This window comes from Roseovarius aquimarinus (assembly GCF_043661195.1).
Classification (GTDB): domain Bacteria; phylum Pseudomonadota; class Alphaproteobacteria; order Rhodobacterales; family Rhodobacteraceae; genus Roseovarius; species Roseovarius aquimarinus.
Window position 1 is genome coordinate 1,281,058 of sequence record NZ_JBIHMM010000001.1, and the last position, 53,678, is coordinate 1,334,735.

General features: G+C 67.4%; 61 protein-coding genes (2 of these 61 only partly in view). 29 read left to right on the forward strand and 32 right to left on the reverse strand.

Annotated features, from left to right (window positions below; all coding sequences use genetic code 11):
• The 15 genes from pobA to ACGRVM_RS06155 form a co-directional block, all read left to right on the forward strand.
• Positions 1-936: the 3' portion of a 4-hydroxybenzoate 3-monooxygenase gene (gene pobA / locus ACGRVM_RS06085; protein ID WP_377167544.1), read on the forward strand. 234 nt of this gene lie to the left of the window's left edge; 936 of the gene's 1,170 nt are visible here — the last part of the coding sequence; its start codon lies beyond the left edge, outside the window; the stop codon is at positions 934-936.
• Positions 936-1,718: a 3-oxoadipate enol-lactonase gene (gene pcaD / locus ACGRVM_RS06090; RefSeq protein WP_377167541.1), complete on the forward strand. Its 783-nt coding sequence runs from the start codon at positions 936-938 to the stop codon at positions 1,716-1,718. Before pobA ends, pcaD begins: the two co-directional genes overlap by 1 nt.
• Positions 1,718-2,119: a 4-carboxymuconolactone decarboxylase gene (gene pcaC / locus ACGRVM_RS06095; protein WP_377167538.1), complete on the forward strand. Its 402-nt coding sequence runs from the start codon at positions 1,718-1,720 to the stop codon at positions 2,117-2,119. The genes pcaD and pcaC overlap by 1 nt, the downstream gene beginning before the upstream one ends.
• A complete protein-coding gene (gene pcaH / locus ACGRVM_RS06100) occupies positions 2,116-2,838 on the forward strand; it encodes a protocatechuate 3,4-dioxygenase subunit beta (protein WP_377167535.1) in 723 nt (240 codons plus the stop codon). Before pcaC ends, pcaH begins: the two co-directional genes overlap by 4 nt.
• Positions 2,838-3,455, forward strand: coding sequence for a protocatechuate 3,4-dioxygenase subunit alpha (pcaG, locus tag ACGRVM_RS06105; RefSeq protein WP_377167532.1), 618 nt, complete (start codon positions 2,838-2,840; stop codon positions 3,453-3,455). The genes pcaH and pcaG overlap by 1 nt, the downstream gene beginning before the upstream one ends.
• 9 nt (positions 3,456-3,464) lie before the next feature.
• The gene (locus tag ACGRVM_RS06110; RefSeq protein ID WP_377167529.1) at positions 3,465-4,298 is read left to right on the forward strand and encodes a BKACE family enzyme; all 834 of its coding nucleotides are present in this window, start codon (positions 3,465-3,467) and stop codon (positions 4,296-4,298) included.
• Positions 4,295-5,545, forward strand: a complete 1,251-nt coding sequence (locus ACGRVM_RS06115) for a lyase family protein (protein WP_377167526.1) — start codon at positions 4,295-4,297, stop codon at positions 5,543-5,545. The genes ACGRVM_RS06110 and ACGRVM_RS06115 overlap by 4 nt, the downstream gene beginning before the upstream one ends.
• 36 nt (positions 5,546-5,581) lie before the next feature.
• Positions 5,582-6,607 (forward strand): TRAP transporter substrate-binding protein, encoded by a 1,026-nt coding sequence (locus ACGRVM_RS06120; protein WP_377167523.1) that lies wholly within the window; start codon positions 5,582-5,584, stop codon positions 6,605-6,607.
• Positions 6,608-6,619: 12 nt separating this feature from the next.
• On the forward strand, positions 6,620-7,150 hold the full coding sequence (locus tag ACGRVM_RS06125; protein ID WP_377167520.1) for a TRAP transporter small permease: 531 nt from the start codon (positions 6,620-6,622) through the stop codon (positions 7,148-7,150).
• Positions 7,147-8,466 (forward strand): TRAP transporter large permease, encoded by a 1,320-nt coding sequence (locus ACGRVM_RS06130; RefSeq protein WP_377167517.1) that lies wholly within the window; start codon positions 7,147-7,149, stop codon positions 8,464-8,466. Before ACGRVM_RS06125 ends, ACGRVM_RS06130 begins: the two co-directional genes overlap by 4 nt.
• A 148-nt stretch (positions 8,467-8,614) precedes the next feature.
• Positions 8,615-9,061 (forward strand): hypothetical protein, encoded by a 447-nt coding sequence (locus ACGRVM_RS06135; RefSeq protein ID WP_377167514.1) that lies wholly within the window; start codon positions 8,615-8,617, stop codon positions 9,059-9,061.
• Positions 9,058-9,723 carry a MotA/TolQ/ExbB proton channel family protein gene (locus tag ACGRVM_RS06140; protein WP_377167511.1) on the forward strand — a complete coding sequence of 222 codons (666 nt, stop codon included), beginning with the start codon at positions 9,058-9,060 and terminating at the stop codon, positions 9,721-9,723. Before ACGRVM_RS06135 ends, ACGRVM_RS06140 begins: the two co-directional genes overlap by 4 nt.
• Complete coding sequence (locus ACGRVM_RS06145) at positions 9,716-10,108, forward strand: ExbD/TolR family protein (RefSeq protein ID WP_377167508.1); 393 nt, start codon at positions 9,716-9,718, stop codon at positions 10,106-10,108. Before ACGRVM_RS06140 ends, ACGRVM_RS06145 begins: the two co-directional genes overlap by 8 nt.
• Complete coding sequence (locus ACGRVM_RS06150) at positions 10,105-10,491, forward strand: ExbD/TolR family protein (protein ID WP_377167505.1); 387 nt, start codon at positions 10,105-10,107, stop codon at positions 10,489-10,491. The genes ACGRVM_RS06145 and ACGRVM_RS06150 overlap by 4 nt, the downstream gene beginning before the upstream one ends.
• Positions 10,488-11,396: an energy transducer TonB family protein gene (locus ACGRVM_RS06155; RefSeq protein WP_377167502.1), complete on the forward strand. Its 909-nt coding sequence runs from the start codon at positions 10,488-10,490 to the stop codon at positions 11,394-11,396. The genes ACGRVM_RS06150 and ACGRVM_RS06155 overlap by 4 nt, the downstream gene beginning before the upstream one ends.
• A gap of 97 nt (positions 11,397-11,493) precedes the next feature.
• Here the strand turns inward: ACGRVM_RS06155 and groL are convergent, their stop codons facing one another.
• Both groL and groES read right to left on the reverse strand, forming a co-directional pair.
• The gene (gene groL, locus ACGRVM_RS06160; protein WP_377167499.1) at positions 11,494-13,131 is read right to left on the reverse strand and encodes a chaperonin GroEL; all 1,638 of its coding nucleotides are present in this window, start codon (positions 13,129-13,131) and stop codon (positions 11,494-11,496) included.
• Between the two features lie 73 nt (positions 13,132-13,204).
• Positions 13,205-13,492: a co-chaperone GroES gene (gene groES / locus ACGRVM_RS06165; protein ID WP_377167496.1), complete on the reverse strand. Its 288-nt coding sequence runs from the start codon at positions 13,490-13,492 to the stop codon at positions 13,205-13,207.
• A gap of 264 nt (positions 13,493-13,756) precedes the next feature.
• Between groES and ACGRVM_RS06170 the strand changes: the two genes are divergently transcribed.
• On the forward strand, positions 13,757-14,146 hold the full coding sequence (locus tag ACGRVM_RS06170) for a hypothetical protein (RefSeq protein WP_377167493.1): 390 nt from the start codon (positions 13,757-13,759) through the stop codon (positions 14,144-14,146).
• On the opposite strand, the gene ACGRVM_RS06175 is transcribed toward ACGRVM_RS06170, so the two are convergent.
• Complete coding sequence (locus ACGRVM_RS06175; protein WP_377167490.1) at positions 14,116-14,784, reverse strand: DUF2161 domain-containing phosphodiesterase; 669 nt, start codon at positions 14,782-14,784, stop codon at positions 14,116-14,118. The two genes, ACGRVM_RS06170 and ACGRVM_RS06175, sit on opposite strands and share 31 nt — an antisense overlap.
• 112 nt (positions 14,785-14,896) lie before the next feature.
• Between ACGRVM_RS06175 and ACGRVM_RS06180 the strand changes: the two genes are divergently transcribed.
• From ACGRVM_RS06180 to ACGRVM_RS06210, 7 genes are all read left to right on the forward strand, one after another.
• Positions 14,897-15,817 carry a manganese-dependent inorganic pyrophosphatase gene (locus ACGRVM_RS06180; protein ID WP_377167487.1) on the forward strand — a complete coding sequence of 307 codons (921 nt, stop codon included), beginning with the start codon at positions 14,897-14,899 and terminating at the stop codon, positions 15,815-15,817.
• Positions 15,818-15,823: 6 nt separating this feature from the next.
• Positions 15,824-16,165 carry a DUF1294 domain-containing protein gene (locus ACGRVM_RS06185; RefSeq protein WP_377167484.1) on the forward strand — a complete coding sequence of 114 codons (342 nt, stop codon included), beginning with the start codon at positions 15,824-15,826 and terminating at the stop codon, positions 16,163-16,165.
• A 67-nt stretch (positions 16,166-16,232) separates the two neighbouring features.
• On the forward strand, positions 16,233-17,108 hold the full coding sequence (locus ACGRVM_RS06190) for a TIGR01459 family HAD-type hydrolase (RefSeq protein ID WP_377167481.1): 876 nt from the start codon (positions 16,233-16,235) through the stop codon (positions 17,106-17,108).
• 142 nt (positions 17,109-17,250) lie between these two features.
• Positions 17,251-17,694, forward strand: coding sequence for a MaoC family dehydratase (locus tag ACGRVM_RS06195; protein WP_377167478.1), 444 nt, complete (start codon positions 17,251-17,253; stop codon positions 17,692-17,694).
• 61 nt (positions 17,695-17,755) lie between these two features.
• Positions 17,756-18,685 carry a bifunctional riboflavin kinase/FAD synthetase gene (locus ACGRVM_RS06200; RefSeq protein WP_377167475.1) on the forward strand — a complete coding sequence of 310 codons (930 nt, stop codon included), beginning with the start codon at positions 17,756-17,758 and terminating at the stop codon, positions 18,683-18,685.
• Positions 18,682-19,134 carry a YcgN family cysteine cluster protein gene (locus ACGRVM_RS06205; protein WP_377167472.1) on the forward strand — a complete coding sequence of 151 codons (453 nt, stop codon included), beginning with the start codon at positions 18,682-18,684 and terminating at the stop codon, positions 19,132-19,134. Before ACGRVM_RS06200 ends, ACGRVM_RS06205 begins: the two co-directional genes overlap by 4 nt.
• Complete coding sequence (locus tag ACGRVM_RS06210) at positions 19,134-20,174, forward strand: threonine aldolase family protein (RefSeq protein WP_377167469.1); 1,041 nt, start codon at positions 19,134-19,136, stop codon at positions 20,172-20,174. The genes ACGRVM_RS06205 and ACGRVM_RS06210 overlap by 1 nt, the downstream gene beginning before the upstream one ends.
• Here the strand turns inward: ACGRVM_RS06210 and ACGRVM_RS06215 are convergent.
• Positions 20,171-20,983: an alpha/beta fold hydrolase gene (locus ACGRVM_RS06215; RefSeq protein WP_377167466.1), complete on the reverse strand. Its 813-nt coding sequence runs from the start codon at positions 20,981-20,983 to the stop codon at positions 20,171-20,173. The two genes, ACGRVM_RS06210 and ACGRVM_RS06215, sit on opposite strands and share 4 nt — an antisense overlap.
• Positions 20,984-21,139: 156 nt before the next feature.
• On the opposite strand from ACGRVM_RS06215, the gene ACGRVM_RS06220 reads away from it, so the two are divergent.
• Positions 21,140-22,156: a ribose-phosphate pyrophosphokinase gene (locus ACGRVM_RS06220; protein ID WP_377167463.1), complete on the forward strand. Its 1,017-nt coding sequence runs from the start codon at positions 21,140-21,142 to the stop codon at positions 22,154-22,156.
• A gap of 30 nt (positions 22,157-22,186) precedes the next feature.
• Here the strand turns inward: ACGRVM_RS06220 and ACGRVM_RS06225 are convergent, their stop codons facing one another.
• The 7 genes from ACGRVM_RS06225 to ACGRVM_RS06255 form a co-directional block, all read right to left on the reverse strand.
• Positions 22,187-22,537, reverse strand: a complete 351-nt coding sequence (locus ACGRVM_RS06225; protein ID WP_377167460.1) for an H-type lectin domain-containing protein — start codon at positions 22,535-22,537, stop codon at positions 22,187-22,189.
• A gap of 121 nt (positions 22,538-22,658) precedes the next feature.
• Complete coding sequence (locus ACGRVM_RS06230) at positions 22,659-23,084, reverse strand: F0F1 ATP synthase subunit epsilon (RefSeq protein WP_377167457.1); 426 nt, start codon at positions 23,082-23,084, stop codon at positions 22,659-22,661.
• Between the two features lie 60 nt (positions 23,085-23,144).
• Positions 23,145-24,569 (reverse strand): F0F1 ATP synthase subunit beta, encoded by a 1,425-nt coding sequence (gene atpD / locus ACGRVM_RS06235; protein WP_377167454.1) that lies wholly within the window; start codon positions 24,567-24,569, stop codon positions 23,145-23,147.
• A gap of 19 nt (positions 24,570-24,588) precedes the next feature.
• The gene (locus ACGRVM_RS06240; RefSeq protein ID WP_377167452.1) at positions 24,589-25,464 is read right to left on the reverse strand and encodes a F0F1 ATP synthase subunit gamma; all 876 of its coding nucleotides are present in this window, start codon (positions 25,462-25,464) and stop codon (positions 24,589-24,591) included.
• A gap of 22 nt (positions 25,465-25,486) precedes the next feature.
• Positions 25,487-27,025: a F0F1 ATP synthase subunit alpha gene (atpA, locus tag ACGRVM_RS06245; RefSeq protein WP_377167450.1), complete on the reverse strand. Its 1,539-nt coding sequence runs from the start codon at positions 27,023-27,025 to the stop codon at positions 25,487-25,489.
• On the reverse strand, positions 27,026-27,586 hold the full coding sequence (locus tag ACGRVM_RS06250) for a F0F1 ATP synthase subunit delta (protein WP_377167447.1): 561 nt from the start codon (positions 27,584-27,586) through the stop codon (positions 27,026-27,028).
• 364 nt (positions 27,587-27,950) lie between these two features.
• Positions 27,951-28,694, reverse strand: coding sequence for a class I SAM-dependent methyltransferase (locus ACGRVM_RS06255; RefSeq protein ID WP_377169974.1), 744 nt, complete (start codon positions 28,692-28,694; stop codon positions 27,951-27,953).
• Positions 28,695-28,860: 166 nt separating this feature from the next.
• Here ACGRVM_RS06255 and gloB point away from each other — a divergent pair, with 166 nt between their 5' ends.
• The 3 genes from gloB (at position 28,861) to ACGRVM_RS06270 (ending at position 33,074) form a co-directional block, all read left to right on the forward strand.
• The gene (gene gloB, locus ACGRVM_RS06260; protein ID WP_377167444.1) at positions 28,861-29,628 is read left to right on the forward strand and encodes a hydroxyacylglutathione hydrolase; all 768 of its coding nucleotides are present in this window, start codon (positions 28,861-28,863) and stop codon (positions 29,626-29,628) included.
• Between the two features lie 159 nt (positions 29,629-29,787).
• Complete coding sequence (gene clpA, locus ACGRVM_RS06265) at positions 29,788-32,112, forward strand: ATP-dependent Clp protease ATP-binding subunit ClpA (protein WP_377167441.1); 2,325 nt, start codon at positions 29,788-29,790, stop codon at positions 32,110-32,112.
• A gap of 89 nt (positions 32,113-32,201) precedes the next feature.
• Positions 32,202-33,074: a M23 family metallopeptidase gene (locus tag ACGRVM_RS06270; RefSeq protein ID WP_377167438.1), complete on the forward strand. Its 873-nt coding sequence runs from the start codon at positions 32,202-32,204 to the stop codon at positions 33,072-33,074.
• A gap of 4 nt (positions 33,075-33,078) precedes the next feature.
• Here the strand turns inward: ACGRVM_RS06270 and ACGRVM_RS06275 are convergent, their stop codons facing one another.
• The 3 genes from ACGRVM_RS06275 to ACGRVM_RS06285 form a co-directional block, all read right to left on the reverse strand.
• Positions 33,079-34,881, reverse strand: a complete 1,803-nt coding sequence (locus ACGRVM_RS06275; RefSeq protein ID WP_377167435.1) for a peptidoglycan -binding protein — start codon at positions 34,879-34,881, stop codon at positions 33,079-33,081.
• 3 nt (positions 34,882-34,884) lie between these two features.
• Positions 34,885-36,105, reverse strand: coding sequence for a biopolymer transporter ExbB (locus ACGRVM_RS06280; protein ID WP_377167432.1), 1,221 nt, complete (start codon positions 36,103-36,105; stop codon positions 34,885-34,887).
• A gap of 67 nt (positions 36,106-36,172) precedes the next feature.
• Positions 36,173-36,703: a gamma-glutamylcyclotransferase gene (locus ACGRVM_RS06285; protein WP_377167430.1), complete on the reverse strand. Its 531-nt coding sequence runs from the start codon at positions 36,701-36,703 to the stop codon at positions 36,173-36,175.
• A 76-nt stretch (positions 36,704-36,779) separates the two neighbouring features.
• Here ACGRVM_RS06285 and ACGRVM_RS06290 point away from each other — a divergent pair, with 76 nt between their 5' ends.
• A complete protein-coding gene (locus ACGRVM_RS06290; protein ID WP_377167427.1) occupies positions 36,780-37,772 on the forward strand; it encodes a DUF2125 domain-containing protein in 993 nt (330 codons plus the stop codon).
• 4 nt (positions 37,773-37,776) lie between these two features.
• Here ACGRVM_RS06290 and ACGRVM_RS06295 read toward each other — a convergent pair whose 3' ends face one another.
• From ACGRVM_RS06295 to phnG, 12 genes are all read right to left on the reverse strand, one after another.
• The gene (locus ACGRVM_RS06295) at positions 37,777-38,619 is read right to left on the reverse strand and encodes an extensin-like domain-containing protein (protein WP_394624027.1); all 843 of its coding nucleotides are present in this window, start codon (positions 38,617-38,619) and stop codon (positions 37,777-37,779) included.
• Positions 38,616-39,536: a prephenate/arogenate dehydrogenase family protein gene (locus tag ACGRVM_RS06300; RefSeq protein ID WP_377167421.1), complete on the reverse strand. Its 921-nt coding sequence runs from the start codon at positions 39,534-39,536 to the stop codon at positions 38,616-38,618. The genes ACGRVM_RS06295 and ACGRVM_RS06300 overlap by 4 nt, the downstream gene beginning before the upstream one ends.
• Positions 39,533-40,618, reverse strand: coding sequence for a histidinol-phosphate transaminase (gene hisC / locus ACGRVM_RS06305; RefSeq protein WP_377167418.1), 1,086 nt, complete (start codon positions 40,616-40,618; stop codon positions 39,533-39,535). Before hisC ends, ACGRVM_RS06300 begins: the two co-directional genes overlap by 4 nt.
• Before the next feature lie 131 nt (positions 40,619-40,749).
• A complete protein-coding gene (gene rpsD, locus ACGRVM_RS06310; protein WP_377167415.1) occupies positions 40,750-41,370 on the reverse strand; it encodes a 30S ribosomal protein S4 in 621 nt (206 codons plus the stop codon).
• Positions 41,371-41,548: 178 nt separating this feature from the next.
• Positions 41,549-42,694, reverse strand: coding sequence for an alpha-D-ribose 1-methylphosphonate 5-triphosphate diphosphatase (locus ACGRVM_RS06315; RefSeq protein WP_377167412.1), 1,146 nt, complete (start codon positions 42,692-42,694; stop codon positions 41,549-41,551).
• A complete protein-coding gene (gene phnN, locus ACGRVM_RS06320) occupies positions 42,691-43,296 on the reverse strand; it encodes a phosphonate metabolism protein/1,5-bisphosphokinase (PRPP-forming) PhnN (protein ID WP_377167409.1) in 606 nt (201 codons plus the stop codon). Before phnN ends, ACGRVM_RS06315 begins: the two co-directional genes overlap by 4 nt.
• Positions 43,293-43,988: a phosphonate C-P lyase system protein PhnL gene (phnL, locus tag ACGRVM_RS06325; protein ID WP_377167406.1), complete on the reverse strand. Its 696-nt coding sequence runs from the start codon at positions 43,986-43,988 to the stop codon at positions 43,293-43,295. Before phnL ends, phnN begins: the two co-directional genes overlap by 4 nt.
• 11 nt (positions 43,989-43,999) lie before the next feature.
• Positions 44,000-44,770 (reverse strand): phosphonate C-P lyase system protein PhnK, encoded by a 771-nt coding sequence (gene phnK, locus ACGRVM_RS06330; RefSeq protein ID WP_377167403.1) that lies wholly within the window; start codon positions 44,768-44,770, stop codon positions 44,000-44,002.
• Complete coding sequence (locus tag ACGRVM_RS06335) at positions 44,767-45,618, reverse strand: alpha-D-ribose 1-methylphosphonate 5-phosphate C-P-lyase PhnJ (RefSeq protein ID WP_377167400.1); 852 nt, start codon at positions 45,616-45,618, stop codon at positions 44,767-44,769. The genes phnK and ACGRVM_RS06335 overlap by 4 nt, the downstream gene beginning before the upstream one ends.
• Positions 45,615-46,706, reverse strand: a complete 1,092-nt coding sequence (locus ACGRVM_RS06340) for a carbon-phosphorus lyase complex subunit PhnI (RefSeq protein ID WP_377167397.1) — start codon at positions 46,704-46,706, stop codon at positions 45,615-45,617. The genes ACGRVM_RS06335 and ACGRVM_RS06340 overlap by 4 nt, the downstream gene beginning before the upstream one ends.
• Positions 46,706-47,284, reverse strand: coding sequence for a phosphonate C-P lyase system protein PhnH (phnH, locus tag ACGRVM_RS06345; protein ID WP_377167394.1), 579 nt, complete (start codon positions 47,282-47,284; stop codon positions 46,706-46,708). Before phnH ends, ACGRVM_RS06340 begins: the two co-directional genes overlap by 1 nt.
• Complete coding sequence (gene phnG / locus ACGRVM_RS06350) at positions 47,284-47,715, reverse strand: phosphonate C-P lyase system protein PhnG (RefSeq protein WP_377167391.1); 432 nt, start codon at positions 47,713-47,715, stop codon at positions 47,284-47,286. Before phnG ends, phnH begins: the two co-directional genes overlap by 1 nt.
• A 92-nt stretch (positions 47,716-47,807) precedes the next feature.
• Here phnG and phnF point away from each other — a divergent pair, with 92 nt between their 5' ends.
• Positions 47,808-48,518, forward strand: a complete 711-nt coding sequence (gene phnF / locus ACGRVM_RS06355; RefSeq protein ID WP_377167388.1) for a phosphonate metabolism transcriptional regulator PhnF — start codon at positions 47,808-47,810, stop codon at positions 48,516-48,518.
• A gap of 8 nt (positions 48,519-48,526) precedes the next feature.
• Here the strand turns inward: phnF and ACGRVM_RS06360 are convergent, their stop codons facing one another.
• The 6 genes from ACGRVM_RS06360 to phnC all read right to left on the reverse strand — a co-directional run.
• The gene (locus ACGRVM_RS06360; protein ID WP_377167385.1) at positions 48,527-49,069 is read right to left on the reverse strand and encodes an MOSC domain-containing protein; all 543 of its coding nucleotides are present in this window, start codon (positions 49,067-49,069) and stop codon (positions 48,527-48,529) included.
• Positions 49,066-49,671, reverse strand: a complete 606-nt coding sequence (locus ACGRVM_RS06365) for a DapH/DapD/GlmU-related protein (protein ID WP_377167382.1) — start codon at positions 49,669-49,671, stop codon at positions 49,066-49,068. Before ACGRVM_RS06365 ends, ACGRVM_RS06360 begins: the two co-directional genes overlap by 4 nt.
• On the reverse strand, positions 49,671-50,984 hold the full coding sequence (gene phnE, locus ACGRVM_RS06370; RefSeq protein WP_377169972.1) for a phosphonate ABC transporter, permease protein PhnE: 1,314 nt from the start codon (positions 50,982-50,984) through the stop codon (positions 49,671-49,673). Before phnE (ACGRVM_RS06370) ends, ACGRVM_RS06365 begins: the two co-directional genes overlap by 1 nt.
• A 26-nt stretch (positions 50,985-51,010) precedes the next feature.
• Positions 51,011-51,859 (reverse strand): phosphonate ABC transporter, permease protein PhnE, encoded by an 849-nt coding sequence (gene phnE / locus ACGRVM_RS06375; RefSeq protein WP_377167379.1) that lies wholly within the window; start codon positions 51,857-51,859, stop codon positions 51,011-51,013.
• A 69-nt stretch (positions 51,860-51,928) separates the two neighbouring features.
• Positions 51,929-52,837, reverse strand: a complete 909-nt coding sequence (gene phnD, locus ACGRVM_RS06380; RefSeq protein ID WP_377167376.1) for a phosphonate ABC transporter substrate-binding protein — start codon at positions 52,835-52,837, stop codon at positions 51,929-51,931.
• Between the two features lie 67 nt (positions 52,838-52,904).
• On the reverse strand, positions 52,905-53,678 hold the 3' portion of the coding sequence (gene phnC, locus ACGRVM_RS06385) for a phosphonate ABC transporter ATP-binding protein (RefSeq protein ID WP_377167373.1). Its footprint extends 63 nt past the window's final position; the window shows 774 of its 837 coding nt (coding positions 64-837); its start codon lies off the right edge, out of view; its stop codon occupies positions 52,905-52,907.

The following is a 53,678-nucleotide window of genomic DNA, read 5'->3' on the forward strand; positions in this document are numbered from 1 at the left end:
GCGGGCGGCGAGATGTTCGGCGTGGCCTTCAGCGCACTGACGGATCGCCATGTGACCGTCTATGGCCAGACCGAGGTGACGCAGGATCTCTACGACGCGCGCGAGGCGGCGGGGCTGCGCACCGAGTTTCTGGTCGAGGACGTGGTGATCCACGGCGCGGATGGCGACGCGCCGTTCGTCACATATACCCAAGGCGGCAGCGAGCGGCGGATCGACTGCGATTTCGTCGCGGGCTGCGACGGGTTTCACGGCGTCAGCCGCAAGACGATCCCCGAGGACGTGCGCCGCGAATACGAAAAGGTCTATCCGTTCGGCTGGCTCGGCATCCTCTCGCGCACGCCGCCCGTCCATGAAGAGCTGATCTACGCCAATTCCGAGCGCGGCTTCGCGCTTTGCTCGATGCGGAACGAAAACCTGTCGCGCTACTACATCCAGTGCGATCTGTCCGACAGCCCCGAGGACTGGAGCGACGAGGCCTTCTGGGCGGAGTTGAAGCGCCGCCTGCCGGATCATGTCGCCAAGGATTTGGTCACCGGCCCCTCCATCGAGAAATCCATCGCGCCGCTGCGGTCCTTCGTGACCGAGCCGATGCGCTGGGGGCGCCTTTTCCTATGCGGTGACGCCGCGCATATCGTGCCGCCCACCGGCGCCAAGGGTCTCAATACCGCCGCCAGCGATGTGCATTATCTCTACGAGGGGTTGCGGCAATTCTACGAGACGGGCGAGAGTGAGGGGATCGACCGCTATTCCGAACGCGCGCTTCTGCGCGTCTGGAAGGCCGAGCGGTTCAGCTGGTGGTTCAGCAGCCTGCTGCACCGCTATCCCGAGCAGACGGCGTTCGATCTGAAGATGCAGGAGGCCGAAATCGCCTTCTTGCGCGACAACGAGGCGCAGCAGCGCGCCTTCGCCGAGAATTACGTGGGGTTGCCATACTGATGAAGACGGCACGGGTGAACGGAGCGGAATTGCACTACACCGACGGCGGCGCGCCGGACGGGCAGGCCGTCGTCTTCGCCAATTCGCTCGGCACCGATCTGCGGGTCTGGGACGCGGTGCTGCCCCATCTTCCACCCGATCTGCGCGTGATCCGCTACGACAAGCGCGGCCATGGCCTCAGCGAAGAGACGCCCGGCCCCTACAGCATCGACATTCTGGCCGATGACGCGGCGGGGCTGATGGACCATCTGGGCCTGCGAGGCGCGGTCTTCGTCGGCCTCTCGATCGGTGGGCTGATCGGCCAGGCGCTGGCCGCGCGGCGGCCGGATCTGCTGCGCGGCCTCGTCATCTCGAACAGCGCCGCGCGCATCGGCGACGCGGGCATGTGGCAGGGCCGCATCGACGCCATCCGCAGCGGCGGGCTTCGCGCCATTGCCGCTCCTACGATGGAGCGCTGGTTCTCGCCCGAGTTCCGTCGCGAAGGCGCCGCCGCGCCGTGGCAGCGCATGCTGGAGCGTCAGCCGCAAGACGGCTACATCGCCTGCTGCGAGGCCATCGCTGCTGCCGATCTGAGCGAGAGCACGGCCAAGCTCGATCTGCCGGTGCGCCTCATCGCCGGGCGGCTCGACGGCTCGACCCCTCCCGATCTGGTGGCCGCGACCGCGCGGCTCATTCCCGGCGCGCGGCTCGAGGTGATGGAGGGCGTGGGCCACATACCCTGCGTCGAGGCGCCCGAGATCTATGCCGCCATCCTGTCCGATTTCATCGAGGAGACCCCGTGATGTCCGATCCCCACGCCCTTGGCATGAAAGTGCGCCGCGAAGTGCTGGGCGACGATCACGTCGACCGCGCCACCGCCGCGCAGACCGATTTCGACCGGCCCTTTCAGGATCTCATCACCGCAAGCGCCTGGGGCACCGTCTGGGCGAGCGACGTCATCACGCGGCGCGAGCGCTCGATGCTCACCCTCGCGCTTCTGGCCGCGACCGGCAATTTCGAGGAAATCCCGATGCATATCCGCGCCACCGCCCGAACGGGCGCAAGCCGCGCCGATGTGCGCGAATGCCTGCAACACGTCGCCATCTACGCCGGCGTGCCGCGTGCCAACCATGCGCTGAAACTGGCCAAGGAGACCTATGCCGAGATGGACGCGCGCGCCGAGGCCGGGGAGGCAGGCCGATGAAAGCCGCCGAATTCTACCAGCGCGACCGCACGCTCCATCCGCCCGCGCATCATCCGAATTACAAGACCTCGGTCGCGCGCAGCCCGCGCTATTCGCCGATTTCGCTGGAGAACTCGGTGAGCGAGATCACCGGGCCGGTCTTCGGACAGAATGACATCGACCCGCTCGACAACGATCTCATACGCAACTACGCGCAGACCGGCGATCCTGTGGGCGAGCGCATCATCGTGCATGGCCGCGTCCTCGATGAGAACGCGCGCCCCGTGCCCCATACGCTGGTCGAGATCTGGCAGGCCAATGCGGGCGGGCGCTACCGGCACAAGAAGGACAGCTATCTCGCCCCGATCGACCCCAATTTCGGCGGCTGCGGGCGCACCCTGACCGACGAGAACGGCTATTACTTTTTCCGCACGGTCAAGCCCGGCGCCTATCCGTGGCGCAACTGGGTCAACAATTGGCGGCCCGCGCATATCCATTTTTCGGTCTTCGGCTCGGGCTTCGTGCAGCGGCTCGTCACGCAGCTTTACTTCGAGGGCGATCCGCTGATCGCGAAATGCCCCATCGTGCAGACCATTCCCGATGCGGACGCCATCGAGCAACTGATCGCAACGCTCGACATGAACGCGGCGGTGCCGCTCGACTGTCTGGCCTACAAGTTCGACATCGTGCTGCGCGGGCGCCGCTCGACGCTGTTCGAGAACCGGCCGGAGGGCAACTGATGCCGCAAACGCTGAACTACCTGCGCGAAACCGCCTCGCAGACCGCGGGCCCCTATGTGCATATCGGCCTCGCGCCGGGCGCCGCGGGCTTCGACATCTACCGCGAGGAGCTGGGCCACGACATCGCCGGGCCGAACGCCGCCGGAGAGCGTATCCGCGTCACCGGGCGCGTGATCGACGGGATGGGCAGCCCCGTCAAGGACGTGCTGCTCGAGGTCTGGCAGGCCAATGCCGCCGGGCATTACGCCCATCCCGAGGGCGGCGGCGCCGTCGAGGACGGCTTTCGCGGCTGGGGCCGCGTCATCCCCGATTTCGAGACCGGCGCCTTCGCCTTCGAGACGGTCAAGCCGGGCGCGGTGCCGGGCCGCGACGGGCGCATGCAGGCGCCGCATCTGAACCTCTGGATCGTCGCGCGCGGCATAAATCTTGGCCTCAACACGCGCATGTATTTCGCCGACGAGGCCGAGGCGAACGCCGCCGATCCGGTGCTGAACCTCATCGAATGGGAAAGCCGCCGCGCCACCTTGATCGCCGCGCGGCAGGACGGCGCCAAGCCCGGCTACACGTTCGACATCCGCCTTCAGGGCGACGATGAAACCGTCTTTTTCGATATCTGAGGCCCGACCATGACCCGCCCCTGCATCCTTTGCGTCGCCATCACCGGCTCGCTCCCGACCAAGGAGAATAATCCGGCCGTGCCGATCACCGTTCAGGAGCAGATCGAGTCGACGCAGGAAGCCTTCGAAGCGGGCGCCAGCATCGCGCATTGCCATGTGCGCGACGATGCGGGCGCGCCGACCTCGGATCCCGAGCGCTTCGCCGCGCTTAAGGAAGGATTGGAGAAGCACTGCCCCGGCATGATCGTGCAGCTCTCCACCGGAGGCCGTTCGGGCGCGGGCCGGGCGCGGGGCGGGATGCTGCCGCTGCGGCCCGACATGGCGTCGCTCTCGGTCGGGTCGAACAATTTTCCCACGCGCATCTACGAGAACCCGCCCGATCTGGTGGACTGGCTCGCCTCCGAGATGATCGCGCATGACGTCAAGCCCGAGATCGAGGCTTTCGACCTCAGTCACATCCTTCAGGCCGCGCTCATGCACAAGGACGGGCGCATCAAGGATACGCCCTATGTGCAATTCGTGATGGGCGTGAAGAACGCCATGCCCGCCGACCGCGAGGTGTTCGATTTCTACATCAAGACCGTCAAGCGCCTCTTCGGCGAGGACGCGCATTGGTGCGCGGCGGGCATCGGGCCGCAGCAGATCGTGCTGAACGAATGGGCCATCGCGGCGGGCGGTCATGCGCGCACCGGGCTCGAGGACAATGTGCGGCTCGACCGCGAGACGCTGGCCCCGTCGAACGCGGCGCTGGTCAAGCGCGCCGCCGACATCTGCGCGCGCCACGAGCGCCCCGTCGCGACGTGGCGCGAGGCGCGCAAGATGCTGGGGCTGCGGGCCGCATGATGCTGATGGATGGCCTCTTCTCGGATGATGCGCTGGCCGAGGCGATCGGCCCCGAGGCGCAACTGGCCGCGATGCGCACCGCGCTGGCGGCGCTCGCCATCGCTCAGGCGCGGCTCGGGATCATTCCAAAGGAGGCGGCGAAGATCATTCAGGATGCCGCCGGGCGCCCCGCCCCCGCACCCGAGGATCTGCGGGATCAGATCGCGCAGGCGGGCATTCCCGCGCAGGCCGTCATAAAGCACCTCAAGGCCGAGGCGGGCGCGCAGGGCGATTGGGCCGGCTTCGGCGCGACTTCGCAGGATATTCAGGACACGGGGCTGTCGCTGCAACTGCGGGGCGCGCTCAGCCTCATCGAGACGCGGCTCGCTGCGCTTGGAGAGACGCTGGACGGCGCACGGCGGCAACACGGCGCGCAGATCATGCCCGCGCGCACCCGCTCGCAGATCGCCGCGCCGACGACGCTCGGCGCGCGGATCGCCGTCTGGCGCGCCCCGCTCGCACGCCATCTCGAGCGTCTGGCCGAGCTGCGCCCGCGCGTCCTCTGCGTCTCGCTCTACGGCGCCGCAGGAACCGGCGCCGCGCTCGCGCCCCGCATGACCGAGCTGCGCGCCGCGCTTGCGACGGATCTGGCGCTCTGCGCGCCCGAAACGCCCTGGCACGCTGCGCGCGACGGGATCGCGGAGCTGGGCGGCTGGCTCTCGCTCGTCACCGGCTCACTGGGCAAGATGGGCGCCGATCTGGTGCTCATGGCCCGGGACGGCGAGGTGATGGCGGGGCGGGGCGGCGGCTCGTCAACCATGCCGCAGAAGTCCAACCCCGTCGCCGCCGAGGCGCTGGTGAGCCTTGCGCACCTCAACGCCGGCGCGCTCGGCACGCTCCATCAGGCGCTGGTGCATGCCGACGAGCGGGACGGCGCCGCGCTCGGCATCGAATGGCAGATCCTGCCCGAGATGATCCTGCGCACCGGCGCGGCGCTCCGCCTCGCCGAGGATCTGGCGCGCAGCATCACGCCCCACCCCGCCCGCATCGCCGCCGTGATCGCGGCCGATGGCGGGAGGATGATGGCCGAGGCCGCCGTCTTTCACCTTTGCCGCAGCATGCCGCGCGGCGAGGCCGAAGCCGTCGTCGCCCGCGCGCTTGCCGCGATGGGCGAGACCGAAACCCTGGCCGGGGCGCTGGAGGAGAGCGCCCCGGGCCATGACTGGGCGCGTATTCTCGCGCCGGACCGCAACACCGGCCAAGGCTGACCGCCGCCGGATCGCAACCACCAAAGGGAGAGAGACATGAGATATTCCATGATTGCCGCCGCCTTCGTCGCGGCCACCGCAGGCACCGCCCAGGCACAGGAGGTCACGCTGCGCGTGCATCACTTCCTGTCGTCCGACGCGCCCATCCAGACCGGCGTGCTCGGCCCCTGGGAGAAGATGGTCGAAGAGCAGTCGGAGGGGCGCATCGACGTGCAGATCTATCCGTCGATGCAATTGGGCGGCAAGCCGCCGCAGCTTTTCGATCAGGCGCGCGACGGCGTCGTCGATGTGGCCTGGACACTGCTCGGCTACACGCCCGGCCGCTTCCCGAAATCCGAAGTCTTCGAGCTTCCCTTCATGTCGGCGAGCGCCAGCGCCACCACCGCCGCGCTTCAGCCTTACCAGGAGAAATATCTCGGCGACGAGCTGGCCGATGTGCATCCACTGATGCTCCACGCGCCCGCGGCCTACAAGCTTCATCTCAAGGATGTCTCGGTCTCGTCGATGGCCGATCTCGAGGGGCTGAAGCTGCGCACGCCCTCGCGCACCATGACCGACGGCTTGCAGGCGCTCGGCGCGACCGCCGTGGGCATGCCCGTGCCGCAGGTACCGCAGGCCCTGACGACCGGCGTGATCGACGGCGCGGTGATCCCGTGGGAAGTCTCGGGCAGCCTGCGTATCGAGAGCGTCGCGCAGAACCATACCGAATTCGGCGCCGAGAATGGCGGTCTGTCCACCTCGGTCATGGCGCTGGTGATGAACAAGGGCGTCTACGAGGGCCTGCCGGACGATCTGAAGAAGGTGATCGACGACAATTCGGGGGCCGCCCTCGCCGAGATGGCGGGCACCGCCTTCGACGAGGCCGAGCTGCGCGAGCGCCAGAAGGCCGTCGATGCGGGCCATGAGATCGTCGTGATCCCCGAGGCCGATCTCGCCGCGTGGAAGGAGGCGAGCCAGCCCGTGATCGACGCCTGGGTGCAGGCGATGACCGATGCGGGCCATGACGGCGCGGCCATGCTCAGCGACGCCGAGGCGATGCTGCAATCGGCCCAAGGCCAGTAAGGAGACAGGCGGATGGCCAGCGAGACGACGGAACACGCCCACCCCGTGCCCCTGCCCCGCTGGCTGTCCGCGCTTTGCCGGATCTTCGCCGGGATCGGCGGCATCACCCTCATGGCGATGATGTTGATGACCGTGACCAGCGTCACCCTGCGCAGCGTGGCCGGTGCGCCCATCGCGGGCGATTTCGAGCTTGTGGAGATCGGCAGCGCCATTGCCATCTTCTGCTTCCTGCCGTGGTGTCAGTCGACAGGGGGCAATGTGCTCGTCGATTTCTTCACCCAGAACGCCAGTGCGCGCACGACGCACCTGCTCGATGCGCTGGGCGATCTGGCCTATCTGCTGATCGCCGCGCTGCTGGGCTGGCGCATGATCCATGGCGGGATGGAGATGCACCAATATGGCGAGCAATCCATGCTCCTGCGCATCCCGACATGGTGGAGCTTCATCATCATCCTGCCCGCGATGGCCCTTCTGGTGGCGACCTGCGCCGCGACCATGGCGGGCCATCTGCGCCTCGCCTTCGCCAAGGGGGCGCGGGCATGAGCGGTCTGGCCGCCGGGCTGACGGGCTTCGCCGTGCTTCTGGCGCTCATGGCGATCCGCATTCCCATCGGGGTCGCGATGCTGGGCGTAGGACTCGGCGGATATGCGATGTATACCGGTTCCGGCCCGCTCCTCGCCTTTCTCAAGACCTCGACCTATTACCAGTTCTCGACCTATTCGCTCTCGGTCATCCCGCTCTTCATCCTGATGGGCGAATTCGCGACGCAGGCGGGCATGAGCCGGGCGCTCTATCGCACCGCCGCCGCCTTTCTCGGGCATCGCAAGGGCGGGCTCGCGATGGCGTCCATCGGCGGCTCGGCGGCGTTCGGCGCGATCTGCGGCAGCTCGCTCGCAACGGCGGCGACGATGGGCCAGGTCGCCCTGCCCGAAATGAAGCGCTACAATTACAGCGGCGCGCTCGCCACCGGATCGCTTGCGGCGGGCGGCACGCTCGGCATTCTCATCCCGCCCTCGGTCATCCTCATTCTCTACGCGCTGATGGCCGAGCAGAGCATCGCCAAGATGTTCGTGGCCGCCCTCGTTCCCGGCATCCTCGCCGCGCTGGGATACATGGCCGCCATCGCCGTCTTCGTCGCGCGCCACCCCGAGGACGGTCCCGCCGGCCCTCGCGCGACATGGCGTGAGCGCCTTTTCGCCCTGCGCGAGACATGGTCGATCATCGTCATCTTCCTTCTGGTCATCGTCGGCATGTATCGCGGCTGGTTCACCCCGACCGAGGCGGCGGCGGTGGGCGCGTTCGGCGCGGGGGTGCTCGCGGTCTTTCACGGCGGCATGCGCCTTCCGGGCATTCTCAAATGCATCCGCGGCACGGCGACGACATCGGCGATGATCTTCCTGATCCTTCTGGGCGCCGAGATGTTCAACGCCTTTCTCGCCCAGACGCGCACGCCCTTCCTGCTGGCCGACACGATCATAGGCTCGGGCCTCAGCCCGATGCTCGTCCTGCTCGCGATCCTGCTTCTCTATCTCGTGCTGGGCTGCGTCATGGATTCGATGTCGATGCTGCTCCTGACGATCCCGATCTTCTATCCGATCATCGCCGGCCTCGATTTCGGCATGCCGCGCGAGGAGACGCTGATCTGGTTCGGCATCCTCGCCGTCGTGGTGGTGGAGGTCGGACTCATCACGCCGCCCGTGGGCATGAACGTCTTCGTCATCAATGCGATGGCGAGGGACGTGCCCATGATCGAAAGCTTCCGCGGCGTTCTGCCCTTTCTCATCAGCGACGTGATCCGCATCATAGCGCTCATCGCCTTCCCGGCGATCACGCTGGGGCTGGTTCATCTGCTCGAATAGATCGGCGGCAGACGGCGGATGCGGACATCCGCCAAATTCCCGATAATTTCTATTGGGTATTGAACCCGTGGCATCTTCGTGCTGTTTACGCCACCATGAGCGGCGCGGCGCAGGCGCGCGCGCGATATCACGGCGCAAGAGGTCCGACATGAAACAGCTTCTTTCCGGCGGCATCGGTGCGTGCCTTGCTCTCGCCTCGGCCACGATGATCGCGGCGGCCCCTGCGCAGGCCGAGGAAGAGATCGGCGCGCATCTCGTGATCGAGCTGAACGCCGCCGCCGATCAGGCGGAGGGCTGCAAGCTGTCGTTCCTTGCGCTCAACGGCCATGCGACGGATATCGCGGGCGCGGTGTTCGAGACGGTGCTCTTCGATGCGGAGGGCCAGGTCGACCGGCTGACGCTGCTTGATTTCGCGGACTTGCCCGCCGCGCGCCCGCGCGTGCGGCAGTTCGTGATATCCGGCATGGCCTGCGATGATATCGGGCAGGTCCTCTTCAACGGCGCGAGCATCTGCGAGGCGGGCGATCTCGGCGCGGGTGCCTGCACCGAAGGGCTGGAGCTGACCAGCCGGACGGGTATCGAGGTGACGGGATGAGCGCCATTCTCGACAGTTTTTCTCAGATCGCGGCGCTCGGCGGGCCGGTCGTCGTGCTGCTGCTCGTGGTGTCGGTCGTCACGCTGGCCGTCATTCTCTACAAGCTCTGGCAGTTCTCGAGCTCGGGCGTCGGGCGTCACAAGGCACTGTCCGAGGCGGTCGCGGCGTGGGACGCGGGCGACCGGGCAGCCGCGCGCGCGGCCCTCGCGCGCTCGACGAGCTACCTCGCGCCTGTCGTCGAAATGGCCTTCGACGCCGAGCCGGGCGCGACCAAGCGGCTCGAGGCGGAGGCCGAGACGCGCTTCGCCCGGCTCGAACGCGGCATGCGCTTTCTCGATTCGGTCGCGCAGCTTGCGCCGCTTCTGGGCCTCTTCGGCACGGTTCTGGGCATGATCGCGGCCTTTCAAGCGCTTCAGGACGCCGGAAGCCAGGTCGATCCCTCGGTTCTCGCGGGCGGTATCTGGGTCGCGCTCCTGACGACGGCGGTCGGCCTCGTCGTCGCCATGCCCACGGCCCTCGTGCTGAGCTGGTTCGAGAGCCGGATGGACGCCGAGCGCGTCACCGCCGAGCGCGCGATTCACACCATCCTCGCCCCCCTGGGGGCCGCCGACACACGGCGCGGCACCGCCCCGGAAGGCATGCCCGCGCCAGCCCATGGCTAGCCGCGCGCGCCGCCGCAAGCGCCTGTCGCTGACATCGCTGATCGATGTCATCTTTCTTCTGCTGCTCTTTTTCATGCTGAGTTCGACCTTCTCGAAATTTTCCGAGATCGAGCTGAGCGCGGCATCGAGCGGCGCGCCTGCTCCCTCCACCGAGCGTCCGCTTTTCCTGCAACTCATGCCGGACGATCTGCGCCTCAACGGGCGGAGCGTGGCGCTGGAGGCCCTCGGCGAGGCCATCGGCCCGCCTGAGGCGGAAAGCGCGCCCCGGCCCCTGCTCGTGGCGCTCAAGGGCGAGGTGAGCGCCCAGCGCCTGACCGATCTTCTGGCGGCGCTGCGCGGGGTCGACGGACTGGCGCCCACGATCCTCGGGGGGGCCGCACCATGATCCGCCGCCCACGCCGCAGCAAGGCCGAGCCGACCATCGCGCTCATCAACATCGTGTTCCTGATGCTGATCTTCTTCATGATCTCGGGCACGCTGGCGCGTCCGCTCGATCCGTCCTTGAAGCTGATCGATACCGCCGATCTCGAAGGGCGCGCGCCGCCCGATGCGCTGGTCGTGCATGCCGACGGGCGGCTGAGCTACGAGGGCCGCGACGTCGCGACGCCCGCCGCCCATGTCGAGACGCTGGCCGAGGGCGAACGCAGGGAGATCCGCATCGTGCCGGACCGCGCCCTGCCCGCCGAGACGCTGGTCGAAATCGCGCGCGCGCTCCGCGCGGCGGGGGCCGAGCGGGTGATGATCGTCACCGAAAGGGGGCTCGAATGATCGCGTCCTCTCTGCGTGTCAAGCTCGCCGTGGGCGGGCTCGCCCTTGCCGCGCATGCGGGGCTTGGCCTGTGGCTCGCGCCGCAGGAGCAGGTAGTGATGGAGAGCGGCGGCGGCGAGGAGGTCGCGCGCATTGGGACCAGCTTCGCCGATATGGCGGCGGGCACGCTGACCGCCGAGCGCGCGGATGACGCGATCCCCGCCGAGGCGCCGCCCCCGCCCGAGCCGGTCGCGGCGCTGCGCGCCGAGACGCCCGAGCCCACATCTGCGCCCAGTGCCGCGCCCACGCCTGCGCCCAGCCCGTCGCCTGCAGAAGCGCCCGCACCGGCCCCGGCTGCCAGCGCACCGAGCGTCGCGCCGAGCGTTCCGGCGGTGCCGGGCGCGGCGGAGCGCATCGAGGCGGCCGAGGAGACCGCCGGCGCCGTCACACGCTCGCCCCGCCCCGTCGAGCGCAGCGCCGCGTTCGAGCGGCGCAACGCGCCGCGCGAACCCGAACCGAAGCCCCAACCGAAGCCCAAGCCGCAGCAGGCGGCGCCGCGCGGCAATGCCGAGACGAATGCCACGGCGGGCGCGGCGCAAGGGCAGGACAATGCGCGCGCCGAGACGCAAGGACGCACGAGCGCCGAAGGCGATGCCGCCGGAAACGCGGCGGCACAGAATTATCCCGGCGCGGTGATGCGCAAGATTTCGGGCGTGCGCAAACCCGTGATGCGCAGATCCGGCGCGGCGCGGGTCAGCTTCACCATCGGCGCCTCGGGCGCGCTTGCGGGGCTGAGCATCGCGCGCAGCTCGGGCGCGTCCGAGCTCGACCGCGAGGCGCTGCGGCTCATCCAGCGCGCCGCGCCCTTCCCCGCGCCCCCGCCGGGCGCACAGCGCAGCTTCGCGCTCGACGTCGAATTCCGCTGAGGCCGCCGCATCCACGCGGCACACAAAAAAGAAGGGGCGCCGACCGGCGCCCCTTCCCCTTGTCTCGTGGCCCCGCCGAAGCGGTGCGACGGCGATCTTACATCATGCCGCCCATGCCGCCCATGTCGGGCATGCCGCCACCGGCGCTTTCCTTCTGCGGACGGTCCGCGACCATCGCTTCGGTCGTGATGAGCAGACCTGCGATCGACGCCGCATCCTGAAGAGCGGTGCGCACGACCTTCGCGGGGTCGATGACACCGAACTTGAACATGTCGCCATATTCCTCGGTCTGAGCGTTGAAGCCGAACTTCAGATCGCTCGACTCGCGGATCTTGCCCGCGACGACCGATCCGTCGACGCCTGCGTTCTCGGCGATCTGGCGCAGCGGCGCTTCGAGAGCCTTGCGCACGATCGAGATACCGACGTTCTGGTCGTTGTTGTCGCCTTTGAGGTCGTCGAGGACCTTGCCGGCCTGAACCAGAGCCACGCCGCCACCGACGACGATGCCTTCCTGAACGGCCGCACGGGTCGCGTTCAGCGCGTCATCGACGCGGTCCTTGCGCTCCTTGACTTCGACTTCGGTCATGCCGCCGACGCGGATGACGGCGACACCGCCTGCGAGTTTCGCGACACGCTCCTGCAGCTTCTCCTTGTCGTAGTCCGAGGTGGTCTCTTCGATCTGGTTGCGGATCTGGGCGACGCGCGCTTCGATCTCGGCCTTCTCGCCTGCACCGTCGACGATGGTCGTCTCGTCCTTGGTGATGGTGACCTTCTTGGCCTGGCCCAGCATGTCCATCGTGACGGACTCGAGCTTCATGCCCAGATCTTCGGAGATGACCTGACCGCCGGTCAGGATCGCGATGTCCTGAAGCATGGCCTTGCGGCGATCACCGAAGCCCGGTGCCTTGACGGCCGCGATCTTCAGACCGCCGCGCAGCTTGTTGACGACGAGGGTCGCCAGCGCTTCGCCTTCGACATCCTCTGCGATGATCAGCAGGGGCTTCTGGCTCTGGATGACCTGCTCGAGCAGCGGAACCATCGGCTGAAGCGACGACAGTTTCTTCTCGTGCAGCAGGATCATGCAGTCTTCGAGATCCGCGACCATCTTGTCGGAGTTGGTCACGAAATAGGGGCTGAGATAGCCGCGGTCGAACTGCATGCCTTCGACGACATCGGTCTCGGTCTCGAGGCCCTTGTTCTCTTCGACGGTGATGACACCCTCGTTGCCGACCTTCTGCATCGCGTCCGCGATCTGCTGGCCGATTTCCTTCTCGCCATTGGCCGAGATGGTGCCGACCTGCGCGACTTCCGAGCTGTCGGAGACGTCACGGGCGGCCTTGCGGATGGCTTCAACGACTTTGACGGTTGCCATGTCGATGCCGCGCTTGAGGTCCATCGGGTTCATGCCCGCTGCGACCGACTTCATGCCTTCCTTGACGATGGCCTGGGCCAGGACCGTCGCGGTCGTGGTGCCGTCTCCGGCCTCGTCATTGGTGCGGCTGGCCACTTCCTTGACCATCTGCGCGCCCATGTTCTCGAACTTGTCTTCCAGCTCGATTTCCTTGGCCACGGACACACCGTCCTTGGTGATGCGCGGTGCGCCGAAGGACTTGTCCAGAACCACGTTGCGGCCCTTGGGGCCGAGCGTCACCTTGACCGCGTCGGCCAGGATGTTCACGCCGCGCAGCATCTTGTTGCGGGCTTCGGTATCGAATTTGACGTCTTTAGCAGCCATGTCTCGATTTCCTTATGATTGGATTGAAAAGGGAGATGCGCGCGGCCCGAATGGCCGGCGCGTCACGCGATCATCAGGCCATTTTGCCCAGGATGTCGCTTTCCTTCATGATCAGCAGCTCTTCGCCATCGATCGTGATCTCGGTGCCCGACCACTTGCCGAAGAGCACGCGGTCACCGGCTTTCACGGCCATCTCGATCAGCTCGCCGTTATCCTTGCGCGCGCCATCGCCGACCGCGACGATTTCGCCTTCGCTGGGCTTTTCCTTGGCGCTGTCGGGGATGATCAGGCCGCCCTTGGTTTTCTCTTCGCCTTCAACGCGGCGAACGAGGACGCGGTCATGCAGCGGTTTAAATGCCATCTCTGAGGCTCCTTAGCTCAAAGTTACGTTATCCGTGCCCGTCTCCGGGCCGTTAGCACTCACACCGGGCGAGTGCTAACGGCAGACAGTTAGGCAGGCGGTGGGCAAGTGTCAACGGGCGCGTGAGACAAAAAATCACGCCGGCGTGAAGAATGCGCGAGGCCCCGCCGCGCGCGTTAACTTTTCGTTAACCTTTTGTTAACCTTTGCCCTCACCCGCCGCGTGAATCCCTTCATCTTGCGGCGCGATCAAGGAGCGCGAGACGTGAACGAGCTGGGGCTTGCCGCCATCTATTGCCTGCTCATCGCCGGGGGCGAGCCCGAGGTGCAGCACGGCTATTCGGCGGGCTACGATCTGCACCGCATCCGCGTGGATTGCGAGACCGCGACCGAGGTGATCGAGGTGGCCCTCGACAAGCGCAGCGCGCTCGACAGCGTACAGCAGGCGCTTTTCGCAGCGCACCTGACGGGCAAGGCGCCGGTCATCGTGATGATCGACCGCGACGGGCGGACCGGCCCCTACGAGACGCGCATCGAGGCGGCGGCCGGCATGGCGGGGGTCGAGTATCGCGTGATGGATGCCGATTTTCTGATCCGCTGGCAGATGACGAGCTATCTGCGCAACTATCCCGCCGTCGGCTCTCCCGGAGGCTGAGCCGCCGCGCGGCCCGCCTCCGTCACGTCATAGACGCCCCGTGCGACGCGCGCGAACCAGCCGCGATGGTTGGCCGCCATGATCGCCGTCGCCCGCCCGACGCCGGTGACGCGCGCCACCTCGGCCCCCTTGCAAGGCCCCGTCGCCGCCAGATGCGCGGCGCAGGCCAGCGCGTCCTGCCGGTAGGCCGTCATCACCTGACCGTTCGTGCCGCCTTGGGTGGGATCGCCCGTGCGCGTGGAAAACTCCCGCAGGAGGCGACCGCGCTTCACCGCAGACTTGCGCGGCCGGAAGACGCCCGGCTCGGCATGAAGCTGAACCGCGCCGCCGGGATCGACCGAAAGCACGCCGAGGCCCAGCCGCTTGCACAGCCCGATATTGCCCTTGAACGCCTTCCAGCCCGCCTTGCCGCGCCAGCGCGGCACCGCGACATAGACCGCATCGCACATCGCCTGCCGGGCCACCGCCTGCTGCAAAAGCACGAGCGAGAAGCCGAGCTTCAGCTCGACGATCAGCATGTCCTCCCCGAGGCAGGCGACCACATCGGCCGCACCCACCTCGCCCTTGACGTCATAGCCCCGGCCCGAGAGCCAGGCCTTGACGGGTGCATAAAGATCGGTTTCGGCGCGCGGGGACATGCACGCATGATTGGCCGCACGCGCCCCCCGTGACAAGCCCCGATGCGGCGCCTATAAGGCCCCCGAAGTCGCCCGCCATCACAGCAACGCCAGAGCCGAAGGAAATGCGCCCATGACCACACTCGTTTTCGGACACACCTCCCCCGACACCGACAGCACCGGATCGCCCATCATCTGGGCGTGGTATCTGAACGAGATCAAGGGCGAGGACGCCAAGCCCGTCCTGCTGGGCCAGCCCAACACCGAAGCCGCCTTCATGCTGAAGCGCTGGAACCTCGATCAGCCCGAGATCATCGAGGACGTGTCCGAAGGCCAGCCCGTCGTGATCGTCGACACGAACAACCCCGCCGAGCTGCCCAAATCCGTCAACAGCGCCGATATCCGCAGCATCATCGACCATCACCGCCTCGTCGGTGGCCTTGAGACGCGCGGCCCTCTCGAAATCCGGATCGAACCTCTGGCCTGCACGGCCACCATCATGTGGAAGATGATCGGCAAGGACATGGCGCAGATGCCCACCGGCGTGAAGGGCGCGATGCTGTCGTGCATCCTGTCGGACACGCTCGAATTCCGCAGCCCCACGACGACGCAGGAGGACAAGGCGATCGCGTGGGATCTGGCAGAGCAACTGGGCGTCGATATCGGCGACTACGCCGCCGAGATGTTCGCGGCCAAGTCCGACGTCTCGGCCTTCTCGGATGCCGAGCTGCTGCGCATGGACAGCAAGGAATTCGAGCTGCCGGGCAAATCCTTCCGCGTCTCGGTGCTCGAGACGACCGCGCCGCAGGTCGTGCTCGACCGCAAGGACAGCCTGATGGAGACGATGAAGACCGTCGCCGCCGAAGACGGCGTCGATCAGGTGCTGCTTTTCGTGGTGGACATCCTGCGCGAGGAAGCGACGCTTCTGGTGCCGAACGATCTGGTCAAGGGCATGGCCGAGAAATCCTTCGGCGCCACGGTCGAGGGCGACACCGTGGTCCTTCCGGGCGTGATGAGCCGCAAGAAGCAGATCATCCCGAACCTCAAGCTCTGACCCGGCGTGAATGTTATCGAAACGCTGCCGCTGGCCGTAATCCTGCCGGCGGCGGCTCTTGTGGCCCTCACCCTTCTGAATATCGCCACCTATATGGCGTTCCGCCACGACAAGCGCTGCGCCATCGCGGGCATGTGGCGCGTGCCAGAGGGAACGCTCCTGACGCTCGCGCTCCTCGGCGGATGGCCGGCGGCCAAGCTCGCGCAGCGGCGGCTGCGCCACAAGACGCGCAAGCAGCCCTTCGCCGTCCTGCTGAACCTGATCGTCCTTCTCTGGATTTCGGCCCCGCTTGCCGCGCTCTTCTGGCCATGGCTCGCCCCGCTCCGGCGCCTTGCAATCGGTGCCTGAGCCGCTTCCGCTCTGGCCTTGGGCGGGCGCGCCTGCCATATCTGGCGCAGCCATGCAGGAAACCGCAATGACCCAGATCATCCAATCGCTCGCCGAGATTTCCAGCCGCTACGACGCGCTTTTCGTCGATCTCTGGGGGTGCCTGCATAACGGCGTGACGGCCTATCCGGACGCGGTGAAGGCGATGCAGACCTACCGCGCGGGCGGCGGGGCGGTCGTGCTGGTCACCAATTCGCCCAAGCCCCGCAAGGGCGTGGCCGAGCAGCTCGGCTCTTTCGGCGTGCCCGAGGACGCCTATGACGCCATCGCCACCTCGGGCGATTCGGCGCGCGCCGCGATGTATCGCGGGGTCGTGGGCGACAAGGTCTATTTCATGGGCGAGCCCGAGCGCGATGCCGGATTCTTCGAGCCGATGGAAGTGATCGACGATCCGGTCGAGATCACCCGCGTGCCGCTCGATCAGGCGACGGGCATCGTCTGCTGCGGCCCCTTCGATCCGATGGCCGACCCGGCCGAGAACCGCGCCGATTTCCTTTACGCCAAGCAGAAGGGCATGAAACTGCTCTGCGCCAATCCCGATATCGTGGTCGATCGTGGCGACGTGCGCGAATGGTGCGCGGGCGCGCTGGCGCGGCTCTATACCGAAATGGGCGGCGAAAGCCTTTATTTCGGCAAGCCGCACCCGCCGATCTACGATCTGGCCCGCCGCCGCCTCGCCGCGCTCGGGCGCGATGTGAACGAGGCCGAGATCCTCGCCATCGGGGACGGGATCGGCACCGATATCGCGGGCGCGATGGGCGAGAATCTCGACGCGCTCTTCATCACGGGCGGGCTCGCCGCGGCGGAGACGACCGGCACGGACGGTCTCGACAAGGAAAAGCTCGAGGCGTTTCTCGCCCGCGAGGAGGCCAGTCCGACCTACACGATCAGCCACCTGCGCTGAGCGCGCCGATCGGGCCGAATGTCGGAATTCCCAGATCAGGGGTTGATTTTCTGCGCGTGCAAAGTAATAAAGTTCCAAGATTGGGCGCGCAATCGTCCAAATGTTACCCGGACCCGCTCCGGGAAAATCTTGGGAGGGCCCCATGTTGGACAACATGCCGCGCGGCACGATCTGCATCGAGGATATCGAGATGGGCATGACGCGCCATCTGCGGAAGGTCATCACCGACCGCGATATCGAGCTTTTCGCCGAGGTCTCCACCGACCGGAATCCCGTCCATCTCGATGACGACTACGCGCGCGACACGATCTTCGAGGGGCGCATCGCGCATGGCATGCTGACCGCCGGCCTCGTCTCGGCGGTGATCGGCGAGCAGCTTCCCGGTCACGGCACGGTCTATATGGGACAATCGCTCAAGTTCCTCGCCCCCGTGCGCCCCGGCGACATGGTGACGGCCGAGGTCGAGGTGATCTCGATCGACCATGCCAAACGGCGCGTCGGTCTCGATTGCCGCTGCATGGTGGACGGAAAGAAAGTTCTGGTCGGCGAGGCGATGGTCCTCGCCCCGTCGCGCAAGTTCGACTGAGGCGCGAAGGCGCGCCCTATCCCGTCTTGCACAGGCGCATGCGGCGCGCTACGCCTCTGCCATGCGTATTTTCCGCGACTACAAGGCCGTTCCGGCCAATGCCAGGGGCGCCAGCGCCCCCATCGGCAATTTCGATGGCGTGCATCTGGGACACCGGGCCGTGATCGACCTTGCGCGCGGCGCCGGGGGCGCGCCCTTGGGCGTTCTGACCTTCGCGCCCCATCCGCGCGAGTTTTTCGCGCCCGATGCGCCCCCCTTTCGGCTGATGAGCCCGGGCGCGCGGGCCAACCGGCTGGCCAAGCTGGGCGTCGATCTGCTGTTCGAGCTGCCCTTCGACGCGCAGATGGCGGCGCTCAGCCCCCGCGCCTTCGCCGAGGAGGTGATCGCAGGCGGGCTCGGGCTGAGGCATGTGGTCGTCGGACGTGATTTTTGTTTCGGCAAGGGGCGCGCGGGCACGGCCGAAATGCTGCAGGACTTCGGCGCCGCGCTCGGCTTCGAGGTCACGCTCAGCGATCTTCTGGCCGGGCCTGCGGGCGAGATCAGCTCAACCGCGATCCGCGCCGCGCTGTCGAACGGACGCCCGCGCGACGCCGCCGCGATGCTCGGCCATTGGCACCGCATCGAGGGCGAGGTGATCCACGGGCACAAGCGCGGGCGCGATCTGGGCTATCCCACCGCCAACATGTCGATCGAGGGTCTGCACCCGCCGCGCTTCGGCGTCTATGCCGTGCTGGTGGACGTGCTGAGCGGGCCCCATCAGGGGCAATATCACGGGGCGGCCTCGCTCGGCGTGAGGCCCATGTTCGGCGCCGAAAAGGCCAATCTCGAGACCTTCCTCTTCGATTTCTCGGGCGATCTCTACGGCGCCGATCTCTCGGTCGCGCTGGTGGAGTATCTGCGCCCCGAGGAGACGTTCGACGGCCTCGATGCGTTCATCGCCCAGATGGATGCGGATTGCACCCGCGCGCGCGACATTCTGGCCGCGACATGAGCGATCTGCGCCCGAAGTTCTGGGAAACCGTCCCCCTCACCCGCATGAGCCGCGCCGAATGGGAGGCGCTCTGCGACGGATGCGGCAAATGCTGCATGAACAAGCTCGAGGACGAGGATACGGGCGACGTGGTGCTGACCCGCGTGGCCTGCCGCCTGTTCGACGATACCACCTGCCGCTGCGCGCAATACCCGATCCGGCACCAGTTCGTGCCCGAGTGCATCGTCCTGAAGCCCGCCAACATGGATCGCAACCTCTACTGGATGCCCGAAACCTGCGCCTACAAGCTGCTGTGGCAGGGCAAGACGCTATATGACTGGCATCCGCTCATCTCGGGCGATCCGCAATCGGTGCATGATGCGGGCGTGTCGATGCAAAGCCGCACGGTGCCCGAATTCGAGATCGACGAAGACGACTGGGAAGACCATATCATCGAGGAGCCGACCTGATGTTTTTTGCCTCCGACAATACCGGACCGATGCACCCCGCCGTGGCGCAGGCGATGGTGGCCGCGGATAGCGGCTATCATCCGAGCTACGGCGCCGATCCCATCATGGACGGCGTGCGCGCGCAGATCCGGGAGATTTTCGAGGCGCCCGAGGCGGCGGTCTATCTCGTCGCCACCGGCACGGCCGCGAATGCGCTGGCGCTGGCCACGATGACCAAGCCTTGGGATGCGGTCTTCTGCACCCCGCTCGCGCATATCAACGTGGACGAGTGCCACGCGCCCGAATTCTACACGGGCGGCGCCAAACTGAGCCTCGTCGGCACGGGCGACAAGATGACACCGGACGAGCTGCGCGCGGGCATCGCCCGCTGGACCAAGGGCGATGTGCACACGTCGCAGCGCGGGCCGCTGCAACTGACCCAAGTGACCGAGATGGGGCGGCTCTACACCCTGAACGAGATCCGCGCCCTCACGGACGTCGCCCGCGAGCATGGACTGCCCACCTTCATGGACGGCGCGCGCTTCGCCAACGCGCTGGTGGCACTCGATTGCACGCCCGCCGAGATGACGTGGAAGGCCGGGATCGACGCGCTCAGCTTCGGCGGCACCAAGAACGGCTGCGCGGGCGTCGAGGCGGTGATCTTCTTCGATCCGGCACATGCCTGGGAATTCGAATTGCGCCGCAAGCGCGGCGCGCATCTTTTCTCCAAGCACCGCTACCTGTCGGCCCAGATGCAGGGCTATCTGACCGATGGCGTCTGGCGCGAGACGGCGCGCGCGGCCAATGCCAACGGCGCCCGGCTGGCCGAAGGGCTGCGCGGCATGGCCGAGCTCGAATTCGTGGAGGAGCCGGAGGCGAACATGATCTTCGCCACGCTGCCCCGGCGCGAGCATCAGCGGCTCAAGGCGGGCGGTGCGGTCTACGGCCTCTGGGGCGATCTCGAGGGCGATCCCGAGGAGCGGCTGATGATGCGCCTCGTGACCGACTGGTCGATCACGCATGAGATGATCGACGACTTCCTGAAGCTTGCGAGGGGTTAGATCTCGCGCCAGAAGCGCAGCACCTCAGCGCCGATCTGCGCGGGGTGCGTTGCGACCGACATGTGCCCCGCCCCGCCGATCACGCCGCGCCGCACCTTGGGAAGACGCGCGGCAAGGCCCGCCATGATCGCCGGAATGATCGCGGGCGCATCGCTGCCTTCCAAGAGCAGCACGGGCTGCGTCACCCCCTCCAGAACGCCGGGCTCGAGCAGACCGCCCACGTCCTCGTAGAGCGCGGGGCCCGCCGCTGCGATCAGCGGCATCTGCGCCGCGATGCGCGCCTGTGCCTCGGGCTTGAAGCTCTCCCAAGGGCGGCCCCCGCCCCATGTCGCGATGAAGCTGCGCCCCGCCGCCGGCAGATCCCCTGCCGCCATCGCAGTGGCGACGCCCCGCATCTGCGCCTTTTCCAGCAGATCCTCACCCGGCGTGCCATCTGCGCCCGCGGCGAAGAACACCGGCTCGATGATGACGAGCGAGCGGACGAGCTCGGGCCGCTCGATCGCGAGCTTGAGCGCGACGACGCCCCCGAAACTGTGCCCGACGACGTCCACCGGCGCGTCCCTCTGCGCCAGATCGGCGGCCATGGCGGCGCAAAGCGCGCTCATCTCGCCTTCACCGTCCCAATCGCCGCTGCGCCCATGCCCCGGCAGATCGAAGGCCGTCAGCGTCGCCGCGCCCGAAAGCTCGGCGGCCAGCCCGCCCCAGATCGCCGTCTCGCCGAGGCTGCAATGGATGAGCAGGCCCGCCCGCGGCCCCTGGCCGAAAGTCGTCCAATAGGTCGGAAAGCCGCCGAAATTTCCCTTGGGCATCTCAGCCGCGACCCCGCGCCGAAGCTGAAAAAAGTGCGGAATGGCCCATGTTTTCGTCCTCTTCGCGGCTTCGGCAGCTTTGCCAGACCCTAAGCCCATGCTAAGCGGTGTCAACGCCCGCGAATCCGCCCCGTCAGCCAAGCAAGGAACGCCTCCATGTCATCCACGTCAGAGCCGAAACTGATCTCGGGCAATGCCAACATGCCGCTGGCCACGGCAATCGCGCGGCGCATGTCGATGCACCGGGGCGTGAATGTCGGCCTCGTCGATGCGCGGGTCGAGCGGTTCAACGACGGCGAGATCTTCGTCGAGGTGTTCGAGAACGTGCGCGGCGAGGACATGTTCGTCATCCAGCCCACGTCGAACCCCGCCAACGACAACCTGATGGAGCTTCTCATCATGGCCGACGCGCTCCGCCGCTCCTCGGCCGCGCGCATCACCGCCGTGATCCCCTATTTCGGCTATGCCCGGCAGGATCGCCGCTCGAAGGCGCGCACGCCCATCTCGGCCAAGCTGGTGGCGAACATGCTGGTCGAGGCCGGCATCGAGCGGGTGTTGACGATGGACCTGCACGCGGCGCAGATCCAGGGCTTCTTCGATATTCCGGTCGACAACCTCTATGCCTCGCCGGTCTTCGCGCTCGACATCATGAAGCAGTTCAAGGGCAGCATGGACGATGTGATGGTCGTCTCGCCCGACGTGGGCGGCGTGGCGCGCGCGCGCGAGCTGGCCAAGCGGATCACGGCGCCCCTCAGCATCGTAGACAAGCGCCGCGAGAAGGCGGGCGAAGTCGCCGAGATGACCATCATCGGCGACGTGACGGGCAAGAAATGCATCATCGTCGACGACATGTGCGACACTGCCGGCACGCTCTGCAAGGCCGCCGAAGTGCTGATCGAGAACGGCGCCTCCGAGGTCCATGCCTACACGACCCACGGCGTCATGTCGGGTCCCGCCGTCGAGCGGATCACCAATTCGGTGCTGAAAAGCATGGTCATCACCGACACGATCGCACCGACCGACGCCGTGCGCGGCACGCCCAACATCCGCATCATCCCGACAGCCCCTGTCTTCGCCCAGGCGATTCTCAACATCTGGGACGGCACGTCCGTGTCATCCCTCTTCGAGACCCCGACGCTCGAGCCGGTCTATGAGGGCCAATTCGGGAATTGAGGCAAAGGGGCCGGGCCGAGCCTCGGCTCTTCAATACACGTCCCAATCGTCTTCGTGAAACACCTCGCCGATCGCCATCCAGCGGACGCGCGCCCGGGCGATATGGGTGTCGGCCCAGGTGCGGAAGACGACTTCGAAGCCGGTGGGGGTGATCTTTTCGGCGCTGACCTCGACACGGGCGTTCGTGCGGCTGTCGATGTCCCACATCGACAGGGCGCAATGCACCGCCGGCTCGGCGCGGAACGGCTCGGTGAAGCGGATCGAATGGCGGCAGGTGCGCTCGCCCTCGCCGGTCCACATGGGACCGCCCTTCTCGAAATCCGAGAAGAGGACGGTCTCGCCCTGATCGATCCCCATGAGCTTCGTGTCGATGCGTTTCATACCCGGTTCACTGGTTACTCGCGCCGAGGCATAATCGCGCAATTCGGCAAAACTATGATCCCCGATAAAAAAAGGGCCCGCAAGATGCAGGCCCCTTCGACTGGCGATCTTTCGAACGGAATCAGTAGCCGCTGAGCCCCATATGCTCGCCCATGGCGACCATGTCCGACAGAAGCTTGGCCGCGTCGTCGACGGGGCCCGGCTCGTTCTGGAAGGTCTCGCGGGTCTTCTCGAGGCGCGCGCGCGCATCGTCGACCAGCTCCTTGAACGTCTCCTGGGTCAGGTCGCCGCGCGGGATCGCGCGCTCGGCCAGGATCGAGATGCTGTCCGGGTTGATCTCGGCGAAGCCGCCGGTCACCGCGAATTCCTGCTCGCCCTCGGACGAGGTGACGCGCACGACGCCGGGGCGCAGCGTGGTGATGAGCGGCGAATGCTCGGGCATCGCCGTCAGGTCGCCTTCCGCACCGGGAATCTGCACTTCGCGCGCCTGAACGGAGGTCAGAAGGCGCTCGGGCGATACCAGGTCGAATTGCACTGTGTCAGCCATGACTGGCCTCCTTCAATTGCAGGGGTGCCGGACCGCCGCACGGGCGGTCCGGCGAGTGCATTATGCGGCGTCGGCGGCCATGCGCTCGGCCTTGGCCTTCACGTCCTCGATGCCGCCCACCATGTAGAAGGCACCTTCGGGCAGGTGATCGTACTCGCCCGCGACCACGGCCTTGAAGGAGGCGATGGTCTCCTCGAGCGGCACCTGAACGCCGTCCGAGCCGGTGAAGACCTTGGCCACGTCGAAGGGCTGCGACAGGAAGCGCTGGATCTTGCGCGCACGGGCCACGGTCAGCTTGTCCTCTTCCGAGAGCTCGTCCATGCCGAGGATCGCGATGATGTCCTGAAGCGACTTGTAGCGCTGAAGGATACCCTGAACGTCACGCGCCACCTGGTAATGCTCCTCGCCGACGACGGCGGGGTCCATGAGGCGCGAGGTCGAGTCGAGCGGGTCCACGGCCGGATAGATACCCAGCTCGGAGATCGCGCGGCTCAGAACGGTCGTGGCGTCGAGATGCGCGAAGGAGGTCGCGGGCGCGGGGTCGGTAAGGTCGTCCGCGGGAACGTACACGGCCTGCACCGAGGTGATCGAGCCCTTGTTGGTCGAGGTGATCCGCTCCTGCATCTGGCCCATGTCGGTCGCCAGCGTCGGCTGGTAGCCCACGGCCGAAGGAATACGTCCCAGAAGCGCCGACACCTCGGAACCCGCCTGCGTGAAGCGGAAGATGTTGTCGACGAAGAAGAGAACGTCCGTGCCCGACTGGTCGCGGAACTGCTCGGCCAGCGTGAGGCCGGTCAGGGCGACGCGCATACGCGCACCCGGCGGCTCGTTCATCTGGCCGTAGACCAGCGCCACCTTGGATTCGGTCAGGTTGTCGGGAACGATAACGCCCGACTCGATCATCTCGTGATAGAGGTCGTTGCCCTCACGGGTCCGCTCGCCGACACCGGCGAAAACCGAGAAGCCCGAGTGCACCTTGGCGATGTTGTTGATCAGTTCCATGATGAGAACCGTCTTGCCCACGCCGGCACCGCCGAAGAGGCCGATCTTGCCGCCCTTGGCATAGGGCGCCAGCAGGTCGATGACCTTGATGCCGGTGGCCAGAACGGTCGACTCGGTCGACTGCGCCTCGAAGGGAGGGGCGTCGTTGTGGATCGAGCGCACTTCGTCGCGCGCCACGTCGCCGCCCTCGTCGACGGGCTCGCCCACGACGTTCAGGATACGGCCCAGCGTCGCGTTGCCCACGGGCACGGTGATCGGACCGTCGGTGTCGGTGACTTCCTGGCCGCGGACCAGACCTTCGGTCGCGTCCATCGCGATGGTGCGCACGGTGTTCTCGCCCAGATGCTGCGCGACCTCGAGGATCAGGCGCTTGCCGTTGTTGTCGGTGGTCAGGGCGTTCAGGATCTCGGGCAGGTGGTCGCTGAACTGAACGTCCACCACGGCGCCGATCACCTGCGTGATTTTGCCTTTTGCGTTTGCCATGTGTTTCTCCGTCTCGTTCCTAGAGCGCTTCCGCGCCCGAAATGATTTCAATAAGCTCGTTCGTGATGACGGCCTGACGCGAGCGGTTGTACTCGATGGTCAGCTTGTCGATCATCTCGCCTGCGTTGCGGGTCGCGTTATCCATCGCGGACATGCGCGCGCCCTGTTCGGACGCCCCGTTCTCGAGCAGGGCCGAGAAGATCGCCGTCGCCACGCCGCGCGGCAGAAGATCGGCCAGGATGGCCGACTCGTCCGGCTCGTAGTCGTAGAAGGTCTCGGGGCCTTCTTCCTCGGGCGCGTCGAAATCGGCCGGGATGATCTGCTTCTCGGTCGGGATCTGCGTGACCACGTTCTCGAATTCCGAGAAATAGATCTTGGCCACGTCGAACTCGCCGTCGTCGAAACGATTCAGCACCTCGGTCGCGACGCCCTGCGCGTCGGCATAGCCGATGCGCTTGACCTCGCTAAGGTCGATGTGATGCACGAAATACTTGCCGTAGTCGCGGCGCATCGCATCGCGGCCCTTCTTGCCGACGGTCATGATCTTGACGGTCTTGCCCGCCTCGATCAGCCGCGACGCTTCCTGCTTGGCCAGCTTGGCGATGTTGGCGTTGAAGCCGCCGCAAAGCCCGCGCTCGGCGGTCATCACGACCAGCAGGTGCACATCGTCCTTGCCGGTGCCGCTGAGCAGGCGCGGCGCGTTGTCCGCACCGCCCACAGAGGCCGCGAGGCGCCCCATAACGGCGTTGAAACGCTCGGTATAGGGGCGCGCCGCCTCGGCAGCGTCCTGCGCGCGGCGAAGTTTCGCCGCGGCGACCATCTGCATGGCCTTGGTGATCTTGCGGGTCGACTTGACCGACTCGATCCGGTTCTTAAGGTCCTTGAGGCTTGGCATTGCCCTGCGTCCTTTCCCTTAATTAAGCGAAGTCGGCGGCGAATTCGTCCAGCGCTGCTTTGACCTTTTCCTCGGCATCCCCTTTGATCTTCGGGTCTTCCTTGGTGATCATCTCGAGCAGATCGGAATGCTTGCCGCGCAGATGCTTGAGCAAGCCCTGCTCGAAGCGGCCGACATCCTTGACGGCGATCTTGTCGAGATAGCCCTTGGTGCCCGCATAGATGACGCAGACGATCTCGGCATTGGTCAGCGGCGAATACTGCGGCTGCTTCATGAGCTCGGTCAGGCGCGCGCCGCGGTTCAGCAGCTGCTGCGTGGCCGCGTCGAGATCCGAGCCGAACTGGGCGAAGGCCGCCATTTCGCGGTACTGCGCCAGCTCCAGCTTGACCGGACCCGCGACGGATTTCATCGCATTGGTCTGAGCGGACGAGCCCACACGGGAGACCGACAGACCGGTGTTCACGGCGGGGCGGATGCCCTGGTAGAACAGCTCGGTCTCGAGGAAGATCTGACCGTCGGTGATCGAGATCACGTTGGTCGGAATGAAGGCGGACACGTCGCCGCCCTGCGTTTCGATGATCGGCAGAGCCGTCAGCGAGCCGCCGCCATTGTCCTCGTTCAGCTTGGCCGAACGCTCGAGCAGGCGGGAGTGCAGATAGAAGACGTCGCCGGGATAGGCTTCGCGGCCGGGCGGACGGCGCAGGAGCAGCGACATCTGGCGGTAGGCCACGGCCTGCTTGGAGAGGTCATCATAGACGATCAGCGCATGGCGGCCGTTGTCGCGGAAGTGCTCCGCCATGGCGGTCGCCGAATAGGGCGCGAGGAACTGCATCGGCGCGGGGTCCGACGCGGTGGCGGCGACGACGATCGAATATTCGATCGCGCCCGATTCCTCGAGTTTCTTCACCAGCTGCGCCACGGTCGAACGCTTCTGGCCGACGGCGACATACACGCAGTAGAGCTTCTTGCTCTCGTCATCGCCGGCGGCGTCGTTGATCGACTTCTGGTTCAGCATCGTGTCGAGCGCGATGGCGGTCTTGCCGGTCTGGCGGTCGCCGATGATGAGCTCGCGCTGGCCACGGCCGACGGGGATCATGCTGTCGACGGCCTTGAGGCCGGTCGCCATGGGCTCGTGCACCGATTTGCGCGGGATGATGCCCGGCGCCTTCACATCCGCGAGGCCACGGGTCTTGGTCTTGATCGGGCCCTTGCCGTCCAGCGGGTTGCCGAGGCCGTCGACGACGCGGCCCAGAAGCTCGTCACCGATCGGCACGTCCACGATGGACTTGGTGCGCTTGACGGTGTCGCCTTCCTTGATGTCGCGGTCCGAGCCGAAGATCACGACGCCGACGTTGTCGGCTTCGAGGTTCAGCGCCATGCCCATGATCGAGCCCGGAAATTCGACCAGCTCGCCGGCCTGCACGTTGTCCAGACCGTGGACGCGTGCGATGCCGTCACCGACGGACAGAACGCGCCCGACCTCGGCGACTTCGGCTTCCTGACCGAAATTCTTGATCTGGTCCTTCAGGATTGCAGAAATCTCTGCCGCTTGGATACCCATTTATCCGACCTCTTTCATTGAACTCTGGAGCGATGCAAGCTTGGAGCGGATCGACGTGTCGATCATCTTCGAGCCCACCTTGACGATAAGACCGCCGATGAGGCTTTCATCAACGGTCGCATTGATCTTGACGTCCTTGCCGACATTGGCCTTGAGCGTGGCGGCGAGCTTGTCGGCCTGCGCCTTGGTCAACGCCTTTGCGCTGGTCACGTCGGCCTGAACCTCGCCCTTGTGCTCGGCGATCATGGCGCGAAGCTGCACGATGACCTGGGGCACGGCGAAGAGACGGCGCTTCTGCGCCATGAGCGCAAGGCCGCGCGACAGCGCCGGCGTCAGTTTGAGATGTTCGGATACGGCGGTGATCGCCTGTTCCTGCTCCGAGCGGCTGACAATGGGGCTGGCGATCATCTCGCGCAGCTCGTCGCTGACGTCCAGCGCCTCGGCAAGGTGATCGACGCTGCTTTCCAGCTTGGCCAGTTTCTTGTTTTCGTCGGCAATCTCGAAGATCGCGGTCGCGTAGCGTTCGGCGATACCCGAGGAGATCGAAGCTGGTTCGGACACGTCCACCCTTTCGACAATTGGGCCCCTGCGACAGACACCGTGGCGTCTGAGGGGGCGTTGGCGAGCATCTAGCACTCATATCACTGCAATCCGGCGTGGGTCTAGCAGAGCGGTGGGGACTTGCCAAGTTGCTATGGTCACGCCCCGCGATCTTCAAAATCCCGTGATTACAATACGATAGCCGGAGTGCGGCGCTTTGGCTGAAAATTTCGGCCCGAAAATGACGCGTTTTGCACCGCGGGCGGCGAATCCGGAACATGGGTGTTTGCGCTAAACTGCGCGGACGGCCTCGATCCGCCGCCGAAAGCAGCGCGCCGGATGGCCGCACGGGCCGCGCATTCGGGCCGGATCGGGGGGCGCGGCGCTAGATCTGGCCCACGGGTTTCGGCTTGGGGCTGAGCACGGAAAGCGGCTTGCGGACGGTGGCGCGCAGGCCAGGTCCGCGCGGCGCCTGCACGCGCTTGGTGGCCTCCACCATGAGCACGCCGCCCGCCGCGATCACCGACAGCTTGCCGCCCAGGCGCTCCCACATGCCCGCGGTCTTGCGCCAGAAGCGCCGCGTGCTGGGCGGCTGATAGAGCGTGGTCAGGTGCCGCTCGGGCAAAAAGCTGTGCGACTTCAGCAGCGTCTCGAGCTGGGTCTGGCTGTAGGGGCGCCCCGATCCGAAAGGCGTGCGATCGCTGCGCGACCAGAGCCCCGCGCGGTTCGGCACCACGAAAAGCGCCGAGCCGCCCGGCCCCAGCACGCGCCAGCACTCGTCCAGAAGATCCGCCGGCCGCTCGCTCGCCTCGAGGCCGTGCATCACCAGGAGCTTGTCCACATGCCCCGTCTCGATCGGCCAAAGTGTCTCCTCGCAGAGCACCGATATGTTCGGCATCTTCTGCGGCCAGGCGATGACGCCCTGCGGGCCGGGCATGAGAGCGATGACGCGGCGCGCATCGGCGAGGTAGGGACGCAGGAAGGGCACCGCGAAACCGAAGCCCAGTACCGTCTGCCCCTTGGCCTCGGGCCAGACCTCCGCGATCTCGGCGCGCACCGTCGTCTGCACCGCCCGGCCCAACGTGCTGCGGTAGTAGAAATTGCGTAGCTCCTGCACATCGAGATGCATGCCGCCCCTGCCCTTGATCGTGCGCCCTTGATCCGTCACGCTCGAGACTAGCTTATGATCGGGGCCGGGAACATAGCCGAATGCCCGCACGGCGCGTCGCCGCCCCGGTTCTGCGCGCCGCAATCCCGCCCGGCCCGCAAGACCGCCCAGATCCGAGGAGCGCACCATGCCGTTCGAAATCGTCACCATTCCCTGCCTCGAAGACAATTACGCCTTTCTCGCGCATGACCCCGCCATGAATGTCACGATGTGCATCGATGTGCCCGAGGCCGCGCCGATCAAGGCCGTGCTCGAGCGGCGCGGCTGGACGCTCGGCCATGTGCTGCTCACGCATCACCACGCCGACCATGTGCAGGGCCTTGGTGCGCTTCTGGCCGATCATCCCGCAGAGGTGATCGGCGCCGCCGCCGACGCGCACCGCCTGCCGCCGCTCGATCGCGCGGTCACGCCCGGCGACGAGATCGCCATCGGCACGCAGACCGGGCGTGTGATCGACGTGAGCGGGCATACGGTCGGCCATATCGCGGTGCATTTCCCGTCGAGCCGCGCCGTCTTCACCGCCGACAGCCTCATGGCGCTCGGGTGCGGGCGGCTCTTCGAGGGCACGCCCGAACAGATGTGGGACTCTCTGTCGCGGCTCATGGCGCTGCCCGAGGAGACCATCGTCTATTCGGGCCACGAATACACCGCCGCCAATGCGAAATTCGCGTTGACCGTTGATCCTGAAAACCCCGAACTTATATCTCGTTCACGACAGATCGAGACGGCCCGCAGCGAAGGCCGTCCGACCATTCCCAGCACGCTGGCCGAGGAATTGGCCACCAACCCCTTCCTTCGGGCCGCAGATCCGGACATCCGGGAACGGCTTGGCCTGCGGGATGCCCCCGACGCCGCCGTCTTTGCCGAAATCCGCGCGCGCAAGGACGCCTTCTGACACGCGATCACCAAAACAGCACAGCGCGCTATTATTGCGGAAATGTGACTGCGCTTTGCGAAAAAAACCTTGAAGCGCGGCGGTTATCGACCAAACTTTAAGACTATCAGGCCAAGGTTGCCGGCATACCGCCGCACCAGACAAGAAGGAGCACCACAAGTGCCTTCATTCTCGACCACACTGGAACAGGCAATTCACGCTGCACTGGCGCTGGCCAACGCCCGCCAGCACGAATTCGCTACGCTCGAACATCTTCTCTTGGCCCTCGTGGACGAGCCGGACGCGAACCGCGTGCTCAAGGCATGCAGCGTCGACTCGGAGGAGTTGCGCACGACCCTGGTCGAATTCATCGATGACGAGCTGTCGAATCTGGTCACCGACATCGAGGGATCCGAGGCCGTCCCCACCGCCGCGTTTCAGCGCGTGATCCAGCGCGCGGCGATCCATGTGCAATCCTCGGGCCGCACCGAGGTGACGGGCGCGAACGTGCTCGTCGCCATCTTCGCCGAGCGCGAGTCGAATGCCGCCTACTTCCTGCAGGAGCAGGACATGACGCGCTACGACGCGGTCAATTTCATCGCCCATGGCGTCGCCAAGGATCCCGCCTTCGGCGAGGCACGCCCGGTGCAGGGCGCCGAGGAAGAGACCGGCAGCACGTCGCAGGAAAGCAGCGCGGTCGAGCCGGGCGAGTCGGCGCTGGCGAAATACTGCGTGGACCTGAACGAGAAATCCCGCACCGGCGACGTCGATCCGCTGATCGGCCGCGCGAACGAAGTGGAGCGCTGCATCCAGGTGCTGTGCCGCCGCCGCAAGAACAACCCGATCCTCGTGGGCGATCCCGGTGTGGGCAAGACAGCCATCGCCGAGGGCCTCGCCTACAAGATCGTCAAGGGCCAGACGCCCGAGATCCTGTCGAAGACGACCATCTATTCGCTCGACATGGGCGCGCTTCTGGCCGGCACACGCTATCGCGGCGATTTCGAAGAGCGTCTCAAGGCCGTCGTGACCGAGCTCGAGAACCATCCCGACGCAGTGCTCTTCATCGACGAGATCCACACCGTGATCGGCGCGGGCGCCACCTCGGGCGGCGCGATGGACGCATCGAACCTGCTCAAGCCCGCCTTGCAGGGCGGCAAGCTGCGCTGCATGGGCTCGACAACCTACAAGGAGTTCCGCCAGCATTTCGAGAAGGACCGCGCGCTGGCGCGCCGCTTCCAGAAGATCGACGTGGCCGAGCCTTCGGTCGAGGACGCGATCAAGATCCTCAAGGGCCTCAAGCCCTATTTCGAGGAGCATCACAGCGTCAAATACACCAATGACGCGATCAAGACCGCCGTCGATCTGGCCTCGCGCTACATCAACGACCGCAAGCTTCCCGACAAGGCAATCGACGTGATCGACGAAGCGGGCGCGGCGCAGCATCTCGTGGCGGCCTCCAAGCGCCGCAAGAGCATCGGCGTCAAGGAGATCGAGGAAGTCGTGGCCAAGATCGCGCGCATCCCGCCGAAGAACGTCTCGAAGGACGATGCCGCCGTGCTCAAGGATCTCGAAGGCTCGCTCAAGCGTGTCGTCTTCGGTCAGGATACGGCCATCGAGGCGCTGTCGAGCGCGATCAAGCTGGCGCGCGCGGGCCTGCGCGAGCCCGAGAAGCCCATCGGCAACTATCTCTTCGCCGGCCCCACGGGCGTCGGCAAGACTGAAGTGGCCAAGCAGCTTGCGGACACGCTGGGCGTGGAACTCATTCGCTTCGACATGTCGGAATACATGGAGAAGCACGCGGTCAGTCGCCTCATCGGCGCGCCGCCGGGCTATGTCGGCTTCGATCAGGGCGGACTTCTTACCGACGGGATCGACCAGCATCCGCATTGCGTGCTGCTGCTCGACGAGATCGAGAAGGCGCATCCGGATGTCTTCAACATCCTTCTGCAGGTCATGGATCACGGCACGCTGACCGACCATAACGGGCGCAAGGTGGATTTCCGCAACGTCGTGCTCATCATGACGTCGAACGCGGGCGCGTCGGAGCTGGCCAAGACGGCCATCGGTTTCGGCCGCGAAAGCCGCGCGGGCGAGGACACGGCGGCGATCGAGCGCACGTTCACGCCCGAATTCCGCAACCGCCTCGATGCGGTGATCTCCTTCGGCGCGCTGCCGAAAGAGGTCATCATGCAGGTGGTCGAGAAATTCGTGCTGCAACTCGAGGCGCAGCTGATGGACCGCAACGTCACCATCGAGCTGACCGAGCCTGCGGCGGCATGGCTGGCCGACAAGGGCTATGACGACAAGATGGGCGCGCGCCCGCTCGGGCGCGTGATCCAGGAATACATCAAGAAACCGCTCGCCGAGGAGCTTCTCTTCGGCAAGCTCGCGAAAGGCGGGGTGGTGCGCGTCGCGGTCAAGGATGGGCAGATCGACCTGCAGATCAGTGGCCCCGACACGCCGCGCCTCAGCGGCGGCAAGCCGCCCCTGCTGACCGCCGAGTGATCAGGGCGCTTCCTCTCGCGGCGCTGGCCCTCTGGGCTGGCGCCGCTTTCGCGTCCGGCCCCCCGCGCCTCGGCCTGCCCGCAGACTGCGTGTTGGGCGAGACGTGCTTCATCCAGCAATATGCCGACACGGATCCCGGCCCCGCCGCGCAGGACTTCATGTGCGAGGGGCTGAGCTATGACGGCCACAAGGGCACCGATCTCGCCCTGCCCTCCCTCGACGCGATGGACGCGGGCGTCGATGTGATCGCGGCGGCGCCCGGCATCGTGCAAGGCGTGCGCGACGGCATGCCCGACCGGATTTTCGCGCCCGAAGATGCGGACGAACTCGAGGGCCGCGACTGCGGCAACGGCGCCGTCATCGATCATGGCGATGGCTGGGTCACGCAATATTGCCACCTGGCGGAAGGCTCGCTCGCCGTGCGCTCCGGCGACACGGTGGAGCGCGGGGCGCCCCTCGGGCGCATCGGCCTTTCGGGGCGCACGCAATTTCCGCATGTGCATCTGAGCCTGCGCAAGGACGGCGTGCCCGTCGACCCCTTCCGCCCCGAGGGCGGCTGCGGCGGGCCGGGCGCGGAGCCGCTCTGGATCGATGCGCCCAGCTATCAGCCCGGTGGCCTCCTGGCCGTAGGCCTTGCGGGGTCCGTGCCGGCTTATGATGACATCAAGGCCGGCACCGCCGCGCTCGCGGAACTGGCCCCCGAGACGCCGGCGCTCGTCGCCTGGGGCTATGGCTTCGGCGCGCGCAAGGGGGATGTGATGCGGCTCAGCATTCTCGGACCGGATGGCGCCGTCCTCTTCACACATGACGCCGAGATCGAGAAAGCGCAGGCGCAGTTTTTCCGTGCGGCCGGCCAGCGCGCCCGCGCGCCCTGGGCGCCCGGAAGCTACAGCGCCCGCGCCGAGCTTCTGCGCGGCGGCGCCGTCATCGACAGCGCCGAGCGCAGCATAACCTCGCCCTGAACCCCTAGCGCTCGGTGAATTTCAACTCGATCCGACGGTTCTGCGCCCGCGCCTCCGGGCTGTCGCCCGTCGCGACCGGCTGATACTGGCCGAACCCGTTCGCGGCGAGACGGTCGGGCGGCACGCCGAGGAAATCGATCATGTAGCGCACGACCGACAGCGCCCGCGCCTGGCTGAGCTCCCAGTTATCCGCGAACTCCGCCGAGCCGATGATGGGCACGTTGTCGGTGTGGCCATCCACGCGGATCACCCAGTCGATCCCCTCGGGAATGTCGCCGACGACATTGCGCAGGATCTCGGCCACCTTGGCGATCTCGTTCTTGCCCGATGCCGAAAGCGTCGCCTGCCCCGGCGCGAAAAGCACCTCGGACGAGAAGACGAAGCGGTCCCCTTCGATCCGCACACCCTCCTGGGTGCCCAGAAGATCGCGCAGACGGCCGAAGAATTCCGAGCGGTATCTCTCCAGATCCTGCTTTTCCTCCTCCAGAAGGCGATTCTTCTCTTCCTCAGCTTCGCGGCGGCGTTTCTCGGCGGCGGCGACGCGGGCCAGCGCAGCGTTCAGATCTTGCCCCAGCGATTGAAGCTGCACCTCGCTGGCCGCCTCGCGCTCCTTCGCGTCGTCGAGCAGCGCCTGAAGCTGGCCGAGCTGGTCGCGCAGGGCGGCGACCTGCTGATTGAGCAATTCGCGGGCACGCTGCGCCTCTTCGGTCTCGGCCTCCTGCCGGGACAATGCGGCGCGCGCCTCGGCCAGAAGCGCCGCGCGTTCCTCGGCGGCCGTCAGTTGCGTCTCGGCCCGATCCTCGGCGGCGAGCTTGGCCGCGAGGGCGGCCGCAAGTTCCTTACGCACCTCCGCCTCGGTCAGCTGGCTCTCTTCCTTGAGCGCCGCAAGTTCGGCCTCGAGCGCGGTGACGCGCGCCTGCGCGGTCTCGAGATCGCTCGCCGCCTCCTCGGCGGCGGCGCTGGTCTCGTCACGCTCCGCCAGCGCGGCGGCGAGGCGCGCTTCGAGGTCCTCCGCCCCCTCGCGGGCCGCGGCCAGAAGGGTCAGCGTCTCCTCGGCGCGGCGGCGCTGCTCTTCAAGCGCGAGGGTCATCGCGGTCAGCTCGTCCTGCGAGTTCTTCAGCCGTTCGCGCAGCGCCTCCGCGGCGGCGGCGGCGGCAAGTCGTGCGGTCTCGGCCTCGCTCAGCGCGGTTTCGGTCTCCGCCTGCGCGGCGGCGCTCTCGTCCAGCTCGGCACGCAGCTCGGCGGCCAGCGCCTCGAGCGCGTCGCGCTGCGCGGCGGCAAGGCGCGCGGCCTCGGCCTCGGCGTCGATCTCGTCGCGCAAGCTGGCGAGGGTCAGCTCGAGCGCCTCCTTCTCGGACAACAAATCGTCGCGCGTCGTCTCGAGATCCTCGACGCGCCCCAGAGCGCTGTCGCGCTCGGCCAGAAGGCCCGCGACCTGCTCTTCGAAACTGGCGATGCGCGCCGCGGCGCTCTCGTTCTGCTGGCGCAGCGACGCGATGAGCGCGGTCTGCGCTTCCTGCCGCTCGCGCGCATCCTCGAGCGTCGTGGTCAGCGCGCCGACCCTCTCCTCGAGGCTCGCGTTCCGGTCCTGCTCGAGCCCGAGCGCCCGCGACAGCGCCGCGACCTCCGCCGAGAGCGTGTCGAGCTCGGTCTCCTGCCCGGTGATCGTCTCGCGCAGGGCGAATTGCACGACCATGAAGATCGTCAGCACGAACATCAGGACCAGCAGGAGCCCCGTCATCGCATCCACGAATCCCGGCCAGATCGACGCCTGAAAGCGTTGCCCGGTGCGGCGCGAGAGGGCCATGGGCTAGCCCTCCTGCTCCGGGGTGTCGCGCGCGCCGTTGCCGGGCGGCGCGCGATATCCGCTGCGGGCGCTGCGCACACCCGTGAGCGCGGTCTTGAGCCCCGCGATATCGCTGCGCAGATCCGACATCGCCTCCTGCCGCCCCGCGCTGATCTCTTCGAGAATGCGCAGCATCTGCACGTCGATCGAGCGCAGGCGCATCCGGCTCTCGGCATCGAGACCGGCCTCGGCCCCGCCCTGCCGCGCATCCAGCGCCTCGATCAGCCGCTCCTGCCCGTCGGCCACGCGGCCCAGCGCGGCAGTGGCGCCCGCGCTGTCCGATCGCTCGGCCAGACGCGTCACGGCGGCGGCGAGGCTCGCCACCTGTTCGTCCGAGGCGGCGCGCGCGATATCCGATTGCGTGAGCATCTGCTGGAGCGATTCCATCTGCTCGCTCATCTGGTCGATGATCCCGGTCAGGAGCGCCTGTTCGCTGCCGCCATCCTCGGCCCCGGCGAGGCCGACGCGCGTGATGGTGGACATCCACTCCTCGAGTTCGCGGTAGAAGCGGTTCTGCCCGTGGCTCGCGAAGAGTTCGAGCAGGCCGACGATCAGCGATCCGGCAAGGCCCAGAAGCGACGATGCGAAGGCGACACCCATGCCGCCGAGTTGCGATTGCAGGCCCGTCATCAGGCGGTTGAACACCTCGACACCGCCCTCGCCCTCTTGGGGGGCGAGGCCCTGGATCGTCTCGACCAGCGCCGGCACCGTCGTCGCGAGACCGTAGAACGTGCCCAGAAGACCCAGGAAGATTAGAAGGTTGACGATATAGCGCGTGATCTCCCGCGCTTCGTCGATACGCTGCGCGACCATATCCTGAATCGAGCGGGCCGAGGATTGCGAGATCTGCATCCGCTTGCCGCGCTGACGCAGAAGCGTCGCGAGCGGCCCCAGAAGGAGCGGCGGTTTCACCGCATCCGCGCCCGGCACCTCGCGGGCGAAATTCTCGATCCAGCGGACCGAGCCGATCAGTTGGAAGACCTGCCAGAAACAGGCGAGCACGCCGATCACGAAGACGAAGAAAATAAAGCCGTTCAGATAGGGATTGGCCTCGAACACGGGCCGCACGCTAGGCAGCGCCATGAAAGCGCCCAGCCCCGCGAGCCCGAGCACCAGAAACATGCTGACGATCTGGCGCCAGGGCTGTGAGAATTGCTGCTCGACCTCTCGGTCCGGCTTGTCCATGCGGACGCTCCAGGCACTTGTGTTCGCTCGGGTCACCCTACGCGGATCGCCCCATCAAGCCAAGGTGTTATGCGCAAAGCTGGCGCACCCGCGCCGAGAGCCATTCGAGATCATTGTCGCTGATTCCAAGCTCGGCGAGATGCGCGGCGGTGTTGTGCAGATACTCGGTATTGGGTCCTCGCCCGCCCACGGCGCGGGCGATGATGCGCGCCTGTTCCTCGAGCGGCAGGCCCCCGCAATACTGCACATGCGCGGGGTCGATGACATAGGTGACGGCGCGGGCGGTCTGCCCGTCCTCGAGCCGGATATCGAGATCGCGCTCCAGATAGGCCGAGGAGATCAATTCGCGCGCGCGCAGGTAGTCCAGCGTCTCGGCCTCCTGCCCCGCCCGCACGGCCAGCGCGACGCCCCGACATTCGGCCCCATGCGCCTCGTCGAGCGCAAGAACGAGGCCCGGCTCCTCCTCGGTGCCGCGATGGTGGATCGAGCGCATGCAGAAGCTGCGCGCATAGCCCGGCAACGTGGCGATCATGGACCGCTCGACCTCGAAGCCCGGGTTCCACACGAGCGAGCCATAGCCGAACACCCACATCGTCATCTTGCCTGTTCCTCCTGCGATTAAACCCTATAAACACGAATGCACCGGCACGCGAAAGGGGCGGATGATGCGGATAATGTTGGCGATCGTTCTGGCTCTGGCGGCGGGCTGGGCCGGATATTGGTTCATCGGCTCGAGCGCGGTCAAATCCGGCGTCGCCGATTGGTTCGAAGACCGAAGGGCCGAAGGCTGGACGGCGGAATACGGCGCGCTGTCGGTCGCGGGCTTTCCGAACCGGTTCGATACGACGCTCGACGCCGTCGCGCTCGAGGACCCGGCGAGCGGGCTGGGCTGGCGCGCGCCCTTCATCCAGATCATGGCGCTCAGCTACCGGCCCAACCACGTCATCGTGATCTGGCCCGAGACGCAGAGTTTCACCGATCGCGGCCGGGCCATGACGCTGGACAGCACCGACATGCGCGCCTCGCTCGTCGTCGCGCCGAGCACGGCGCTCGCGCCCGAGCGCGTGGCCCTGACCGCCGAGGGTCTGTCGCTGCGGCCCGAGGGCGCCGCACTGTCCGAGGCGCTCTCGGCCAGCAGCCTGCGCCTTGCCGCCGAGCGCGTCGAGGGCGCCGAGGCGCGCTATCATCTGGGCCTCGCGGCGGCGGACGTGGCCCCTGCGGCCAGCCTTCTGGCACAGATCGAGGGGGGCGGCGATCTGCCCCGCGTGATCGACAGCATCACCGCGGACATCACCGCCGACTTCACCGCGCCTTGGGACCGCGCCGCGATCGAGGCGGCACGCCCGCAGCCCACGCGGATCGAGATCATCGGCATGGCGATGGCATGGGGCGGCATGGCGCTCGATGCGGCGGGCACGCTCGAGGTGGACGCGGGCGGCATGCCGAGCGGCACGCTCACCCTCACGGCGCGCGGCTGGCGCGACATGCTGGACGCCGCCGAAGCCTCGAGCCTGCTGACATCCGACATGGCGACGACGGCCGAGCGAGCGCTGACGATGATGTCGGGCGGGCAGGACACGCTCGAGATGCCGCTGCGCTTCGGCGAAGGGCGCGTCTGGATCGGTCCGCTGCCCATCGCGCCTGCGCCGGTGCTGCGCCTTCAGTGACGCCTCAGCGGCAATAGCTGCCGCTGCGGTGCCGGGCCGTGTCGAAATGGAAATGGTCCGCGTGGAAGCGGTCGGCATTCGGCCCCAGAACGGTGCCGAACGGGCCGCAGGCCGAGCGGTGCATGCGGCTGAGAATGCGGCCCTTCTCGCCCCGACCCCAATCGCTCAGCACCGTGATCGTGCGCCCGTCGCGCAGAAGGAAGCCCGAAAGGTCGATCGCCCTGCCCTTGCCGTGCTCCGAAATCCGCGCGCCGCGCTGGTTGTTGCGCGTGCGGCAGGCGTAATGCGCGGCGACGCGGAGTTGCACGACGCCGCCGCCGTAATTGCCGACCGCAGGCTTCATGCCCGAGCCGATCCACGACTTGATCGCGCCCGCCGTACGGCAGTCCATCAGCGCATGCTGGCTGAGCGCGATGCCGTCGATGCTGCGCACGCGCACCGCCTCGTCGATGCCGCATCCGGAGATGCGTCCGGGCACGCGGCCCACGACTTCGCCCTGAATGGCCGGATCGCCGCAGACCATGCCGCGCGCGCGCTCTTCCTTGCGCTTTTGCGCCTCGCGGCCCACGCCGAGCGGTCGCAGCAGCGGACGAAGCGACGAGAAAAGCCCGCCGCGCTCCCGCTCCGCGCCGCTGTCGGCGGTGGTGGTGGTGGGCTGGCTGCGCCCGGCGGGACTCGCCGCCTCGGTGCTGGCGACAGTCTCGGGCGCGGGCGCGCCGGCTGGCGGAGCGATGCTGCCGGGGCGGGCGACGGGGCGGAGCGATGTTTCGGGCGCCCCGGCCAGAGAAACTCCGGCGAGGGCGGCAAGCGCGGCGATCACGAGGGCCATGATCGCGCCGCGCGTCATCCGCTGCGGGCCCGGCCGAAATCGGGGGCGTCGGTGTCCTGACCCGCCTCGATGATGCCGCGGCGAATGGCGCGGGTGCGGGTGAAATAGGCATGCAGATGCGCGCCGTCGCCGGTGCGGATCGCGCGTTGTAGCGCGAAAAGCTCCTCGGTGAACCGGCCGAGGATCTCGAGCGTCGCCTCGCGGTTATTCAGGAAGACGTCGCGCCACATGGTGGGATCGCTGGCCGCGATGCGGGTGAAATCCCGAAACCCGGCGGCGGAATACTTGATGACCTCGCTGTCGGTCACGCGGCCCAGATCGTCGGCCACGCCGACCATCGTGTAGGCGATGAGATGCGGCGTATGGCTCGTCACGGCGAGGACGAGATCGTGGTGATCGGCGTCCATCTCGTTGGTGAGCGCGCCCATCCCCTGCCAGAGCGCCTCGAGCCGCTCCACGGCGGCGCGGTCCGCGCCCTCCTGCGGCACGATCAGGCACCAGCGATTGTCGAAAAGCTCGGCAAAGCCCGAGCGCGGCCCGGAATGCTCGGTCCCGGCGAGCGGGTGCGCGGGCACGAAATGCACATGCGCGGGCAGATGCGGCGCGACCGCCTCGATCACGGCGCGCTTGACCGAGCCCACGTCGCTCACCGTCGCGCCGGGCGCGAGAGCGGGCGCGATCTCGGCGGCGACGTCGCCCATCGCGCCCACGGGCACGCAGAGCACGACGAGATCCGCGCCCTCGACGGCGGCGGCGGCGCTGTCCTCGATCCGGTCGCACAGGCCGATCTCGCGCGCGATCCGGCGGGTCTCCTCCGAGCGGGCATACCCTGCGATTTCGCCCGCAAGCCCCGCGCGGCGCATCGCCAGCGACATGGACCCCGCGATGAGGCCCAGACCGATCAGCGCGACACGTTGGTAGATCGCCCCGCTCATCGCGCGGTGGCCATGAATTGCCCCACTGCATGCGCGACGCGGCGGCAGCTCGCCTCGTCGCCGATGGTGATGCGCAGGCAATTTGGCAGGTTGTAGCCCGCCACGCGGCGCACGATCAGCCCTTCGGCCTTCAGATGCTCGTCGCAGGCCTCGGCCTCGGCCTGGCTTGCGAAACGCGCGAGGATGAAATTGGCGAGCGACGTGTCCGAGGGCACACCATGCTCGGCCAGCGCCTCGGCCAGCCATCCGCGCCAGCGGGTGTTGCCCTCACGGCATTTCTCGGCCCAGTCGGTGTCGCGGATCGCGGCCTCGGCGGCGGCGAGCGCGGCGGAGGAGAGATTGAACGGACCGCGCACGCGGGCGAGCACATTCATCACATGCGCGGGGCCATAGCCCCAGCCGATCCGCAGACCGCCGAGGCCATAGAGCTTGGAGAAGGTGCGGGTCATCACGACATTCTGGCGCGCCTCGACCAGCGCGGCGCCCCCGTCATAGCCTTCGACATATTCGGCATAGGCGCCGTCGAGCACCAGAAGAACATGATCGGGCAGGCCATCGGCCAGCCGCGCGATTTCGCCCTCGCCGATCATCGTGCCGGTGGGGTTGTTCGGGTTGGCGATGAAGACAAGCTTCGTGGCCGGCGTGCAGGCGGCGAGGATCGCGTCCACGTCCGTCACGCGCTCGCGCTCGCGCACCTCGACGGGGGTCGCGCCATTGGCCATCGCGCTGATGCGATACATGCCGAAGCCGTGTTCGGTGTGGATCACCTCGTCGCCGGGGCCGGCATAGGCCTGGCAGAGGAACGCGATGATCTCGTCCGAGCCGTTGCCGCACAGGATGCGTTCGGGATCGAGGCCATGCACCTCGCCGATCGCCTCGCGCAGCGCGGCATGATCCGAGGACGGATAGCGGTGCAGATGGTAGGACGCCTTGCGGAACGCCTCCTTGGCGGCCTCGCTGGGGCCGAACGGATTTTCGTTCGAGCTGAGCTTGATCGCGTTGGCGACGCCGGGCACATGCGCGGCCCCGCCCTGGTAGAGCGTGATATCCAGAATACCCGGCTGCGGTGTGATGTTGCTCATGCGCCCCCCTCCAACGACGCCCGTTCTAGCCATGCCCGCGCGGCTTGACCAGCACCAATGACCAAAGGCCGCACCGGTTTCCCGGCGCGGCCCCTGGCTGTTGCATTCGTGCAGGAAAAAGCGCGCCGCGCTTAGTTCTGCGCGTAGAATTCGATGACGAGGTTCGGCTCCATCATGACCGGATAGGGCACGTCCGAAAGGCCCGGCGTGCGCACGAAGGTCGCGGTCATCTTGGAGTGGTCGACATCCACGTAGTCGGGCACGTCGCGCTCGGCCAGCTGGGTGGCTTCCAGAAGGACGGCCATCTGCTTGGAACGGTCGCGGACCTCGATCACGTCACCCTCTTTCACGCGGTAGGAGGGGATGTTGACGCGCTGGCCGTTCACCTTGACATGGCCGTGGTTCACGAACTGGCGCGCGGCGAACATGGTGGGCACGAACTTGGCGCGGTAGACGACCGCGTCGAGGCGGCGCTCCAGAAGGCCGATCAGGTTCTCGCCGGTGTCGCCCTTGACGCGGGCGGCTTCGGCATAGATGCGCTTGAACTGCTTCTCGGTCAGATCGCCATAGTAGCCTTTCAGCTTCTGCTTGGCGCGCAGCTGAAGACCGAAGTCGGAAATCTTGGCCTTGCGGCGCTGGCCGTGCTGGCCGGGGCCGTATTCGCGGCGGTTGACGGGCGATTTGGGGCGGCCCCAGATGTTTTCGCCCATGCGGCGGTCGATCTTGTACTTGGCAGACGTGCGTTTGGTCACGGCTGGTCTCCTTCTTTGCGTTGTCGAAGGGCGTTGTCCTCTGGATTTCTCCCGACAGGCATCCCCTCGCGGGGGCCACCAACACCAATGAAGCCGCGCTTATATAAGGGATCGCGGCGGAGTCAACGGGTGCGGGCGCAAATTGCGCCGCGCTCCGCCATTTGCCGCCGCCCCTGCGTCAGGCGACGCGCGCGCCGCGTACCCGCACCTCGCGCAGCAGCGGCAGGCGCTGCTCGGGATGGATGCGGATCACGTCGGCGCGCAGGCCCGGCGCGAGCTTGCCGCGATCGCCCAGCCCCGCGGCCCGTGCGGGCGCCGATGTCACGGTGGCGATCCCGCGCGCGCGGTCGCCCCAGATATCGCCGAGCTGCCATGCCGCCTGCAGAAGCGCGGCGGGCACGTAATCGGACGACAGGATGTCGAGCCAGCCGGCCTCGGCCAGATCACGGGCCGCGACATTGCCCGAATGCGAGCCGCCGCGCACCAGATTAGGTGCCCCCATGATGACGGCGATGCCCGCCTCGCAGCAGGCCCGCGCGGCTTCGGCGGTGGTCGGAAACTCGGCCATCGCGACCCCATGCGCGAGCGAGGCCGCAACCTGGCCCGCGGTCGAATCGTCGTGGCTCGCGAGGGCCGCGCCGAAACTGCGGGCCGCCGCCACGGCGGCCGCCTCATGCGCGGGCCCGAGCCGCGCGCTCAACTCGCGCATGTCCTCGACATGAGCGTCGAAATCGGCCTCGCTCATGCCATGCTTGCCGCGCATGTAATCCGACAGCTTGCTGAGGTCGGTGAACTGGCGCTGCCCCGGCGTGTGATCCATCAGCGATACGATGCCCACACGGTCCTCGGGGCCGAATTCGGCCAGCTCCTCGCCCAGCGTCTGCGAGCAGATTTCGGCGCGCAGGTGCAGATGATGGCTGATGCGCAGCGCCCCGGCGGCGCGCATCGACAGGATCTCGTCGGCAAGCTGGCGCGCGTGTGGAGGATGCTCGCCGCGCGTGCTCGTCATCGTCGTGCCGAGGCGCAGTGCGTCGAACACCGTCGTGATCCCGCATCCGGCAAGCTCGGCGTCATGCGCGGCGATGGCGGCGGCATGGGGCCATTCGACCTTCGGGCGGGGAAACATGTGCCGCTCGAGATTGTCGGTGTGCAGCTCCACGAGGCCGGGCGCGATCAGATCGCCCTCGCAATCCACGGCGCCGCTCGGCACGGCGCGGCCCGGCTCGATGGCGGCGATCAAGCCGTCGCGGATAACGAGCGCGCCGCGCAGCACTTCGGTCTCGAGGACGAGATCGGCATTGGCGAGGATGATGTCCTGGGTCATTTCGGGTCCGTTTCAAATCGGTGCGGTTGCAGGCGGCCCGTGCCGAAGGACGAGGCCGGATAGAGCGCGGCGAGGATCGATGCGACGGTGGCATCGAGATCGCCGGAATTGTCGATCGTGAGAACCGGCGCGGCGCCCGCGTCGGTCGGCATCCAGCGCGACAGACGCTCGGCGATCTCGGCCCGGCTCTCGCGGCCGCGCGCGGCGAGGCGCCGCGCCAGTACATCGGTCCGCGCGGTCAGCGACAGCACGATCAGCGAGGGAAAGCGCGCCGATGCCTCGGCAAGCACGCCACGCGAGAGATTGACCAGCAGATCGCGGCCCTCGGCAAGCGGCGCGCATTCCGTCGCCGGAATGCCGTAGCTCAGCCCATGCGCCTGCCAGTCGAGCACGAAGGCGCCATCTGCGCGCGCCTCCTCGAAGGCGGCGGGCGTCAGGCTCTCGATGGTCTCGCCGCCCGCCTCGGCGCTGCGCGTCACCGCGCGGCGCACGTGCCCCAGCGCGGGATGGCGCGCGACGAGCGCGTCCATCACGCTGTCCTTGCCGACGCCCGAGGGGCCGACGACGGCGATGAGGCGCCCCTGCGGCGCGGCGCCGCTCATGCGGCGGGCGCGAATTGCGCGACGTCGATCTCGCGGTCGCAGATCTGCGCGCGCGCCTCGGCGTCGTGGAAGATGCCGACGATCGCGGCGCCCCGCGCCTTGGCGGCGCGCACGAGGTCGAGCACGACGTCGCGGTTGACCGGATCGAGGCTGGCCGTCGGCTCGTCGAGCAGGAGAACCGGATAGGGATGCACGAAGCCGCGCGCGATGTTCACGCGCTGCTGCTCGCCTCCCGAGAAGGTCGTCGGCGACAGATTCCAGAGCCGCTCGGGGATGTTGAGCCGCGCCAGCATCTCCTCGGCGGCGGCGCGCGCGGCGTCGGGCGCCGCGCCGTTGAGAAGCAAGGGCTCGGCGACCACGTCGCGCGTCGGCACGCGCGGCACGACGCGCAGGAACTGGCTGACATAGCCCATGCGCGCGCGGCGCAGTGCGAGAATCTCGCGCGGGTCGGCCCGCGCCACGTCCGTGCCATCCACCATGATGCGGCCGGCATCGGCGCGGTAATTGCCCTGGATCATGCGCATCAGCGTCGACTTGCCCGACCCGGACGCCCCCGCGAGCGCAACGCACTCCCCGCGCGCGACGCTCAGATGCGCGCCCCGCATCACGTCGATCCGCACGCTGCCCTGATGGTGCAGCACGAAGCTCTTGCACAGATCGCTGACCTCGATCACCGCGTCATCCCCTGTCATCACGGTATCCCTCATGCCGCCAGCACCGAGCTGACCAGAAGCTGCGTGTAGCCGTGCTGCGGATCGTCGAGCACCTGGTCGGTCAGGCCCGCCTCCACGACATGGCCGTCCTTCATCACCATCAGCCGGTCCGCCAGAAGGCGCACCACCGCCAGATCGTGCGTCACGATGATCGCGCTGAGGCCCAGATCACGCACGAGGCCGCGCAGAAGGTCCAGAAGCCGCGCCTGCACGCTCACATCGAGCCCGCCCGTCGGCTCGTCCATGAAGACGAGGCGCGGTCCGGTGACGAGATTGCGCGCGATCTGCAAGCGCTGCTGCATGCCGCCCGAGAAGGCGGTGGGCCGGTCGTCGATCCGCCCCTCCGCGATCTCGACCCGGCCAAGCCAATCCGTCGCGGCGGCGCGGATGCTGCCGTAGTTGCGCGCGCCCACGGCCATCAGCCGCTCGCCCACATTGCCGCCCGCGCTCACGCCCATGCGCAGCCCATCGCGCGCGTTCTGATGCACGAAGGCCCATTCGGTGCGCCCGAGCATGCGGCGCTCGGCCTCGCTCATGGCGAGCGTGTCACGCGGCCCGTCGGCGCGCGTGTCGTAGACGACGCGCCCCGTATCGGGCGCCAAATGCCCGGCGAGGCACGACAGGAGCGTCGATTTGCCCGAGCCCGACTCGCCCACGATCCCCATGACCTCACCGGGCCACAGATCGAAGGAGATATCGGCGCAGCCGATGCGCGCGCCATAGCGTTTCGTTATGTCCTGAACGGATAGAAGCGGGATCATGCGGCCTCTCCCACGTGGCCCGCCGCGCGGCGGGATGCACAATAGTCGGTGTCCGAGCACACGAAGATGCGCCCGCCCTCGTCATCGACGATCACCTCGTCGAGATAGCTGTCCGTCGCGCCGCAAAGGGCGCATGTATGTGCGGCCTTGCTCGCCTCGAAGGGATGGTCCTCGAAATCGAGGCTGACGACCTCGGTATGGGGCGGGATCGCATAGATGCGCTGCTCGCGCCCCGCGCCGAAAAGCTGGATCGCCGGCATCGTCAGCTTGGGGTTGTCGAATTTCGGGATCGGGGACGGATCCATCACATAGCGGCCCTCGACCTTGACCGGATAGGCATAGGCCGTCGCGATCTCGCCGTGCCGGGCGATATCCTCGTAGAGCTTCACATGCATCAGCCCGTATTCCTCGAGGCTGTGCATCTTGCGCGTCTCGACCTCCGAAGGCTCGAGGAAGCGCAGCGGCTCAGGGATCGGCACCTGGTAGACGAGGATCTGGTCGTCGCGCAGCGCCGCTTCGGGGATGCGGTGCCGGGTCTGGATGATCGACGCCTCTTCGGTGCGCTCGGTCACCGAAACGCCCGCCGTGCGCTGAAAGAAACGCCGGATGCTGACCGCGTTCGTCGTGTCGTCCGCGCCCTGGTCGATCACCTTCAGCACGTCCTCGGGCGTGAGCGTCGCGGCCGTCACCTGAACGCCCCCGGTGCCCCAGCCATAGGGCATGGGCATCTCGCGGCTGGCGAAGGGAACCTGATAGCCCGGAATGGCCAGCCCCTTGAGAATGGCGCGGCGGATCATCCGCTTGGTCTGCTCGTCGAGATAGCCGAAATTGTAGGCGGTATCGGTCATTGCGCGGCCTCGCTCGCTTGGGTGCCCGCCGCCGTGGCCCGGCGCAGCTTGCGCACCAGCTCCATCTCGCTTTGGAAATCGACGTAATGGGGCAGCTTGATATGTTCGAGAAAGCCCGTCGCCTGGATGTTGTCGCAATGCGAGAGCACGAATTCCTCGTCCTGCGCCGGGGCGCCCTGGTCCTCCTCGCCGAGCTCTTCCCAGCGCAGCGCGCGGTCCACCAGCGCCATCGCGATCGCCTTGCGCTCGGATTGCCCGAACACGAGACCGTAGCCGCGCGTGAACTGCGCCGGCTCGGTCTTCGAGCCGGTAAACTGGTTGACCGTCTCGCACTCGGTCAATTCGATCTCGCCGATCTCGATGTCGAACCCCAGCTCTGGGATCTCCATGCTGACCGGCACGCGTCCGATGCGCAGCTCGCCCACGAAGGCATGGTTGCGCGCGTATCCGCGCTGCGTGGAATAGGCGAGGCCCAGGAGAAACCCCTCGTCGCCCCGCGCCAACGCCTGAAGGCGCAGGGCGCGATCGGCCGGAAGCTCGAGCGGCGCGCGGGTCAGATCGGGGGGCGTCTCGTCGCTCCGGGCCTCGGGCTGGATCAGCCCCTCGCGCCCCAGAAACTGCGTGATATGCGGCGTCGCCTCGTGGCGGGGCGCGGCCTCGGGCGCGCGGGGCGCCTCGCCCTCGGCGGCAAGCGCGAAGTCCAGCAAGCGGTGCGTGTAATCGAATGTGGGACCGAGCACCTGTCCGCCCGGCGCGTCCTTGAACGTGGCGCTGATGCGCCGGTCGCAGGCCATATCCGCCGTCTCGACCGGCAGGCTCGCCCCGAAGCGGGGCAGCGTCGTGCGATAGGCGCGGATCAGAAAGATCGCCTCGATCAGATCACCGCGCGCCTGCTTGATCGCGAGCGCCGCGAGATCGGGATCGAAGAGCGAGCCCTCGGCCATGACGCGATTGACGGCGAGCGCCATCTGCTCGCGGATCTGCGCGACGCTCAGCTCGGGCACCGAGGCATCGCCGCGGCGCTCTTCGGCAAGCCAGGCATGGGCGTTTTCGATGGCCTTCTCGCCACCCTTCACAGCGACATACATCAGGCCACCTCGCTCTGCGCGCTCACGCGGGTGCTGCGCGGCAGGCCCGCGATGCGCCCCGCCGAGGTGAAATAGTGATCGACCCCCATCGGAAAGAGCGCCCGGTTGCGCGCAAATGCCTCGATTTCAGGCAGGCTGAGCGCCGCGCGCCCGTCGATGCCCGGCCCGCTCAGAGAGGCGCCCTTCGCTTCGAGCGTTTCGATCTCGACGATCAGCGTGGCCGAACGGTCGGGATATTGCGCGGAGCCGATGGCGAAGGGCAGATCGCGCAGCTCGGCCCATGTGCCGAGGGCGAAGACCGCCTCCTCGGGCGCGCAGAGGGGCGCGCCGGTGTGAAAGGTGATCCAGTCGCGGATCGCGGCGCTGTCGCGCGACGGCGCGAGATGGACCGGCGTATCCGGATCGCACAGCACGGCCAACGCGCAGGCGGCGGCGGGCGACATGGGCGCAGGCCCTTCCGCGCCCGCGATCGCCTCGATCCGGCCGGGCCGGGCCATGGCCTGCATGAGCGCGCGGAACGCATGCGCCGCGTCGCGCGCGGGGTCGGCGAACCCGCCTTTGAGGGCTGCGGTCTGCATCAATCCTCTCCTCTTGCCAGCGTGAAGAAATCGACCTTGGTCGCGGCGGCGCGCGCCGCGCGGGCGTGGCGGCGGGCCTCCTGCTGCTCGCGCAGCGGGGCGAGGACCGCGCGCTCGAGCACGGCGGCGTCCGGCCCCTGCATGCCCGCGTCGATCAGAGCCGCCGCCACCGCATGCGCCTTGGCGCGGCCCTGCACATAGCCATGCCCGACCGTGCCGTCGGCAAGCTGGACCGAGCAGCGCGTCACCGTGATCTCTCCGAGATTGAAGGGCGCGCCCGTCGCGCCCGCGCGGCCGCGCACCATCGCGGTCCCGGTTTCGGCGGGGCGCAGCACAGTATGCTCGGGCGCCTGCCCCACCGCCTGCCAGAGCCGCTCGACCCTCTCGGCGGGGGCGCGGGCCAGAAGGCTCATCCAATCGCGTCGCTTCATCGCTGATGGTCCTTGAATCGCAGTCACTATACAACTAGACATGTGATGCACCCGAGAGGCTGCGAAGGCAAGCGTGGAGATGTGAAATTCTCGTGACAGACAAATCCTCCATCTGGCGCAGCATCGCCGATGCGCTCGAGGCCGATATCAGCGCCGGGCGCTATCCTATCGGTGCGCGCCTGCCTTCCGAGGCCGATCTCGCCGGGCGCTTCGGGGTCAACCGGCACACGGTGCGCCGCGCGCTCTCGGCGCTCGCCGACGCGGGGCGCGTACATGCGCGTCGGGGCGCCGGGGTCTTCGTGCGCGCTGCGCCAGCCGATTACCCGATCCGCTCGCGCGTGCGCTTCCATCAGGCGATGCGCGAGGCCGGACGCAGCCCGGAAAAGCGGATCCTTCAGCTCGAAACGCGGCCCGCCGACAGCCGCGAGCGCGCCGCGCTCGGCCTCGCGGACGGCGCCGAGGTTCATTCCTATCGAGGCGTGTCGCTGTCGGACGACAGCCCGCTCGCGCTTTTTCACAGCGTCTTTCCGGCCGAGCGCCTGCCCGCCCTGCCCGAGGCGCTGCGCGAGAGCGGATCGGTCACCGCCGCGCTCGCGGCGTGCGGCGTGCCCGATTTCACCCGCGCCAGCACGCGGCTGAGCGCCGAGATCGCGGACCCGGTGCAGGCCGGGCATCTGCACCTCAAGGCGGGCGACGCGCTTCTTCGGAGCGTGTCGATCAATATCGACGGGGCGGGCCTGCCCATCGAATACGGGCGCACCTGGTTCGCGGGCGATCGCATCACCCTCGTGGTGGACGGCTGAACGGCGGCTCAAACCCGCTCGAGCGCCTGATGCGGGCGCGCGGGCATGACGATCTGGATGTCATCGCCGCAGGAGACCGGGCCGCCCACCGTGACGACGGCCATGATGCCAGCGCGCCGCTCGAGCCCGCCATCCTTCCCGCGCCGCAGCACATGCGCCAGAAGGCCCGGCGAGAAATCGTCGATCTGGCTGCAGGGGTTGCGCAGGCCCGTCACGGTCAGCACGGCGAAGCGCCCGATATGCAGGTCCGTCCCGCGCGGCAGCGCGATGAGATCGATGCCCCGCGTGGTGATGTTCTCGCCCAGCGCGCCGGGCGCTACCGGGTGGCCGTGGGCGGCGACCTCGTCCAGAAGCTCGGCGGCCAGCAGATGGACCTGCCGCAGGTTGGGCTGGGCGGGATCGACGCGCACGCGGCTGCGATGCCGCACGAGCGCCCCGGCATGCGCGTCGCCCAGAACGCCCATGCCTTCGACCAGATCGATGCGGTCCTCGGGAAATTTGGAGAACCCGTGCACCGGACTGCGCGCGACGGAGACAACGCGCGCGCTCATTCGTATTTCTTGAGAAAGGCGGCGACGGGCATCTGCCGGAAATCCTCGAGCGCGAGGCGCAGCGCGTCGTGGCTCCAGTCCCACCAGCCGAGCGCGATGAGCCGTTCGGCGATCTCGGGCGGTTGGCGGTCGCGGATGGCGCGCGCGGGATTGCCCGCGACGATGCTGTAGGGCGCGACATCGCGCGTGACGACGGACCCCGCCCCGACCACCGCGCCGGTGCCGATGGTCACCTCGGGCCGGATCAGCGCGCCATGACCGATCCACGTGTCGTGACCGATGGTGACGCGACGGGCACGGCGGCGCTCGAAAAAGGCGGCCTCGTCCTCGGCATCCGGCCAATAGCTGGCCGCGCGGTACATGAAATGATGCAGGCTCGCGCGGTCCAGCGGATGGTCCGTCGCGCCGATGCGCGCCATGCTGGCGATATTGGCGAACTTGCCGATGCGCGCATTGGCGATGTCGCACAGGCGCATGCAATAGGAATAGTCGCCCATCTCGCTATGGTCCATCACCACCCCGTCGCCGATCTCGACGAAGCGGCCAAGCGTGCTGGCGGTGATGCGGCAATCGGCGCCGATGAGGGGATCGTCCCCCAGCATCACTTGGCGCCCTTGCCGTGGATGAGCCTCCGGCGCAGCCAGCCCGACAGCGTGTCCATCAGCATGACCATGAGCACGATCAGCACGATGTAATAGGTGACTTCCTCCCAATCCTTCTGGGTCTGGATCGCCTGCGTGAGCAGAAGGCCGATCCCGCCACCCGTGATCGCACCGATGATCGTGGCGCTGCGGGTGTTGGATTCGAGGAAATAGAGCACCTGGCTCAGCAGGACGGGCGTGATCTGCGGAATGACGCCGAAGCGCGCGCGCTGCATCGGCCCCGCCCCGGTCGAGCGGATGCCCTCGATCTGCTTGTCGTCCACGTTCTCGAGCGCCTCGGAGAAGATCTTGCCGAACGTGCCGCTGTCGGTGACGAGGATGGCCAGCGCGCCGGTCATCGGCCCCGGTCCGAAGGCGCGCGACAGGACCACCGTCCAGATCAACGCATCGACACCGCGCACGAAGTCGAAGAGACGGCGCACCGCGAAACGCACGGCCAGCAGCGGCGCGAAATTGCGCGCGGCGAGGAAGGCCGCCGGCAGCGCGATCAGCGCGGCGCCCGCCGTGCCCAGAAATGCCATGAGGATCGTCTCGCCGATGGCCCAGACCACGTCCTTATGGCGCCACATCGTGTTGTCCCAAAAATCCTGAACGACCCCGACGATGTTCGCGCGCTCGGGATCGACACGCGGGCCGGTCAGGAGAGAGACAAGGCCGTGACCGTAATAGGGCGAGTCGAGCGTGACCCAGAACAGCTCCCAGCCCATGAAGTAGCGGAAGACCTCGGTCTTGGTGCGCGTGATGGTGACGCGCCCGTCCGGCAGGGTGAGCGCGACGCGGCTGCGCGAGGCGTTGATCCAGTCCGGCACGGGCTGCGGAAGATCGGCCACGACCTCGCGCCCGTCGATGCGCGTGACGATGGGCGCAAAACCCGGCCCGGTGATGCGCGTGACCTCGTCCGGCAGGAATTCGACGATGCTGCCGCCGCCCAGCTCGACCATGGTTCCGGCATCACTGCGGCTGACCCATGCGGGGGACGTGCCTTCGGGATACTCGCCCTTCCGCTCGCCCTCGATCGCGATGGCGATCTCGCCCGAGCGGTTGTCGCGCGTCACATGCGTCTTGTGGCTGTAGCTGTCCGACAGCAGGATCGCCGCGTTGTCGAGCCGCGCCCGCTCGGCGATGCCGGCGATGTCGAAGGCGACGAAGATATAGGCGAAATAGGCGAGGATCACGGCCGGCACGGCCAGCGCCACGCGGCGCTTGCGGGCGAAGAGACGGTCCGCGGCGGCGTGAAGCTCGGCGGTGTCCATCTGCATCTCGGCGGTTTGCGCGGTGCTCATAGCGCGGCCCCCTTGGTCAGGCGATTGCGGTAGTGGCTCGACACCTGGTCGAAGAAGACGATGGTGAAGAAGAGCAGGATGAAGATTGCGGCGGCGGCGTCGAACTTGCCCTGCCCCCAGCTCATCGTGTTGCGCAGCTCATAGCCGATGCCGCCCGCCCCGACGAAACCGAGGATCGCGCTGGCACGGATGTTGATCTCGAAGCGCAGCAGCCCGTAGCTGAGCCAGTTGGGCGCGACCTGCGGCAAAACGCCGAGCCACATGCGCTGCACCCATGAGGCACCGGTCGAATGAAGGCCATCGACGGGGCCGAGCGCCGCGTTCTCGTTGACCTCCGAGAAAAGCTTGCCCAGAGCGCCCGCGGTATGCAGCGCAATGGCGATCATCGCGGGCACCGGACCGCCGCCCAGCACGAAGATCAGAACGAGGGCGATGACGATCTCGGGCACGGCGCGCAGGATGTCCATCAGGCGGCGGAAGACCGGAATGAGGCGCGGCCAGCGCGCGAGGCCCCGCGTCGACAGGAGCGACAGCACGATGGCCATGAGCGCGCCTATAAGGGTCGAGACGGCGGCGATGTTGATCGTCTCGATCAGCGCCGGCAGGTATTCGAGCAGAAGCGAGGGCAGATCGGCGCGCTTTTCCCATGCCTCCGACACGACGCCTGCGGGATAGTCGAGGATGTTCCAGAACCCCTCGAAGAAGCCGCCCGCGTTGCGCGCGTCCACGGTCTGGAACCCGGTGACCATGAGGAGGACGAAAACCGCCAGCGTGATCCCGCCATAGAGGCGGCGGCGCCGCACCTCCGACATGTAGGCCGCTTGCATCAAGGTGGTGTCGCTCATCGTGGTCCCCGCGTCGGATGGCAAAAAGCCCCGGCCAGCATGGGCCGGGGCTTCTCTCGTCAGGCTGGATCAGCCGTTGATCTCGGCCTTGCGCACTTCGATGATCGTCTCGTAGGCGTCATGCGTGATCGGGGTGAAGCCGGCGGTGTCGCCCGCCGCGACGCCGTAGGCGCAATCCGCGTCACGCTCCTTCAGGCCCTTGACCAGCTCGGTCATGGTGGTCTTCACGTCCTCGGGCAGCGCCGAGCGCAGCACGACGGGGCCTTCGGGGATCGGCTTGGAGCGCCAGATCTCGACCAGATCGTTCATGTCGACGAGGCCCGCATCGACGGCCTTGCGCAGCGCGCCGGAGTTGTAGCCGTCGGCCCATTCGCCCTGGCCGTCGGCCCAGGTCACGCCCGCGTCCACATCGCCGTTGTCGACGGCGACGATGGTCTGCTCGTGACCGCCGGTGAACTTGACCTCACCGAAGAAATCACCCGATTCCATGCTGGCGCCGGTCTGCTGCGGGATCTCGACGGAGGGGATCAGGTAGCCCGAGGTCGAGTTGGGATCGCCGAAGCCGAAGACCTTGCCCTTGGCATCCTCGAGCGAGGTGATGCCGCTGTCCTTGCGGGCGAAACCGATCGAGTGATAGGCGTAGGAGCCGTCGAGGTTGGTCTTGACCAGCACGGGCTCGACCACTTCGGCATCCTCGAGATAGACGGCCGCATAGGCGGATGCGCCCAGCCATGCCATGTCGATCGTGCCGCCCAGAAGGCCCTGGATGACGCCGTTGTAGTCGGCCGGCGCGAAAAGCTTGGTCTCGACACCGAGCGCTTCGGTCGTGTAATCCGCAAGGCACTGGTAGCTGTTCATGCGGTCCTGTGCGTTCTCGCCGCCGAGGATACCGATGCGGAATTCCTCGATCTTGTCCTGCGCGAAGGCGGGCGCGGTGAGCGCGGTGGTTGCAAGGGCGAGGGTCAGGAGAGTTTTCATGTCACGTTCCTTCGTGTTGAATGCGCCGCCTCGCGGCGGACGCGGGGTGGTTCGGTAAGGCGGGCCGTCAGACCAGCGCCTCGGCCTCGCGCAGGGCGCGGCGGGCCGCGCTCGGCGACGGCGTCTCGGGCTGGTCGATCGCGGTGGAGGTCGCGCTCTCGGAGAAATCGGCGCCGGCGCCATAGATCTCGCGGGCGGCATCGGTGCTCAGCTCGTCCGGGGAGCCGTCGAAGACGACGCGCCCGTCGCGCATGCCGATCACCCGGTCGCAATAGCGGCGCGCGGTATCGAGCGTGTGCAGGTTGCACATGATGGTGCGCCCGTCCTCGTCATGGATGGCGCGGAGCGTATCCATGACGATCTGCGCGTTCATAGGATCGAGGCTGGCGATGGGCTCGTCCGCGAGGATGATCTGCGGCTCCTGCATCAGCGCGCGCGCGATGGCCACCCGCTGCTGCTGACCGCCCGACAGCGCCTCGGCGCGCTTCGAGGCGTGCTGCGCGATCCCGAGACGGTCGAGAATGTCGATCGCGCGGTGAATGTCGGCCTGCGGGTAGAGGTTGAACATCGTGGCCAGCGTCGATTGGCGGTTCAGCGTGCCGTGAAGCACGTTGCTGACAACATCGAGGCGCGGAACGAGGTTGAACTGCTGGAAGATCATGGCGCAATCGGCCTGCCAGCGCAGCCGGGCCTTGCCGGTGAGGCCGGTCACCTCGGTGCCCTTGAACATGATGCGCCCGGAACTCGCGTCGGTCAGGCGGTTCAGCATCCGCAGCAGCGTCGATTTCCCGGCGCCGGAGCGGCCGATGATCCCGATCATCGCGGGACGCTCGAATGTCAG

Bases quoted from the DNA above. Each gene is read 5' to 3' on its own strand.
- ACGRVM_RS06140 (WP_377167511.1), top strand. From the start codon at position 9,058: ATGAGCGCCATTCTCGACAGTTTTTCTCAGATCGCGGCGCTCGGCGGG.
- ACGRVM_RS06210 (WP_377167469.1), top strand. From the start codon at position 19,134: ATGTTTTTTGCCTCCGACAATACCGGACCGATGCACCCCGCCGTGGCG.
- ACGRVM_RS06295 (WP_394624027.1), bottom strand. From the start codon at position 38,619: ATGACGCGCGGCGCGATCATGGCCCTCGTGATCGCCGCGCTTGCCGCC.
- ACGRVM_RS06225 (WP_377167460.1), bottom strand. From the start codon at position 22,537: ATGAAACGCATCGACACGAAGCTCATGGGGATCGATCAGGGCGAGACC.
- ACGRVM_RS06365 (WP_377167382.1), bottom strand. From the start codon at position 49,671: ATGCTGGGGGACGATCCCCTCATCGGCGCCGATTGCCGCATCACCGCC.
- ACGRVM_RS06145 (WP_377167508.1), top strand. From the start codon at position 9,716: ATGGCTAGCCGCGCGCGCCGCCGCAAGCGCCTGTCGCTGACATCGCTG.
- ACGRVM_RS06240 (WP_377167452.1), bottom strand. From the start codon at position 25,464: ATGCCAAGCCTCAAGGACCTTAAGAACCGGATCGAGTCGGTCAAGTCG.
- ACGRVM_RS06205 (WP_377167472.1), top strand. From the start codon at position 18,682: ATGAGCGATCTGCGCCCGAAGTTCTGGGAAACCGTCCCCCTCACCCGC.
- ACGRVM_RS06110 (WP_377167529.1), top strand. From the start codon at position 3,465: ATGACCCGCCCCTGCATCCTTTGCGTCGCCATCACCGGCTCGCTCCCG.
- ACGRVM_RS06315 (WP_377167412.1), bottom strand. From the start codon at position 42,694: ATGACCCAGGACATCATCCTCGCCAATGCCGATCTCGTCCTCGAGACC.
- ACGRVM_RS06340 (WP_377167397.1), bottom strand. From the start codon at position 46,706: ATGTATGTCGCTGTGAAGGGTGGCGAGAAGGCCATCGAAAACGCCCAT.
- groL (WP_377167499.1), bottom strand. From the start codon at position 13,131: ATGGCTGCTAAAGACGTCAAATTCGATACCGAAGCCCGCAACAAGATG.
- pcaC (WP_377167538.1), top strand. From the start codon at position 1,718: ATGTCCGATCCCCACGCCCTTGGCATGAAAGTGCGCCGCGAAGTGCTG.
- pcaG (WP_377167532.1), top strand. From the start codon at position 2,838: ATGCCGCAAACGCTGAACTACCTGCGCGAAACCGCCTCGCAGACCGCG.
- ACGRVM_RS06195 (WP_377167478.1), top strand. From the start codon at position 17,251: ATGTTGGACAACATGCCGCGCGGCACGATCTGCATCGAGGATATCGAG.
- phnL (WP_377167406.1), bottom strand. From the start codon at position 43,988: ATGACAGGGGATGACGCGGTGATCGAGGTCAGCGATCTGTGCAAGAGC.
- phnE (WP_377167379.1), bottom strand. From the start codon at position 51,859: ATGAGCGACACCACCTTGATGCAAGCGGCCTACATGTCGGAGGTGCGG.
- hisC (WP_377167418.1), bottom strand. From the start codon at position 40,618: ATGAGCAACATCACACCGCAGCCGGGTATTCTGGATATCACGCTCTAC.
- ACGRVM_RS06360 (WP_377167385.1), bottom strand. From the start codon at position 49,069: ATGAGCGCGCGCGTTGTCTCCGTCGCGCGCAGTCCGGTGCACGGGTTC.
- ACGRVM_RS06200 (WP_377167475.1), top strand. From the start codon at position 17,756: ATGCGTATTTTCCGCGACTACAAGGCCGTTCCGGCCAATGCCAGGGGC.
- phnH (WP_377167394.1), bottom strand. From the start codon at position 47,284: ATGCAGACCGCAGCCCTCAAAGGCGGGTTCGCCGACCCCGCGCGCGAC.
- groES (WP_377167496.1), bottom strand. From the start codon at position 13,492: ATGGCATTTAAACCGCTGCATGACCGCGTCCTCGTTCGCCGCGTTGAA.
- ACGRVM_RS06115 (WP_377167526.1), top strand. From the start codon at position 4,295: ATGATGCTGATGGATGGCCTCTTCTCGGATGATGCGCTGGCCGAGGCG.
- ACGRVM_RS06120 (WP_377167523.1), top strand. From the start codon at position 5,582: ATGAGATATTCCATGATTGCCGCCGCCTTCGTCGCGGCCACCGCAGGC.
- ACGRVM_RS06255 (WP_377169974.1), bottom strand. From the start codon at position 28,694: ATGCATCTCGATGTGCAGGAGCTACGCAATTTCTACTACCGCAGCACG.
- phnK (WP_377167403.1), bottom strand. From the start codon at position 44,770: ATGATCCCGCTTCTATCCGTTCAGGACATAACGAAACGCTATGGCGCG.
- ACGRVM_RS06335 (WP_377167400.1), bottom strand. From the start codon at position 45,618: ATGACCGATACCGCCTACAATTTCGGCTATCTCGACGAGCAGACCAAG.
- ACGRVM_RS06130 (WP_377167517.1), top strand. From the start codon at position 7,147: ATGAGCGGTCTGGCCGCCGGGCTGACGGGCTTCGCCGTGCTTCTGGCG.
- ACGRVM_RS06275 (WP_377167435.1), bottom strand. From the start codon at position 34,881: ATGGCCCTCTCGCGCCGCACCGGGCAACGCTTTCAGGCGTCGATCTGG.
- phnD (WP_377167376.1), bottom strand. From the start codon at position 52,837: ATGAAAACTCTCCTGACCCTCGCCCTTGCAACCACCGCGCTCACCGCG.
- ACGRVM_RS06300 (WP_377167421.1), bottom strand. From the start codon at position 39,536: ATGAGCGGGGCGATCTACCAACGTGTCGCGCTGATCGGTCTGGGCCTC.
- pcaH (WP_377167535.1), top strand. From the start codon at position 2,116: ATGAAAGCCGCCGAATTCTACCAGCGCGACCGCACGCTCCATCCGCCC.
- gloB (WP_377167444.1), top strand. From the start codon at position 28,861: ATGCCGTTCGAAATCGTCACCATTCCCTGCCTCGAAGACAATTACGCC.
- ACGRVM_RS06285 (WP_377167430.1), bottom strand. From the start codon at position 36,703: ATGACGATGTGGGTGTTCGGCTATGGCTCGCTCGTGTGGAACCCGGGC.
- ACGRVM_RS06280 (WP_377167432.1), bottom strand. From the start codon at position 36,105: ATGGACAAGCCGGACCGAGAGGTCGAGCAGCAATTCTCACAGCCCTGG.
- atpD (WP_377167454.1), bottom strand. From the start codon at position 24,569: ATGGCAAACGCAAAAGGCAAAATCACGCAGGTGATCGGCGCCGTGGTG.
- ACGRVM_RS06175 (WP_377167490.1), bottom strand. From the start codon at position 14,784: ATGTCCCCGCGCGCCGAAACCGATCTTTATGCACCCGTCAAGGCCTGG.
- pcaD (WP_377167541.1), top strand. From the start codon at position 936: ATGAAGACGGCACGGGTGAACGGAGCGGAATTGCACTACACCGACGGC.
- ACGRVM_RS06215 (WP_377167466.1), bottom strand. From the start codon at position 20,983: ATGCCCAAGGGAAATTTCGGCGGCTTTCCGACCTATTGGACGACTTTC.
- ACGRVM_RS06150 (WP_377167505.1), top strand. From the start codon at position 10,105: ATGATCCGCCGCCCACGCCGCAGCAAGGCCGAGCCGACCATCGCGCTC.
- ACGRVM_RS06135 (WP_377167514.1), top strand. From the start codon at position 8,615: ATGAAACAGCTTCTTTCCGGCGGCATCGGTGCGTGCCTTGCTCTCGCC.
- phnE (WP_377169972.1), bottom strand. From the start codon at position 50,984: ATGGACACCGCCGAGCTTCACGCCGCCGCGGACCGTCTCTTCGCCCGC.
- atpA (WP_377167450.1), bottom strand. From the start codon at position 27,025: ATGGGTATCCAAGCGGCAGAGATTTCTGCAATCCTGAAGGACCAGATC.
- ACGRVM_RS06230 (WP_377167457.1), bottom strand. From the start codon at position 23,084: ATGGCTGACACAGTGCAATTCGACCTGGTATCGCCCGAGCGCCTTCTG.
- ACGRVM_RS06125 (WP_377167520.1), top strand. From the start codon at position 6,620: ATGGCCAGCGAGACGACGGAACACGCCCACCCCGTGCCCCTGCCCCGC.
- phnN (WP_377167409.1), bottom strand. From the start codon at position 43,296: ATGAGCGGCGCCGCGCCGCAGGGGCGCCTCATCGCCGTCGTCGGCCCC.
- ACGRVM_RS06190 (WP_377167481.1), top strand. From the start codon at position 16,233: ATGACCCAGATCATCCAATCGCTCGCCGAGATTTCCAGCCGCTACGAC.
- ACGRVM_RS06290 (WP_377167427.1), top strand. From the start codon at position 36,780: ATGTTGGCGATCGTTCTGGCTCTGGCGGCGGGCTGGGCCGGATATTGG.
- ACGRVM_RS06220 (WP_377167463.1), top strand. From the start codon at position 21,140: ATGTCATCCACGTCAGAGCCGAAACTGATCTCGGGCAATGCCAACATG.
- ACGRVM_RS06155 (WP_377167502.1), top strand. From the start codon at position 10,488: ATGATCGCGTCCTCTCTGCGTGTCAAGCTCGCCGTGGGCGGGCTCGCC.
- phnG (WP_377167391.1), bottom strand. From the start codon at position 47,715: ATGAAGCGACGCGATTGGATGAGCCTTCTGGCCCGCGCCCCCGCCGAG.
- ACGRVM_RS06180 (WP_377167487.1), top strand. From the start codon at position 14,897: ATGACCACACTCGTTTTCGGACACACCTCCCCCGACACCGACAGCACC.